The sequence below is a fragment of the uncultured Devosia sp. genome, from assembly GCF_913055165.1.
Taxonomy (GTDB): domain Bacteria; phylum Pseudomonadota; class Alphaproteobacteria; order Rhizobiales; family Devosiaceae; genus Devosia.
This window is the reverse complement of sequence record NZ_CAJXJS010000001.1, coordinates 113,378-168,743: the sequence shown is the minus strand read 5'-3', so window position 1 is coordinate 168,743 and position 55,366 is coordinate 113,378. Positions and strand designations below refer to the sequence as shown.

The 55,366-nt window shown below is 63.5% G+C and carries 59 protein-coding genes, 1 tRNA gene and 1 pseudogene (2 of these 61 cut by a window edge); 19 read left to right on the top strand and 42 right to left on the bottom strand.

What is annotated here, in order from left to right:
* Window positions 1-1,038 carry the 5' portion of a TadG family pilus assembly protein gene (locus QZ564_RS00835; RefSeq protein ID WP_297103341.1) on the bottom strand. 603 nt of this gene lie to the left of the window's left edge, so 1,038 of the gene's 1,641 nt are visible here — the first part of the coding sequence; the start codon lies at window positions 1,036-1,038; its stop codon lies off the left edge, out of view.
* Entirely contained in the window at window positions 1,035-1,463 is a 429-nt protein-coding gene (locus tag QZ564_RS00830; protein ID WP_297103338.1) for a TadE/TadG family type IV pilus assembly protein, read from the bottom strand. The genes QZ564_RS00835 and QZ564_RS00830 overlap by 4 nt, the downstream gene beginning before the upstream one ends.
* 158 nt (window positions 1,464-1,621) lie before the next feature.
* On the opposite strand from QZ564_RS00830, the gene QZ564_RS00825 reads away from it, so the two are divergent.
* Window positions 1,622-2,440 carry a siderophore ferric iron reductase gene (locus QZ564_RS00825; RefSeq protein WP_297103335.1) on the top strand — a complete coding sequence of 273 codons (819 nt, stop codon included), beginning with the start codon at window positions 1,622-1,624 and terminating at the stop codon, window positions 2,438-2,440.
* Here the strand turns inward: QZ564_RS00825 and QZ564_RS00820 are convergent.
* Entirely contained in the window at window positions 2,416-2,961 is a 546-nt protein-coding gene (locus QZ564_RS00820) for an SH3 domain-containing protein (protein ID WP_158672385.1), read from the bottom strand. The two genes, QZ564_RS00825 and QZ564_RS00820, sit on opposite strands and share 25 nt — an antisense overlap.
* A gap of 114 nt (window positions 2,962-3,075) precedes the next feature.
* On the opposite strand from QZ564_RS00820, the gene QZ564_RS00815 reads away from it, so the two are divergent.
* From QZ564_RS00815 to truB, 4 genes are all read left to right on the top strand, one after another.
* Window positions 3,076-4,095 carry a D-glycerate dehydrogenase gene (locus QZ564_RS00815; protein ID WP_297103328.1) on the top strand — a complete coding sequence of 340 codons (1,020 nt, stop codon included), beginning with the start codon at window positions 3,076-3,078 and terminating at the stop codon, window positions 4,093-4,095.
* A gap of 151 nt (window positions 4,096-4,246) precedes the next feature.
* Window positions 4,247-4,906, top strand: coding sequence for a hypothetical protein (locus QZ564_RS00810; protein WP_297103325.1), 660 nt, complete (start codon window positions 4,247-4,249; stop codon window positions 4,904-4,906).
* A 33-nt stretch (window positions 4,907-4,939) separates the two neighbouring features.
* Window positions 4,940-5,353 (top strand): 30S ribosome-binding factor RbfA, encoded by a 414-nt coding sequence (gene rbfA, locus QZ564_RS00805; RefSeq protein ID WP_104892401.1) that lies wholly within the window; start codon window positions 4,940-4,942, stop codon window positions 5,351-5,353.
* Between the two features lie 2 nt (window positions 5,354-5,355).
* Complete coding sequence (gene truB / locus QZ564_RS00800) at window positions 5,356-6,264, top strand: tRNA pseudouridine(55) synthase TruB (protein WP_297103322.1); 909 nt, start codon at window positions 5,356-5,358, stop codon at window positions 6,262-6,264.
* Here the strand turns inward: truB and QZ564_RS00795 are convergent.
* The 6 genes from QZ564_RS00795 to QZ564_RS00770 form a co-directional block, all read right to left on the bottom strand.
* A complete protein-coding gene (locus QZ564_RS00795) occupies window positions 6,254-7,387 on the bottom strand; it encodes an MFS transporter (RefSeq protein WP_297103319.1) in 1,134 nt (377 codons plus the stop codon). The genes truB and QZ564_RS00795 overlap by 11 nt on opposite strands.
* A gap of 38 nt (window positions 7,388-7,425) precedes the next feature.
* Complete coding sequence (locus QZ564_RS00790) at window positions 7,426-7,890, bottom strand: MmcB family DNA repair protein (protein ID WP_104892404.1); 465 nt, start codon at window positions 7,888-7,890, stop codon at window positions 7,426-7,428.
* Window positions 7,883-9,076 (bottom strand): MFS transporter, encoded by a 1,194-nt coding sequence (locus QZ564_RS00785; protein WP_297103316.1) that lies wholly within the window; start codon window positions 9,074-9,076, stop codon window positions 7,883-7,885. The genes QZ564_RS00790 and QZ564_RS00785 overlap by 8 nt, the downstream gene beginning before the upstream one ends.
* Complete coding sequence (locus tag QZ564_RS00780; protein WP_297103313.1) at window positions 9,073-10,245, bottom strand: MFS transporter; 1,173 nt, start codon at window positions 10,243-10,245, stop codon at window positions 9,073-9,075. Before QZ564_RS00780 ends, QZ564_RS00785 begins: the two co-directional genes overlap by 4 nt.
* 113 nt (window positions 10,246-10,358) lie before the next feature.
* Entirely contained in the window at window positions 10,359-10,916 is a 558-nt protein-coding gene (locus QZ564_RS00775) for a hypothetical protein (RefSeq protein WP_297103310.1), read from the bottom strand.
* A 90-nt stretch (window positions 10,917-11,006) separates the two neighbouring features.
* Window positions 11,007-11,876, bottom strand: coding sequence for a LysR family transcriptional regulator (locus QZ564_RS00770; protein ID WP_297103307.1), 870 nt, complete (start codon window positions 11,874-11,876; stop codon window positions 11,007-11,009).
* A gap of 183 nt (window positions 11,877-12,059) precedes the next feature.
* On the opposite strand from QZ564_RS00770, the gene QZ564_RS00765 reads away from it, so the two are divergent.
* The 3 genes from QZ564_RS00765 to QZ564_RS00755 are packed head-to-tail and all read left to right on the top strand — an operon-like array spanning window position 12,060 to window position 14,180.
* On the top strand, window positions 12,060-12,224 hold the full coding sequence (locus tag QZ564_RS00765; protein ID WP_297103304.1) for a DUF1127 domain-containing protein: 165 nt from the start codon (window positions 12,060-12,062) through the stop codon (window positions 12,222-12,224).
* Entirely contained in the window at window positions 12,221-13,216 is a 996-nt protein-coding gene (locus QZ564_RS00760; protein ID WP_297103302.1) for an aldo/keto reductase, read from the top strand. The genes QZ564_RS00765 and QZ564_RS00760 overlap by 4 nt, the downstream gene beginning before the upstream one ends.
* Window position 13,217: 1 nt before the next feature.
* Entirely contained in the window at window positions 13,218-14,180 is a 963-nt protein-coding gene (locus QZ564_RS00755) for an aldo/keto reductase (protein WP_297103299.1), read from the top strand.
* 58 nt (window positions 14,181-14,238) lie between these two features.
* Here QZ564_RS00755 and QZ564_RS00750 read toward each other — a convergent pair whose 3' ends face one another.
* From QZ564_RS00750 to QZ564_RS00690, 13 genes and pseudogenes are all read right to left on the bottom strand, one after another.
* The gene (locus tag QZ564_RS00750) at window positions 14,239-14,595 is read right to left on the bottom strand and encodes a septal ring lytic transglycosylase RlpA family protein (RefSeq protein WP_104892412.1); all 357 of its coding nucleotides are present in this window, start codon (window positions 14,593-14,595) and stop codon (window positions 14,239-14,241) included.
* A 458-nt stretch (window positions 14,596-15,053) separates the two neighbouring features.
* Entirely contained in the window at window positions 15,054-15,689 is a 636-nt protein-coding gene (locus tag QZ564_RS00745) for a peroxiredoxin (protein WP_297103289.1), read from the bottom strand.
* A gap of 170 nt (window positions 15,690-15,859) precedes the next feature.
* The gene (locus QZ564_RS00740) at window positions 15,860-16,063 is read right to left on the bottom strand and encodes a hypothetical protein (protein WP_157955610.1); all 204 of its coding nucleotides are present in this window, start codon (window positions 16,061-16,063) and stop codon (window positions 15,860-15,862) included.
* 100 nt (window positions 16,064-16,163) lie between these two features.
* Window positions 16,164-16,691, bottom strand: coding sequence for a CreA family protein (locus tag QZ564_RS00735; RefSeq protein WP_297103284.1), 528 nt, complete (start codon window positions 16,689-16,691; stop codon window positions 16,164-16,166).
* Between the two features lie 69 nt (window positions 16,692-16,760).
* A complete protein-coding gene (locus QZ564_RS00730) occupies window positions 16,761-17,579 on the bottom strand; it encodes an amino acid ABC transporter permease (protein ID WP_297103281.1) in 819 nt (272 codons plus the stop codon).
* Window positions 17,580-17,710: 131 nt separating this feature from the next.
* A complete protein-coding gene (locus tag QZ564_RS00725) occupies window positions 17,711-18,499 on the bottom strand; it encodes a transporter substrate-binding domain-containing protein (protein ID WP_297103278.1) in 789 nt (262 codons plus the stop codon).
* A 69-nt stretch (window positions 18,500-18,568) separates the two neighbouring features.
* Window positions 18,569-18,769 carry a DUF1508 domain-containing protein gene (locus QZ564_RS00720; protein ID WP_297103488.1) on the bottom strand — a complete coding sequence of 67 codons (201 nt, stop codon included), beginning with the start codon at window positions 18,767-18,769 and terminating at the stop codon, window positions 18,569-18,571.
* Between the two features lie 12 nt (window positions 18,770-18,781).
* A pseudogene (locus tag QZ564_RS00715) lies at window positions 18,782-18,937 on the bottom strand (DUF1508 domain-containing protein); the annotation flags it as partial.
* Window positions 18,938-19,004: 67 nt separating this feature from the next.
* A complete protein-coding gene (locus QZ564_RS00710; RefSeq protein ID WP_297103276.1) occupies window positions 19,005-19,298 on the bottom strand; it encodes a SelT/SelW/SelH family protein in 294 nt (97 codons plus the stop codon).
* Window positions 19,295-19,753 (bottom strand): cyclic nucleotide-binding domain-containing protein, encoded by a 459-nt coding sequence (locus QZ564_RS00705; protein WP_157955611.1) that lies wholly within the window; start codon window positions 19,751-19,753, stop codon window positions 19,295-19,297. Before QZ564_RS00705 ends, QZ564_RS00710 begins: the two co-directional genes overlap by 4 nt.
* 133 nt (window positions 19,754-19,886) lie before the next feature.
* On the bottom strand, window positions 19,887-20,519 hold the full coding sequence (locus QZ564_RS00700) for a DUF1236 domain-containing protein (protein WP_297103269.1): 633 nt from the start codon (window positions 20,517-20,519) through the stop codon (window positions 19,887-19,889).
* Between the two features lie 158 nt (window positions 20,520-20,677).
* Window positions 20,678-21,175, bottom strand: coding sequence for a glutathione peroxidase (locus QZ564_RS00695; RefSeq protein WP_297103266.1), 498 nt, complete (start codon window positions 21,173-21,175; stop codon window positions 20,678-20,680).
* Between the two features lie 64 nt (window positions 21,176-21,239).
* Window positions 21,240-21,641, bottom strand: a complete 402-nt coding sequence (locus QZ564_RS00690; protein ID WP_297103263.1) for a VOC family protein — start codon at window positions 21,639-21,641, stop codon at window positions 21,240-21,242.
* 76 nt (window positions 21,642-21,717) lie between these two features.
* On the opposite strand from QZ564_RS00690, the gene QZ564_RS00685 reads away from it, so the two are divergent.
* Window positions 21,718-22,302, top strand: coding sequence for a TetR/AcrR family transcriptional regulator (locus QZ564_RS00685; protein ID WP_297103260.1), 585 nt, complete (start codon window positions 21,718-21,720; stop codon window positions 22,300-22,302).
* 159 nt (window positions 22,303-22,461) lie between these two features.
* Here QZ564_RS00685 and QZ564_RS00680 read toward each other — a convergent pair whose 3' ends face one another.
* From QZ564_RS00680 to QZ564_RS00635, 10 genes are all read right to left on the bottom strand, one after another.
* Window positions 22,462-23,358, bottom strand: a complete 897-nt coding sequence (locus tag QZ564_RS00680; protein ID WP_297103259.1) for a hypothetical protein — start codon at window positions 23,356-23,358, stop codon at window positions 22,462-22,464.
* A 231-nt stretch (window positions 23,359-23,589) separates the two neighbouring features.
* Window positions 23,590-24,567: an ABC transporter substrate-binding protein gene (locus QZ564_RS00675; RefSeq protein WP_297103256.1), complete on the bottom strand. Its 978-nt coding sequence runs from the start codon at window positions 24,565-24,567 to the stop codon at window positions 23,590-23,592.
* Window positions 24,568-24,587: 20 nt separating this feature from the next.
* Window positions 24,588-25,700 (bottom strand): ABC transporter permease, encoded by a 1,113-nt coding sequence (locus QZ564_RS00670; RefSeq protein WP_297103253.1) that lies wholly within the window; start codon window positions 25,698-25,700, stop codon window positions 24,588-24,590.
* A complete protein-coding gene (locus tag QZ564_RS00665) occupies window positions 25,697-26,563 on the bottom strand; it encodes an ABC transporter permease (protein ID WP_297103250.1) in 867 nt (288 codons plus the stop codon). The genes QZ564_RS00670 and QZ564_RS00665 overlap by 4 nt, the downstream gene beginning before the upstream one ends.
* Window positions 26,560-27,345 carry an ABC transporter ATP-binding protein gene (locus tag QZ564_RS00660; RefSeq protein WP_297103247.1) on the bottom strand — a complete coding sequence of 262 codons (786 nt, stop codon included), beginning with the start codon at window positions 27,343-27,345 and terminating at the stop codon, window positions 26,560-26,562. Before QZ564_RS00660 ends, QZ564_RS00665 begins: the two co-directional genes overlap by 4 nt.
* 157 nt (window positions 27,346-27,502) lie before the next feature.
* Complete coding sequence (hydA, locus tag QZ564_RS00655) at window positions 27,503-28,954, bottom strand: dihydropyrimidinase (protein WP_297103245.1); 1,452 nt, start codon at window positions 28,952-28,954, stop codon at window positions 27,503-27,505.
* The gene (locus tag QZ564_RS00650; protein WP_297103243.1) at window positions 28,951-29,388 is read right to left on the bottom strand and encodes an endonuclease domain-containing protein; all 438 of its coding nucleotides are present in this window, start codon (window positions 29,386-29,388) and stop codon (window positions 28,951-28,953) included. Before QZ564_RS00650 ends, hydA begins: the two co-directional genes overlap by 4 nt.
* A gap of 82 nt (window positions 29,389-29,470) precedes the next feature.
* Window positions 29,471-30,721, bottom strand: coding sequence for a Zn-dependent hydrolase (locus QZ564_RS00645; protein ID WP_297103240.1), 1,251 nt, complete (start codon window positions 30,719-30,721; stop codon window positions 29,471-29,473).
* A gap of 158 nt (window positions 30,722-30,879) precedes the next feature.
* A complete protein-coding gene (locus QZ564_RS00640) occupies window positions 30,880-32,376 on the bottom strand; it encodes a CoA-acylating methylmalonate-semialdehyde dehydrogenase (RefSeq protein WP_297103237.1) in 1,497 nt (498 codons plus the stop codon).
* Window positions 32,377-32,390: 14 nt separating this feature from the next.
* Window positions 32,391-33,671: an aspartate aminotransferase family protein gene (locus tag QZ564_RS00635; RefSeq protein WP_297103485.1), complete on the bottom strand. Its 1,281-nt coding sequence runs from the start codon at window positions 33,669-33,671 to the stop codon at window positions 32,391-32,393.
* A 173-nt stretch (window positions 33,672-33,844) separates the two neighbouring features.
* On the opposite strand from QZ564_RS00635, the gene QZ564_RS00630 reads away from it, so the two are divergent.
* A complete protein-coding gene (locus tag QZ564_RS00630; protein ID WP_297103234.1) occupies window positions 33,845-34,588 on the top strand; it encodes a TetR family transcriptional regulator C-terminal domain-containing protein in 744 nt (247 codons plus the stop codon).
* 6 nt (window positions 34,589-34,594) lie between these two features.
* On the opposite strand, the gene QZ564_RS00625 is transcribed toward QZ564_RS00630, so the two are convergent.
* Entirely contained in the window at window positions 34,595-35,677 is a 1,083-nt protein-coding gene (locus QZ564_RS00625; protein ID WP_297103231.1) for a GGDEF domain-containing protein, read from the bottom strand.
* Window positions 35,678-35,761: 84 nt separating this feature from the next.
* Complete coding sequence (locus tag QZ564_RS00620; protein WP_297103227.1) at window positions 35,762-36,139, bottom strand: VOC family protein; 378 nt, start codon at window positions 36,137-36,139, stop codon at window positions 35,762-35,764.
* A 129-nt stretch (window positions 36,140-36,268) separates the two neighbouring features.
* On the opposite strand from QZ564_RS00620, the gene QZ564_RS00615 reads away from it, so the two are divergent.
* Entirely contained in the window at window positions 36,269-38,059 is a 1,791-nt protein-coding gene (locus QZ564_RS00615; protein WP_297103224.1) for a hypothetical protein, read from the top strand.
* 69 nt (window positions 38,060-38,128) lie between these two features.
* On the opposite strand, the gene msrA is transcribed toward QZ564_RS00615, so the two are convergent.
* Together msrA and QZ564_RS00605 are read right to left on the bottom strand one after the other, a co-directional pair.
* Window positions 38,129-38,785 (bottom strand): peptide-methionine (S)-S-oxide reductase MsrA, encoded by a 657-nt coding sequence (msrA, locus tag QZ564_RS00610; protein ID WP_297103221.1) that lies wholly within the window; start codon window positions 38,783-38,785, stop codon window positions 38,129-38,131.
* 70 nt (window positions 38,786-38,855) lie between these two features.
* Window positions 38,856-39,179: a hypothetical protein gene (locus QZ564_RS00605; RefSeq protein ID WP_297103219.1), complete on the bottom strand. Its 324-nt coding sequence runs from the start codon at window positions 39,177-39,179 to the stop codon at window positions 38,856-38,858.
* Window positions 39,180-39,437: 258 nt separating this feature from the next.
* Between QZ564_RS00605 and QZ564_RS00600 the strand changes: the two genes are divergently transcribed.
* A tRNA-Ser gene (locus QZ564_RS00600) sits at window positions 39,438-39,527 on the top strand.
* 174 nt (window positions 39,528-39,701) lie between these two features.
* On the opposite strand, the gene QZ564_RS00595 is transcribed toward QZ564_RS00600, so the two are convergent.
* From QZ564_RS00595 to QZ564_RS00585, 3 genes are read right to left on the bottom strand one after another with little or no spacing between them, the layout of a single operon-like run.
* Window positions 39,702-40,892, bottom strand: a complete 1,191-nt coding sequence (locus QZ564_RS00595) for an HlyD family efflux transporter periplasmic adaptor subunit (protein ID WP_297103216.1) — start codon at window positions 40,890-40,892, stop codon at window positions 39,702-39,704.
* A gap of 2 nt (window positions 40,893-40,894) precedes the next feature.
* Window positions 40,895-43,255, bottom strand: coding sequence for an FtsX-like permease family protein (locus tag QZ564_RS00590; RefSeq protein ID WP_297103214.1), 2,361 nt, complete (start codon window positions 43,253-43,255; stop codon window positions 40,895-40,897).
* 6 nt (window positions 43,256-43,261) lie between these two features.
* Entirely contained in the window at window positions 43,262-43,921 is a 660-nt protein-coding gene (locus QZ564_RS00585; RefSeq protein ID WP_297103211.1) for an ABC transporter ATP-binding protein, read from the bottom strand.
* Window positions 43,922-44,295: 374 nt separating this feature from the next.
* Between QZ564_RS00585 and QZ564_RS00580 the strand changes: the two genes are divergently transcribed.
* Entirely contained in the window at window positions 44,296-44,733 is a 438-nt protein-coding gene (locus tag QZ564_RS00580) for a VOC family protein (RefSeq protein WP_297103482.1), read from the top strand.
* A 96-nt stretch (window positions 44,734-44,829) separates the two neighbouring features.
* On the opposite strand, the gene choV is transcribed toward QZ564_RS00580, so the two are convergent.
* Genes choV through choX form a run of 3 tightly spaced genes read right to left on the bottom strand, consistent with a single transcriptional unit; the run spans window position 44,830 to window position 47,702 of the window.
* The gene (gene choV / locus QZ564_RS00575; RefSeq protein ID WP_297103207.1) at window positions 44,830-45,879 is read right to left on the bottom strand and encodes a choline ABC transporter ATP-binding protein; all 1,050 of its coding nucleotides are present in this window, start codon (window positions 45,877-45,879) and stop codon (window positions 44,830-44,832) included.
* Window positions 45,880-45,882: 3 nt separating this feature from the next.
* The gene (gene choW, locus QZ564_RS00570; protein ID WP_297103204.1) at window positions 45,883-46,716 is read right to left on the bottom strand and encodes a choline ABC transporter permease subunit; all 834 of its coding nucleotides are present in this window, start codon (window positions 46,714-46,716) and stop codon (window positions 45,883-45,885) included.
* 59 nt (window positions 46,717-46,775) lie between these two features.
* Entirely contained in the window at window positions 46,776-47,702 is a 927-nt protein-coding gene (choX, locus tag QZ564_RS00565; protein ID WP_297103202.1) for a choline ABC transporter substrate-binding protein, read from the bottom strand.
* Between the two features lie 115 nt (window positions 47,703-47,817).
* Between choX and betI the strand changes: the two genes are divergently transcribed.
* From betI to QZ564_RS00535, 6 genes are all read left to right on the top strand, one after another.
* A complete protein-coding gene (betI, locus tag QZ564_RS00560) occupies window positions 47,818-48,408 on the top strand; it encodes a transcriptional regulator BetI (RefSeq protein ID WP_297103199.1) in 591 nt (196 codons plus the stop codon).
* Window positions 48,401-49,918 (top strand): choline-sulfatase, encoded by a 1,518-nt coding sequence (betC, locus tag QZ564_RS00555; RefSeq protein ID WP_297103196.1) that lies wholly within the window; start codon window positions 48,401-48,403, stop codon window positions 49,916-49,918. The genes betI and betC overlap by 8 nt, the downstream gene beginning before the upstream one ends.
* A complete protein-coding gene (betB, locus tag QZ564_RS00550; protein ID WP_297103193.1) occupies window positions 49,918-51,378 on the top strand; it encodes a betaine-aldehyde dehydrogenase in 1,461 nt (486 codons plus the stop codon). The genes betC and betB overlap by 1 nt, the downstream gene beginning before the upstream one ends.
* Window positions 51,379-51,390: 12 nt before the next feature.
* Window positions 51,391-53,052 (top strand): choline dehydrogenase, encoded by a 1,662-nt coding sequence (gene betA / locus QZ564_RS00545; protein ID WP_297103190.1) that lies wholly within the window; start codon window positions 51,391-51,393, stop codon window positions 53,050-53,052.
* Window positions 53,053-53,220: 168 nt separating this feature from the next.
* Window positions 53,221-54,120: a LysR family transcriptional regulator gene (locus QZ564_RS00540; protein WP_297103187.1), complete on the top strand. Its 900-nt coding sequence runs from the start codon at window positions 53,221-53,223 to the stop codon at window positions 54,118-54,120.
* A gap of 107 nt (window positions 54,121-54,227) precedes the next feature.
* A protein-coding gene (locus QZ564_RS00535) for a bifunctional 3-(3-hydroxy-phenyl)propionate/3-hydroxycinnamic acid hydroxylase (protein WP_297103184.1) crosses the window boundary here: on the top strand, window positions 54,228-55,366 show its 5' portion. It continues 436 nt past the right edge of the window; only the first 1,139 of its 1,575 coding nucleotides appear in the window; it begins with the start codon at window positions 54,228-54,230; its stop codon lies beyond the right edge, outside the window.

Here is a 55,366-nt window from a genome sequence, read left to right as displayed (position 1 = left end):
GGCCCTGAGGCGCAAGCGAGTCTGCGCGGTGCGGATGATGGTGCCCAGGGGCCCAAGGGCAAACCAGCCGCCACCCTGCGGAGGCTCGCCAATGGCGAGATCAAGTTGCAGCGACACCAGCCCCGGCACCGCAGCCCCGAGATTGAGCGAGACCTGGCTGTCGCCATCGCTGAGCACGGCGGCGGCCGAGAGCAGTTCGAGCACAGACAGGGACAGGTCGGCGACCCCGGCGCTGCCAAGCTCCAGCCCTCCCAGCCGGCCCAGGTCGATCAGCTTGCCCAGCTCCACATCGGCGCCGGTGCCGGCGGTGGCGAGCAGCATCAAGGCGGATTGTGCAGTGCCATTGGTGAGCGATGCCAGCGCGGCGGCAATATCCCCTGCCCCGGCCTTGGTCGTGAGCAGATCGTCGTAGCTTCCGGCGGTCACGCCCAATTGGGTGGCCAGGGCGTCGAGAAATCCCAGTGCATCGATCTGGGCCGCGGCGAGCGCGGTGTAGTCGAGCACCGACAGGGACAGTGTGGTGCCGAGCAGGCCCGACAGAATGGCATTGGCGAGGCCATTATTGAGGCTGGCGAGGCGCGAGCCGACCGAGAAGGACACCTCGGGGGTTACCGCCGCAATGCCCGATGCCTGGAGGGTCGGCACGGCGGCAAAGCTGGCCGCGAAATAAAGCCTGCCGGGCCGGTTGAGGGTGACCGAAACGGCATTGTGCGGGGCCTGTCCGGGCCTGAAGCGGTCGGCAATGTCCGGTTCGGTCGGGTCATAGCGACCCGGAAGGACAGTCAGCCCATCCGTGCTGGCGGGGGCAAGGAGCTGCGCCTCCGCCAGCACGGATTGGGCGATCTCGGTGGCGCGGGAGGGATCGGCCGCCGCCGAGATGGCCGCCAGATCGACTGCGGCCTGCAGGACGCGACGCTCGTGATAGAGCGCGGCCGCATCCACCGCCAAGGCCGACACCATGGCGGAAACAGCAAAACCGAAGGCGAAGAGCACGGCCATATTGCCACGCTCATCACGGCGGAAACGGGACCCGCTCACAAGCCACCCCGCCGGATGGTCGCGCCATGGACAATGGTCTTGCCCGGCAGCGGCAGGGGTGGATAGAGATTCCAGATCGGCAGATCGGTCGCATCATAGCTCAGGCGCACGACATATTGCGCCGGGTCGGCAGGACTGTCGCCGATGGTGTGGGTGAGGCGGGCCGGATTGAGCAGCGGATAATCGCCCGCATTCTGCGCCAGATAGGTGGCAACCAGGCTGTTGCGCTCGGCCTGGTTGAGGCCGGCAATGGCGGTGCGCGCTGCATCGGCGGCCAATTGCTGAACGGAATGGGCGGCGCCGAAATAGATGCCATAGGCCAGCATGCCGGTGAGCAGCAGCAGGAACACGGGCGTGAGTATGGCAAATTCGATGGCGGCCGTGCCGCGCCGATCATTGAGCAGACTTGCGCCGGGCCTTCGCATTCATGCCTCCCAAGGCGAATGAGCGGGTTGGCGACAGCATGGACCGGACCGCCACAGGGAGCGGTAAAGCGCGGTATTGGTAGAATTGCGGGTCGAGTAGGTGACTTTCCTTGTCCGAATGAACCGGCTAGGAGAGAACCGATTTCAGGATGCCGCACTTGACCAGCCGCAATTACCTTTTCGCCCAGACTGCAGACGATGTTGCGTTGACGCGGTTCATCGCCCTGGCGGGGTCGGCGACGGGCTTTCTCAAGGGGGCGCCGGGCGGGCCCTTGCCGGGGTGGCACAGTCCGGGCCAGGACAACAGGGCGTTCCTGGAGGAGCTGTATGAACGGCTGGCAGTGAGCTATCCGGAAGCCGGGCAACCGTTTCACGCGGTGCGGCTGTGGACCAATCTGATGTGGCAGCCGGCTTACCTTTCGGTCATTGCGGTGCATCTGCATGGCGCGCTGCCGGCAGTGACGACGCTGGCGCAGGCGCGGCAAAACCTTGACGTCAATGGCTATCGCCTGGCCCCGGGACCGCAGATGGAGGGCAGCACGGAAGAATTGATCGCCAGGGCGGGGCGCGATCTGCGCGCCATGGGCGATAGCGTGCTGGACGAAATCAATGCGGTGACCAAGCTCAAGCAGACCCCGGCGCTGCGCCTATTGGCCGACCGGATGCTGGGGCTGATGGTGCGGCTGAAACACTTCCGGCCCGAGATCAGCATGGCAGAGCAGTATCGCTATTGCGATCTGTGGCTCTCGGCAATGGGGCTGGAGGGACAGGGCGGGCTGGAAACGCTCGACCTGCCCAATGGGCAGCAGGTTGCCATCATGGCGCGCAAGGGCTGTTGCCTCGACTATCTGGCCTTTCCCGAGCGCTACTGCGCCTCCTGCCCCAAGCTGAGTGATGATGAGCGGCGCAATCGCGAGCGTACCAATATCATGGCTGAGCTTGAGGTTCGGGCTCAGTCGAACGTCTCGTCGGCATAGACACCCCAGAGCTCGGCCTGCTGCACCCAGCCCGAATAGGCCTGACGCTCGCCCGGTTGGCCGGCCGAAACATTGCACCAGGTACCGTCGCATTCGCTGATCGAAACCCGGACGCCGGGTGCGAGACGGGCCCGCACCGCTGCATCGGCGGATTGGCCGGTATGCATCTGCACCTCGCCATTGGCCAGCAGAGGCGTGGCGTAGCCGGCGCGATTGCCGGACAGCAGGCTCTGATGCACCCAGCCCTCGTCGCCTTCGACATCGCGGATCTTACGCCAGGTATCAAATTCCTGGATAATCTCCACCGGCACGCCAGAGACGGTGTAGTTCCAGGCGATTTCATAGCGCGTGCCGGGGCCGACACGGACATTGATCGGGTGCGAGCGGGTCGTGACGAAACGGGGCAGCGGCAGGCCGCTGGGATTGTCCTGCGCCTGCGTGGCAGGCGTGGCGATGGCAGCGGCGCACAGGGCCACGAGAATGGCGAATACAGTGCGCAGGCGGGCCGGCAGAGCTGGCAAGAACAACATCACTTTGCAGACGGGTTTGATTTGCCCTATCACTAGCGCGATATCCTTAATGGTCGCTGAAGGCGACACTTGCGCCGGTGACCAACCGGCCCCTCATTGGTGCGCATGACATCGAGCAAACCCAAGATCCTGGTGACCAGACGGCTGCCCGCGAGCATTGAAGCGCGCATGGCGACCCTGTTCGAAACCGATGTCAATGACGCCGATCTGGCCCTGAGCGGGGACGATATCCTGGCCGGACTCGCGGGCAAGGATGTGCTGGTCTCGACCATTACCGACCATATCGACGCGGCGCTGATCGGCCGGTTGCCGCCCAGCGTGCGGCTGATCGCCCAGTTCGGCAATGGGGTGGACAATATCGACCTCGACGCGGCCTGGGCGGCCGGGCTGACCGTGACCAATACCCCTTCGGTGTTGACCGAGGACACCGCCGACATGGCCACGGCGCTGATGCTGGCGCTGCCGCGCCGGCTGGTGGAGGGCACGCAGATGCTGTTGCGGGACCGGGCCTGGGCGGGATGGTCGCCCACCTCGATGCTGGGGCACCGGCTGCGCGGCAAGGCGCTGGGCATTGTGGGCATGGGCCGGATTGGCACGGCGGTGGCGAGCCGCGCCCGGGCCTTTGGCCTCAATATCCACTACTACTCGCGCAATCGCCGCCCACCGGCCATCGAGCAACCGCTCGAGGCGCGCTATTGGGACGATCTGGACGCCATGCTGGCCGAAGTGGATATCGTTTCGCTGCATACCCCGCTGACCCGCGACACGCATCATATCCTGTCTGCTGCGCGGCTCGACCGGATGAGGCCGGGCGCTTATCTGATCAATGTCAGCCGCCCCGAACTGCTTGACGAGACCGCTCTGATCGAGCGGCTGGAAAGCGGGCACCTGGCTGGCGCGGCGCTCGATGTGTTCGAGAACCGCCCCGGCATCAATCCGCGCCTCTTGGCGCTGGCCGAGACGAACCGGGTGGTGCTGACCGCCCATATGGCGTCGGCCACGCTGGAAGCGCGGGTGGAGATGGGGGAAGCGGTGATCGTCAATATCCGCACCTTCATGGACGGGCACCAGCCACCGCACCGGCTGCTGCCCGACGGCCCCCTGCCCCGCGCCGCGCGCGCTTAAGTGTTGCAGCATTTCCCCAATCGGCCGACCAACTGGGCCGCGATCCTGTCGCGCGCTTGCGTGGCGGCGCCCTGCCCCCTAATCGTCACATTGTCGGGGGCGTGGGGCGCGTCCGGGCGACGAGCGTTTTTCCGGGTGTCAGGAGTGGCCCGTGCCTTGGACGAATAAAGCGGCAATTCTGGCGGCTGGCCTGATGATGCTTCCTGCCCCGGTGCTGGCGCAGAGTGCGCTGCCCTTCACGCAGGACGAGGGACGCCTGGTGCTCGATGTGCTGGGGCAGCGCCTGACCCTGCCGCCGCCGGACTGGGTGGGGTCGGACGCTGATCTGGCGGCCATTTCCGAGCGGGTTTCGACCCGGTTTTTCGAAGATGGCGGACAGGCGCAGCTCACGATCTACAAGCGCGGCGAGGGCGAGGCCTTCTGGTCCAGCCTTTATGGCGCCCGCATCAGCACTGAGACCGACATGGACCTGGCCGAGTTCCGGTCGCGGGTGGTCAACGTTTATGCCCAATCCTGCGATCCGGACACGGTGGCGCTGTTCCAGCTCGAGCCCGATGCGGAGGATGCGCTGCCGCCGCTGGGCTATGTGTGCGGTGCCTATCTCGACGCCTTTACCGATTTTGCCGGACAGGGCGAAGTGATGGTGATGGGGTTTTACAGGTCCGAGGCCGGGCTCGGCCTGGTGTTCCAGGAATGGCGGGGCGAGGCGTTCGACGCCAGTACGCCGTCAAGCTGGCCGGTGCCCGCCGAGACGGTGGAAGCGCGCATGGCCCAGTTTAAGTCCGAGGTCTCGCTGACGCTTCTGGATTGACGGCGCCCCTGTGAGAGCCTAAGCCGCTTGCCCATGAAAAAAGACCACAAACCCGCTGGCCCGAGCCAGCGCATGCTGCGCGTCGGGGAACTGGTGCGCCATGCCCTGGCCGGGCTGTTTGCCCGGGGTGACATCGAGGACGAGGCCCTTGCCGGCGCGGTCGTGACCGTGCCCGAGGTGCGCATGACGCCGGACCTCAAGATCGCCAATGCCTATGTGATGCCGCTGGGCGGCACGCATGCCGAGGAGATCGTGGCGGCGCTCAACCGGCACCGCAAGTTCATCCGTGGCCGGGTGGCGCCGCAGATCGACCTCAAATATGCCCCGGAAATCCGTTTCTTCGTGGACGATACCTTCGAGGAAGCCGGCCGGATCGATGCGCTGCTGCGCTCGGACCGGGTCAAGCGCGACCTCGACGACGATAGCGACGACAGCCAAGAAGACTGAGTTTGAACCAGCCAAAGTCCAAGAAGCGCGCCATCTCCGGATGGGTCGTGCTCAACAAGCCATATGACTTCACCTCCACCCAGGCGGTGGGCAAGGTGCGCTGGCTGCTGAACGCCGCCAAGGCGGGCCATGCCGGCACGCTCGACCCGCTGGCCACCGGCATCTTGCCCATCGCCCTGGGCGAGGCCACCAAGGCGGTGCCGCAGGTGCAGGACGGGATCAAGATCTATCGCTTTACCATCGGCTGGGGCAAAGCCACCAGCACTGACGATACCGAGGGCGAGGTGATCGCCACCTCCGATGTGCGACCCGAACAGGGGGCGCTCGAGGCGGTGCTGCCGCGCTTTATTGGCACTATTCTGCAGCGGCCGCCGGCCTTTTCGGCGATCAAGGTGGATGGCGAGCGTGCCTATGATCTGGCCCGGGCCGGCGAAAAAGTGGAACTGGCCGAACGGCCGATCGATATCGACGCGATCGAACTGGTTTCGCATGGGCCCGAGGAAACCGTGCTGGAGGTGACCTGTGGCAAGGGTACCTATGTGCGGGCGCTGGCGCGCGATATTGCCGAGGCGCTGGGCACGGTGGGGCATGTGACCAAGCTGCACCGCGCCGCGGTCGGTCCGTTCACCGATGAGGACGCGGTGAGCATTGAAGAACTCGAGGCCGCCGAAGCCGGGGCGGCGCGCGATGGCCTGCTGCTGCCGGTTTCGGCCGGCCTTGAGGATATCGCGGAAATCCGGCTTGATGCCGGCCAGGCCAAGGCGGTGGGGCACGGCAATCCGGTGCTGTTGACCGGGGCCAATGCCCCGGTGTCGATGGACGAGTGCTGGGTGAGCTTCAAGGGCAAGGTGCTGGCCACCGGCCATGTGGAATTCGGCCAGTTCAAGCCCGGCCGGGTGTTCAATCTTTAGGGCGTAGCCGCCCGGCCATGGCAAAGGTCAGCACGAGCAGGGGGATGAGCATGGCAAAGGCCATGCGCACGCCGAAGCCTTCGGCCACGCTGCCGATCAGGACCGGGGCGCCCAGATTGACGAGCTGGAAGATCAATGTGGTTGCCGCCACGTTCTGACTGGCCGGACGATCCCCCAGCCGCGCGGCCGCGGACAGTGTGAGCGGAAAGAGCACGCAGATGCCGATGCCCACGGCCAGGAAGCCGGCCAGTGCCGCATAGGCATTGGGGGCCAGGACAATGGCCAGCATGCCCAGCACGGCCAGGGCGGACAGACTGCGCGCCACCCGCACCGGGCCGAATCGATCAATGACGCGATCGGCGACCAGGCGCCCGCCTGCCATGGCAAAGAGCAGGGCGGGAAGGGCCAATGACTGCACAAAGGGGGCGACATTGAAACTGTCGCGCAGATAGATGATTGACCAGGCGCGCGAGGCTCCTTCGGTCAGCCCCGCACCCAGACCGAAGGCCACCAGCCCCATGGTGGCCCAGCTTGGCCAGGCCAGCTTTTTCACCGCGCCGCCGGCGTGAGGACGGGGCGGCATGTCGGGCATGGGCAGAACGACGAACCAGATCAACCCGATCAGCAGCGGCACCAGCGCCCAGAGATGAAGGGCCGGCGTGACATGCAGGCCGCGCAGCGCGGCGCCAAGCAGGGAGGTGAGCAGGAAGCCGACGCTCCAGGCGCCATGACAGGTATTCATCACCCGGGCCGAGGTGGCCGCCTCGACCCGATCGGCCTCGACATTCATGGCGATATTGGTGAGCGAAAAGCCGACGCCGTTGAGCGCGAGCAGCACGAACAGGGCAATCGGGTTGAGCAGTACCGTGGCCAAGGCGGCGGTGATGACCACGCTTGGCAGCAGCCAGAGGATCATGCGGCGCGGCCCGAAGCGCTCGACGATGACGCTGGAAAACAGAAACATCGAAAGCGCACCCAGCGGCTGGCCGATCAGCACCAGGCCAAGCTGGCCTTCGGTGAGCCCGATCAGCTCCTGCAGGTCCGGAATGCGGGTGTGAATGGCGCCGGCGGCCAGGGCATGGGTGAAAAACAGCGCGACAATGCGCCAATGGGTGAAAAGCATTATGCGTCAATACTTTGGAATTGCTCTGAAGGGAAGGCTCAGGCGATTGGCCCGGGGTCCATCAGGGCGTGAATGCGGTCGGCTCCCATGCGGGCGAGTTTGAGCATGAGCGCCTTGCGGCGGGCGGGAGCAAGCGGGGTGTCGGGACTGTCGCGCAGGATCGCGCCATCATGGCCATCGGCGACGATCAGCCCTTCCGTTTGAGGAAATATCTCGCCGTCCAGCTCGGGCGGCTTGGCGAAAAAGAAGCGGTCGGAAAATTCGCGATATTCAGGCCATTTGCGATCGACCTGGAAGTCGATAAGGCTCGACTTGATCTCGATGATCCAGATCTCTCCCTTGGGCCCGACGGCCAGCACATCGGCGCGGCGGCCATTGGCCAACGGCACTTCGGCATAACAGGCCATGTCGTGCCGCTCGCGCAGCATGCGCATGACCCCGCGCTGGACGCGCAGCGCGGTGGCCGATTGGCGCAGGTCAACGATTGGTGGCAGATCAGCCATTGGGTCCGAGCGGTTCGGGCGGCATGCCCAGGGGAGTTTCCACCTTTTTGGAGCCCAGCGCAAAGCTGGAGGCCCAAAGCCCGGCCAGCAACAAGGGCAGGCAGACCAGATAAGAGGCGCGGATATTGATCAGCTCGGCCACGAAGCCAAGCAGGGGCGGCGCCAGGAAAAACACTACGACGCTGACCTGGCCGATGGCCGCGACATTGACGGCAGCCGGCCGGTCCGTGCGCTGCGCCGCGGCCGAGACGGCCAATGGATAGACAGCCGAGCAACCCGCGCCCATCAGCGCGAAACCGGCCAGTGCCAGCTCAGGCCCCGGCGCGATGCCGACCAGCAGGGCACCGAGGCTGGCGGAGCCGAGCATGATCATGGCGACATTGCGCGGCCCGAACAGGGCTACAAATGGATCGGCGGTCAATCGCAGCAGGGCCATGAAGAAGGCGAACAGGGTCAGGCTCATGCCCCCGACAATGGGTTCGACGGCAAAGACATCGCGCATATAGATGGCCGACCAGTCGATGCCGGCCCCTTCCACCAGAAAAGCGGCAAAGCCGATCAGGCAGAGCGGCAGCAGGCCCAGATTGGGAAAGGCAAACCGATGTCCGGCCGCCTCGGTCTGGCTGCGGGCGGTCCTGGGCGCATTGGTGGCACCATAGATCAGATAACCGCCGATCAACACGATAATGGTTGCGACGAGCGCAAGGTGCAGCCCCGCCGACAGGCCCGACTGGCGGATCACGGCGCCGAACAGGGCGGTGAAGAAGAAGCCGACACTCCAGAAGCCATGTGCGCGGTTCATGTAGCGCTTGCCGGTCAACGTCTCGAGCCGGTCGATTTCCACATTGAGATTGATCTCGAGCGCACCGGCCAGCAAGCCGACCACGAGCAGAACCACAAAAACCGCCGGCGCGGTAGGCAACCAGGGGATGATGGCAAACAGAATGGCCGGGCCCAGCGTGGTGAAAAACGCGGTGGTACGGAAACCCAGCTTTTCTACAAGCGGGGCGCCGGCCGTCAGGGAGATCAACGAGCCGATGGCCATGCCGATCATGGTCAGGCCCAACTGGCCCTCGCTGACGCCGAGATGGGTCTGCAGCTCGGGCAGGCGGGACATCAGCGCGCCGGTGGCGACGGCGAAGAAGAAAAAGCAGGCGTAGATGCGGTGCTGGGGGGCGATGGTCACGGCGTCACCGTCTTGATGACCGGGCGCGGCGCCAGCACATGGGCGGTGAACAGGCCCAGCAGGACCAGCGGAAAGCCGACGCCGAAGGTCCATTGGATGCCGAAATGCTCGGCGATGAAGCCCAGAAGCGGCGGGCCGAGCAGGAAGGCAGTGAAGGAGAACTGGGCCAGCGCGGCGACATTGATGGCGGCGGGGCGGTCCGTCTGCTGTGCGGCGGCGGACATGGCCAGCGGGAACAGGGCGCTCGAGCCGAAGCCGATCATGGCAAAGCCGCAATAGGCGAGCAGCGCCGAGGGGGCCAGAAAGGCCAGCACCACGCCGCCGCCCAGAATTGTCAGCAGGACCCGTGCCACGGTCACCGGGCCGAAACGATCGACAAAGCCATCGGCAAAGAAGCGGGCAAAGGCCTGGGAGCCGGCCACCACGGCAACGGCGATGCCGGCCCAGAACGGAGTGGCGTCAAAGATGTTGCGCATATAGATGGCCGACCAGTCGATGCCGGCGCCTTCCATCAGCATGGCGGAGAGACAGACAGCCACCAGCGCCATGATGGTGGCGGTGGGCCGGGCCAGGCGCGGGGTTTCATCGGTGCTCGAGCCCGTGCGATGCGCGGCGGGCTGGAACTGGCCCAGCACGACGAGCGTGGCCAGCAGCACCACGGGGATCATGATCATCAGATGCCATTGCGGCGCCAGGCCCGTGCGGGCGATGAAGGACCCTACGATGCCGGCCGAAAAGAAGCCCAGGCTCCAAAAGGCATGGGCGCGGCTCATGATGCGGCGGCCAATGGCGTGTTCGACCCGGTCGGCCTCGATATTGATGATGATTTCGATGCAGCCAATGGTCAGCCCCACCGGCACCAGCAGCAGGAAGAAGGCCAGCGGATTGGCAGCCCAGACGGCGGCGGCAAACAGCACCGAGAGCAGCGGAATGGCAACGAGCAGGATGCGCCGATAGCCCAGGGCCTCGATGAAGCGGCCGGCAAAGGTCAGCGAAATCAGCGTGCCGACGGCCGAGCCGATCAGCGCCAAGCCAAGCTGGCCTTCGCCCACGCCCATGGCTTCCTGGATTTCGGGCAGGCGCGGAAACATGGCGCCCATGCAGAACGAATAAATGAAGAAGGCCCCGAAGACCTTGATCTGGGGCGGCAAGACAAGGCCGAATCGCATTTTGATAAAGTGCTCAAGGAAGGTCGATGGCCGGCACGCTAGGCCATTTCCCGGCAGGTGAGAATAGGGCGGGAAGAGCGCTGGAGTGGTTTATTGCAACGTTTGCATTCCGGTCACACCGGCTCGGGCGCGAAATGATCGTCGCGCACCACATTGATGCCGCTGACCAGGTTGCGGACGATTTCGAGGCGGCGGAACTGACCGGACCCGCGGCTATTGCCGTACCGCTGTTCGACGCCGGGACGGCCGCGCCGGTCGGGGCCGAAATAGCGGGGCGTTTCGTAGTAGACCAGGTTCTGCCCGACCTGCCGCGTGATCCGCTCGAGCACCCGCTTGCGGGTGAAGGGCATGGTGATGACGTCGTCAAAACCCATATTGATGCAGCCGCTGATCGCCTCGATCGAGGGACTTTCGGAAAAATAGATCAGCGGGGAAAAGCGCAGGCGCCTCGTGGTGCTGAAGCGCACCGCCTCGGCAATGCCGCGCAGGCTTTCGAGATGTTCGGTGGCGGCGAACAGAAAGAAACAGATGGGCGTGGTCTGGGTCTGCTGTTCGGCCTGGGCCATGGTCGAAAACGGGCTGACCCCGGCAAAGCCCAGCCCCCGCGCCAGATCGAGAAGGGCCGTACCCGGACCATTTTCAGGTCCGACAACATAGGCGTATGCGCGCATGGCATCGCTCTCAATTATTTCCTGCGTCCAGCGCGAATACTAAGACAAAGCTGCTAACACACCGCTAATGCGCGATATTTTCTCAATGCTTCAGCCAGCAATGCGCTCACCGCGAAACAGGGGGCCCTGCTCGCGCATCAGGGCGGCGATGCGCTCGGTGACGGTGCGCACCGCCGGGGTATGGCGCTCTTCATGGTGGCAGACCAGCCATTGCTCGGTTTCGAGCTCGGGGATGGTGCCGGCCATGCGCGACAGGCGCGGATCGGCATCGCCGACGAAACACGGAAAGACCGACATGCCGGCCCCCGCGGCGACCAGTTCGAGCACGCTCATGGCGTCATTGCCGCGGGTGGCGATGCGGTCGCCATGGCGGGCATGCAGCCAGCGGGCCGAATGGGTCTGGCTGCTGTCTCCTGCCGCGCCGACGAAGTAACCGGCAGCAACGCCACTGATCAGTTCGGGGCGGGCATAGAGGCCATAGGCCACCTTGCCGACCAGCCGTCCGGCCAGCCATTGCTCGGTCGGTCGCTGATTGCGAATGCCGATATCGGCGTGGCGGCGGCCGATATCGACCTTGTGGCTGGCGGTGACCAGCTCGACGCCGAAGCGGTCCGCCGCAGTCCAGATCTGGCCGATATGGCGGGCGATGAAGGCCGAGGTCCAGGGCCCGGCCGAGACCCGCACCACGCGTTCGCCGATCGATCCGTCCTTCCAGCGCCGGAGCGAGAGCATGGCCGCCTCGACCTCCTCGGCGCGCAACAGCAATTCCTCACCCGCCGGGGTCAAGGCGTAGCCGGTCTGGCTGCGCACAAACAAGGGCTCGCCGATCTGATGCTCAAGGGCGGTGACGCGGCGGCCCAGCGTGGCGGCGGAGAGGCCCGTGGTCCCGGTGGCGGCGCTGAGGCCACCGAGCCGGGCGACATCGAGGAAGAGCCGCAAATCGTCCCAGGAGAAATCCACTTTTCATTCCTGCAATGTGCCTTTCGACTTCAATCGTAGCGCAGAGGACCGCATTTGCGCAATATTTGTCTCGCCGCCTTACAGGACGAGGCGGAGTCAATTGCCTGTAGCACCAAGAATGAAACGCCGACTCGCCGGGTCTGGCGGCTGGTGGCTGCATGGCCATTTCGAGGAGACGAGACGATGTTCGAACCCGTCAGACGCCGGCTCTATGCCTGGCATATGCGCAACTATACCCGCCGCCGGCTCGCCATGCTGGATAGCCGGATCCTGGCCGATCTGGGCATTGAGCGCGACCAGATCGATGACGTGATCGCCCGCATTGACATTGAGGGAGACCGCAAATGATGTGGCAACGACAATTGGGGCGCACCGGCCGCATGGCCGGTGCCATTGGCCTGGGCTGCTGGGCGATTGGCGGGCATTTTACGCTGGATGGGCGCAATGATGGCTGGGGCGATGTGGATGACGCCCAATCGATCCGCGCCTTGCAGATCGCGCTTGATCTGGGCGCCAATCTGTTCGACAGCGCCGATGCTTATGGCACCGGCCATAGCGAGCGGGTGCTGGGCGCCGCGCTCAAGAGCCGCCGGGACGAGGCCATCATCGCCACCAAATTCGGCTTTACCTATGACGAGGCCAAGCGCGCCCTGCTCTCGATCGATGTGAGCCCCAGTTACATCGAGTGGGCCAATGCGCAATCGCTCAAGCGGTTGGGGGTCGAGCAGATCGATCTCTACCAGATCCATCCCGGCGAGCTGACCGAGGATCAGGCCGACGCGGCCGCCGAGGCGCTGGAGAAATTGGCCGAGGCCGGGCGGATCAAGGCCTGGGGCTGGAGCACCGACAATGCCCAGGCCGCGCGGCGGATGCTGGATTATCCGCATTTCGCGGCGGTGCAGCAGGAGCTCAACGTGCTGCATGACGGGCCGGAGATGCTGGCGCTCTGCGCCGAGGCGGGATTGGCGAGCCTTAATCGTTCGCCGCTGGCCATGGGCCTGCTCTCGGGCAAGTTCTCGGCCGCGAGCCGCCTGCCGGGCAGCGATGTGCGCGGCGCCGGCCATTCATGGGTCAAGCATTTCAAGGATGGCACGCCGACACCGGAAGCCCTGGCCCGGATCGAGGCGCTGCGTGACCTTTTGACCAGCGGCGGCCGCACGCCGGCGCAGGGCGCGCTGGGCTGGATCCTGGCCCGTTCGCCCCACACCTTCCCCATTCCCGGCTTCAAGACCGAAGCCCAGGTGCGCGACAATCTCGGCGCTTTGGAAAAAGGCCCGCTGCCCGCCGCGGTGATGGCGGAAATTGATGCAATTATGCACGCAGACATGATGGAGGCTTGAGATGAAGAGCGCGCGATTGGGACGCTTCGGCGCGGTGAGCCGGCTGACATTGGGCGGCGGCGGGATCGGGCAGGTGTGGGGGCCGACCTCCGAGGACGAGGCCGTGGCCACCTTGCGGGCGGCGGTCGATGCCGGGATCACGCTGCTCGATGCGGCGCCGGGCTACAAGATCTGTGAAGCGATGATCGGGCGGGCCTTTGAAGGCAAACTGCCAGACGGCGTCCGGGTGACCACAAAGTATAGCCTTGGCACGGTGGCGCCGGACCAGGCCTATGACCAGCTCCGTGCATCGCTGGAGCATAGTCTTGTCGCCATGCAGCTCGAGCGGGTCGACATGATGCTGCTGCATTCGGAAATCCGGCCCGATGATTTCGAGTATCCGCCGGGCCAGCCGCCCAAGGATGAGCGCTCGACCGCGCTGACCTTTTATCGTGAAGCGGTGCGGCCGGCCTTTGCGCAACTGGTCAGAGACGGGCTGATTGGCGATTGGGGGATTACCGGGATCAACCACGCGGCGGCCACCATCGCGGCATTGTCCGATGGTCCCCTACCCGCCGCCGTGCAAGCGATTGCCAATCTGCTCGACAGTCCGGGCGAAATGAATGGCACGGGGCTCGATCCGCGGCCGCGCGATGTTATTGCTGCCGCCAAAGCGGCCGGCGTGGGCGTGATGGGGGTGCGGGCCGTGCAGGCCGGGGCGCTGACCGGAGCACTGGACCGCGATGACAATTCGCCCACCAGCCGTGACTTTGCCCGCGCCGAACCTTACCGCGCGCTGTGCCGGCAATGGGGCGCGTCGCCGGCGCTGATCGCGCATCGCTATGCACTGGGCATTGCCGGGGTCGATACGCTGGTGCTGGGGGTGAAGAACCGGGCCGAACTCGATGAGGCGGTGGCGGCCGAGACCCTGGGCCCGCTGGAAACCGAACAGGTCGCCGCCATCGAGGCGCTGGGCCTGCGCTGAGACAAAAAAGGGCCGCCCCGAAGGCGGCCCTTTTCATCCCGGAAGACGGGTGAATATCTTAGCGCTGCGCGATGCAGACAGAGGTGACGCCCTTGTTCTGGAAACCCAGAGCTGCGGCGGCCCCCTTGGAGAGGTCGATGATGCGCTTGCCCACGAAGGGGCCGCGATCGTTGATGGTGACTTCCACGGACTTGCCGGTGGATTGGTCGGTCACCTCGACCTTGGTGCCGAAAGGCAGGGTGCGGTGGGCGGCGGTCATGGCGTTCTGGTCGAAGATCTGGCCGGAGGCAGCCGTCTTGCCGTGAAATCCCGGGCCATACCAGGAGGCGCCGCCACACTGGGCATAGGCGGCCGAAGCGGAGAAGGCGAGGAGGGTTGCGGCCGATACGGCGGCGATTGCGATACGCTTAGTCAATGGTCTGGAGGCTCACTGAAGTTTTCGATGCCGCTTCAATAGAGGCAGTGCCCGCCCGAATCTGGGCCGTTTGGGCCGCCTGCGACGTCCCGCCCCAGTTTGTGGCCGCTCTGCCGCAGGTTTCCAAAGCCTTGCGCCAGTCGGGGCGGCGCAAGATCACGTAAACCTTAGAAACTGAATCCACGGATTTACGTCCAACCTGTCATGCTGAGGCCCAAATCTGGGCAATAGAGGAACCGGTTTGCGGAGTGTGGCCATGCGGCAACGGTTCCGGCAAACCAGACATCCGGGCGCGATCTGGTGGCGGCCACAGCAGGCATTTGGGCTCGATTACCGCTCGCCCCGGCCAGAATGGGGCATCAATGTGGCTGGCGGGGTGGACTTCGGGCAAAGAAAAAGGCGATGGCCGGAAGCCATCGCCCAGTTGGTCAGGGAGAGAAACGAAGAATGTGGTGCAATCAGCCCTGGGGCTGAGGCACAATGCGGAGATAGGGTTTTACTTCCTTCCAGCCACCCGGGAATTTGTCCTTGGCCGCTTCATTGGAAACAGCGGGGACGATGATGACGTCTTCGCCATTCTTCCAGTTCACCGGGGTGGCAACCTGATGTTTGGCGGTCAGTTGCAGGCTGTCGATGACGCGCAGGATCTCATCGAAATTGCGGCCCGTCGAAGCAGGATATTCGATCTTGAGCTTGACCTTCTTGTCCGGCCCGATGACGAAAAGCGAACGTACGGTCAGCGTGTTGTCGGCATTGGGGTGGATCATGTCGTATTTGCGCGCGACCTCACCCTGGGTATCGGCCAGGAGCGGGAAGTTGAGGGCCGAGCCCTGGGTTTCCTCGATGTCCTTGGCCCAGCCGGCGTGATCTTCGAGCTTGTCGACGGACAGGCCCAGCACCTTGACGCCGCGCTTGGCGAATTCGTCCTTGAGCTTGGCGGTGTAGCCCAGTTCGGTGGTGCAGACCGGGGTGAAGTTCTTGGGGTGGCTGAACAGCACCGCCCAGGATCCTTCGATGAAATCGTGGAAGTGGATGGTGCCCTCGGTGGATTCGAGAGTGAAGTCCGGGGCGGTATCGCCAATCAGGATTGCCATGGTCGTCTTCCTCTGCCCGCGCTGTCGCAGGTCTGCTGTCTATTGTGATGGCTAGAATATCGTGCTGATGCCCCCCGATTGAAGCGGAGGCAAGCGGAATGGTTTTGCCTTGTTCAGGCCCATTCAGGCAAGCCGTTGCCGTTGCGATCTGTGGATCGAAATGAGGCTGGTCAGCCCAACAGCGCCATGAGGCGGTTCGGCACGGCCGGATTTTGCAGCAGCAGGATCGCGCCAAAGGGGATGGCGGCGAAGACTATGGCCGCAGACGGGCTGGCCTTGAGCAGCCTGGCGATCATGTAGACCGACAGGCCAAAGGTGGCATTGAGCAGCAGATCGGCCGCATTATCGGCCAGATAGGCGAGCAAACCCGACATGAACCCCTCCCGGGACATCGACTGCCCGAGAAGGCTGGCACCGACTCATTGCGCGGTCATGGCGGGTTTGATGGTGTTTTAATTCAAATCGTATCGAGTGCTATTGCACCAGGACCGAGCCTTCGACCGCGGGCTGTGGCGTGGGCGCGCCATTTTCCCAGGTCACATCAAGCCCGTTGAGCGGCACCACTGAAAGGCTCATCTTGCCCGAGCCCTGCTGGATCTGGCGGGCATGAGCCAGATAGACCAGCGCGTTGTTGGCCGCATCATAGATGCGGGTGACGCGCAGCGACTTCCAGATCAGCGAGCGGCCTTCGCGGAAAATCTCCTCGCCAGCGCCGCGGGTAGAGATGTCGCCCACGGTAATCGGGCCGACTGCCGAGCAATCGAGCGCGGAATAAGAAGGGTCTTCGAACCAGTTGCCCTGGCTCAGCCGGTCGATAAAGGAGCGATTGAAGAAGGAGAGGTGGCACACCACGCCCTCGACATCGGGATCGGCCAGCGCCTCGATCGAGATGTCATTGCCAGTCCAGTCGACCCCGACATTGCCCACCTCGTTGCGATTGCCACAGGCGGCAAGGGAGATGGCCGCGGCGGCGACGATGGCAAGGCGGGCGATGGAATGCATGGAGGTCCTCCGGCTGACCGGAACAAGATGGTGGGTCGCGGCGCCCGGTGCAAGATGACCGCGCAAATCCTAGCGCACGACCCGTCCGTCCATCACCTTTTCCAGCCAGCGCACCAGCAGGGAAAGCGAGATGGTCATGGTGAGGTAGAGGAAGGCGACGACGTTGTAGGTCTCGAAGAACAGGAAGCTCGAGGAGGCCGAGAGCTTGCCCAACTGGGTGATGTCCTGCACGCCGAGCGCCGAGACAAGGGCGCTGTCCTTGACCATGGAGACGAAATCATTGCCGAGCGGGGGCAGAATGGTGCGCAGGGCCTGGGGGAAAATGATATGGCGGAAGCAATGCCAGCGGCTCAACCCCAATGATCGGGCCGCCTCGATCTGGCCGCGCCCCACCGCCTCGATGCCGGCGCGGAAGATTTCGGCGATGAAGGCGGAATAGCACACGGTCAGCGCGAAGATGGCACGCCAGACAAAGTCGAAGCCGCGTACCGTGGCCGGGGCCAGAAGACCCCAATCGATCAGCGGAGCGAAGACCCAGTTGAAGCCGGCCACCATGGCAGGCGCCGCGACAAAGGCAACGTAGAACAGAAACACCAGAATGGGGATGCCGCGAATGATCTCGACATAGAATGTCGCGACCTCGCGCAGCACCCGATTGCCCGAAGTGCGTGCCAGGGCGATCAGCAGGCCCAGCGCGGTGGCGGCGACAAAAGCCAGGATAGTGACCCAGAGCGTTGTCAGCACACCGCCCGAGAGGGTGCGGAAGATCGAAGCATAGGTGCCGTTGGTGGTGATGGCCCACAGCCCCAGCACGAAAAGCAGGCCGATGGCCAGCAGCCACCAGGGCATGCGCGAAAGGATGGAGGGGCGGCGGGGCTGGTAGGTCATGGGGTGTACTGGACTTTTGGCGCCAAAGGCGGTGGGTGGTCCTGAACCCCCACCCTTAATCCCTCCCCTCAATGCGGAAGGATTGAGGGTGCGGAGGAGCCGCCAGCATGGGGATATGTCGGTAACGCGTCCTATTCCGCTGCGTATTCGAAGAACCAGTAATTGATGCGTTCGTCGAGCCAGCCTTCGTCGCGAAGCTGGGCGAGGGCCGCGTTGACGGGTTCGACCAGGTCCGAGCCGGGGGTGAGGATGAAGCCGAAGGGGTCGGACTTGATGGCTTCGCCCGCCTGCTTGAACGAACCCGGATCGGCGCCGATATAGCCGGCCGAGGCGGCCTGGTCGGCGATCACCGCATCAACGTCGCCCGATTTGACGGCCTGTACGGCGGCGCCGAAGCTGTCGAAGGTCTTGACCCGCGGATTGGCTTCGTCGCCATCGAGCACATCATAGATGGCGGTGTAGAACGACGAGGTGCCGGCCTGGGCACCGAACAGGAGATCGGTGTTTTCGGCAAAGCTTTGGGGCCCTGTAATGCGCTCTTCATCGGCGCGGACGAGGAAATATTGCTCGACGGTGATGAAGGGATCGGTGAAGTCGATCTGTTCTTCACGCTCCTCGGTGATGGTGATGCCGTCGGCACCGATGTCGAACTGGCCGGTGCGCACGCTTTCGATCATCACGTCCCAGGCGGTCAGATCCCATTCGACAGTTGCATTCAGGCGCCTGGCGACCTCGTTGATGACATCATATTCCAGCCCGATGCCCTCTCCGTCAGGACCGGCGAAGTTGAGCGGATAATAGGCGTTTTCGGTGACCGCCTGGATGACCCGGCCCTCAAGATCGGGGAGGTCCTGGGCGGCGGCCGGCAGGGCGAAGGCAGCCAGCGCGGCGCCGGCCATCAGAAGTGAAGTGATACGCATAGTGTTGGCATCTCCCGGACAGGTTTCGCCGGGAGACTAATGCAAGCGGCCCGGCTTTGGGAATGGGCGTCAGGCCTGGTCGTTGACCTCGGCGCCTGGGCCGTTGGATTTGAGCGAGTCGATGGCGTTCTTGGCCGAGGCCTTGGAGGCATAGGTTTCAGTGCGGGCCATGGTCTCGCCATTGGCGGCGACAAAGCGCACGAAATGCTGGCCGTCCTTGGATTCAACGATCTCGAAGCGATAGCCCGTGCCCTCTTCGCCCTTGCACAGGTCGACCGTGATGGCATCGGGTGCGTTCTTCTTGAGCGAGTCGATGCCGTTCTGGGCGCTGGCCTTCTGCTTGTAGTTTTCGGACCAGAAGATCTTTTCGGAATTGTAGGAAAAGTCGAACTTGAACTGATCGTTGGCGGCAGGGGTGATGTTGAACTTATGTGCCATGACGCAGGCCTCCCAAGCTGGCAGTGATGGGCAGAGACTAACCTACTGAGAGGAATTGGAAAGCCTCTTACTCTTTCAGACCCGCCCGGTCGAGATGGCCCAGATCGCGGCCCGGATCGATGCGGTCGCGCACCATCTGCTTGAGGACCCGGCTATCGGGGAAGCCGCCATCGCGCTTGCGCTCCCAGATCAGCTCACCATCGAGATGGATCTCGAAAATGCCGCCAGTGCCAGGAACAAGCGCGACCTGGCCAAGCTCGATGCCGAAGGTGGAGAGCAGTTCCTGGGCCAACCAGCCGGACCGCAACAGCCAGTTGCACTGGGTGCAATAGGCAATGGTGATGGCCGGGCCGCTGCTCATTTACCGCTTTTGCCGGCCTCGGCCGGATCGACCAGGGTGGAAAGAATCTGATCGACCAGATCGAGATCCTGCCGCTTGCCGGCCGCCTGCTGTTGCAGATCCACGAGATAGGAGGTGGTGTAATAGAGCCGCCGCGCCAGCATGGTGGCGATATGCAGGCTCATTTCCGGGTGGGCCTCGAGAAAGGTCAGTGCATCGGGAATTTCATAAGCCCGCACCTCGGAGAGGGCCTTGACCGTGGCGGAGTGCGGCATGTCGAGCAGGACCGCCATTTCCCCGAAGATCGAGCCGGGCTCGTCGACATGGGTGACCTGGGTGCGCTCGCGGATGACCTCAACCTGCCCATCGATGAGCACCAGCAGTTTGCCCAGCCGTTCGCCTTCGGGCAGCATGATCTGGCCGGACTTGAACCGGATTTCTGCAAGTTCACTGCAATAGTCGAGAATATCGGCCATTGGCCCCGCCTCCAATGTCTGCCGGACCCCGCCGTCCGGTTGGTCATCCGAGGCGAAATCTAAAGCATTGGCCGGACAAAGCAAAGCCGCCCGGACAGAAGTCCGGGCGGCCAGTGACTTGCGGTAGATGGACTTACTGGATCCACACAATGGTGCGCGAGCTGCTGTCGACAAGGGCCGGGCGGCCATCGACATAGACATAGCCATAATAGGGGTCTTCGGGCACGGGGGTGATGGTTGCCGTGTCGGGCAGGACATAGCCCACCACCACGTCGCCTTCGGCATTGACCGGCTCGACCGGGTTGGCAATGGCGAAATCGGCGGCCGACTGGTTCACCACATAGCCGGGCGACTGCACCAGCGTGTTGGTGTTGAGGTCAACGATCCAGACGCGGCCATTGGCATAGAAATAGCCATGATCCGGGTCACCCTCGACCGGATAGATGGTCACGCCGGCGGGCACGGTGGCGCCGACATCAAGCGAACCTTCGATCATCACCGGCTCGACCGGATTGGTGCCGGCATATTCGATGGTGGAGGTTTCGATGCCGGCTTCGGCACCGATCACCGCGCCGGCAAAACCGCCGACCACCGCGCCGATGGGGCCACCAGCCAGAAAGCCCAGCGTTGCGCCACCGGCAGCGCCGCCGGTTGCGCCGATGGTAGCGCCGGCTTCAGCATCGACAACACCGGCATCCTGCGCCATGGCGGGCAGCGACAGGCCAAGCGAAATCACGGCCGCGGAGGCCAGAAGGGTCTTTTTCATTTTTGTCATTCCTTTCATGCGGCGATCCTTTGGACCGCCTCTTTCAAGGGGAGCTGCCTGGGGAAGGCTGGCTCATTTCCGCCCCTTGCCCAACAAACGGCGACGCCCAGGATGCGTTCCGCACGGACAGGAATGTGATGAAGGATGTGGCCGTTTGGTTACAGCAGCTTTTCGATGGCCGGGGCGATCTCGGCCGGTTCGGTGGTGGGGGCAAAGCGATCAACCACCTTGCCGTCCCGGTCGAGCAGGAATTTGGTGAAGTTCCACTTGATGGCCTCGGTCCCCAGGACGCCCGGGGCGGCGGCGGTCAGCCAGTCGAACAGGGGATGGGCGGCCTCGCCATTGACCTCGATACGCTCGAACATGGGGAAGCTGACGCCGAAATTGAGCGCACAGAATTGCGCGATCTCCTCGCTGCTGCCCGGCTCCTGCGCGCCGAACTGGTTGCAGGGGAAGCCGAGAATGACCAGGCCCCGATGCTTGAACTGCTGATAGAGTGCTTCGAGCCCCTCATATTGCGGGGTAAAACCGCATTGGCTGGCCACATTGACGATCAGCACCACCTGACCGGCAAATGCGGAGAGGTCTTGTGGTGTACCGTCGAGGCGATTGGCGGAAAAATCGGCAAGGGTCTTATTGGCTACAGACTTGGTCATGACAATGGCTCTGGGATGGGATCACCCCAGAGCTATGGTGATCGGGCCGCCGGCGCAAGGGTGGTCAACCCTGTGCGGCGAGCCAGTCCGGGTCGGGTTCGATGGGCGTGATGACATCGAGCAGGATGCCATTGGGATCGGCGGCGATGAAATGGCGCTGGCCGAACACCTCGTCGCGCAGCGGCTGGACGATGGAAACACCGGCCTGTTCGAGCCGCCCTGCGTCTGCCGCGGCGTCTTCCACCTCGAAGCTGAGGATCAGATTGGCGGTGGGATGGCGTCCCTGGGGCGGGATGGTCTCATGATCAAAGGCGATCACGGCCAGCTCATTGCCCGTGGCACCACCACGTAATTGCACATACCAATCGCTCTCAAAGACCGGCTCGAAGCCGAAATGCTCCTGATAGAAGCGGCTGGTCGCGGCCACATCCCGGACATGGAGCAGAGGATAAAGCGTGTTGAACATTGATCGTCTCCCTGAATTGGCTTTATCATTACAAACACGCAGCATGTTTGATTGATAGATGCAGGATGTATGAAAGATGGATGTCAGAAGACGTCAGGAGGATCGTCGGACTGCCACGCGCCGGGCCCTGGTCGCAGCCGCTCGAACGCTGTTTGCGCAAAAGGGTTATGCAGCGACCAGCACGCCGGAAATCGTCAAGGCAGCCGGGGTGACGCGTGGCGCGCTCTACCATCATTTTGCGGACAAGCAGGCGCTGTTTGCCGCCGTGGTGGAAGAGGAGCACGCGCTGTTGGCGCTGACCATCCACCAGGCGGCCGAGGGCGGCGAAGATGAGCCCGGCCCGGTCAAGGCGCTGATCCGGGGTGGCGAGGGGTTCCTGGCCGCCATGCAGGACGAAGGGCGCCGCCGCCTGCTGATCGTGGACGCGCCGGCCGTGCTGGGGCGCGCGGCGGTCGATGAGATCGATGCGCGGCATGGCCTGCGCACGCTGGTTGAGGGGGTCGGTACAGCCATTGAAGCGGGCGCCATCAAGGACCTTCCGCCCCTGCCGCTGGCGCATCTGCTCAGCGCCATGTTCGACCGGGCGTCGCTGGCGCCTGCAGACGAGATCAATGACTATCGCAAGGTGATGAAGGCGCTCATCCGTGGGCTGAAGAAGTGACCACCATCCTCACCCGCAAAAGAAAAGCGGGGATCGCTCCCCGCTTTTTTGGCCTTCCGGTCAGAAGACCAGGAAGATGATGATGATAAGCCAGATCGGCACACCGAGCAGCCAGAGGGCAAGTGCCTTGAACATCGCTAGTCTCCTTTTCCTGCGCGCCTAGAACCGACGGAAGACGTCAGCAAAGACGGTGTTGTTGTCGCGGTGATTGCCACCCTTCTGTGCAGCCCAATAGGCGCCGATGGCCGAGACCAGCGAGGAGGCCGCCAGCAGGAATGCTGCAAGGATGGCCGTGTTGCGGGCAATGCGCGCTGCTTCCACCGCTTCGACACGCGCCGCTTCGACATTGGCGATGACGCTATCGACACGCGCTTCGGCCTCGGCAGGCGGCAGGCCGGTATTGGCGGCCACTATAGTGGCGAGATAGGTGCGGTCCTCGGCGGCAACCGTGCCGTCACCCAGAGCGGCCTGGGCAAAGATGCGGCCGGCTTCGTCGCGGGCCACGCCGGGATCGACCGGGGTATCGGCGCGGAACAGGGTATCGATGAAATAGGCATTGGGGTCGAGCCCGTCCGCTGCACCTTCCGAGACATTGGAAGCGGCCGTGGTGGCGGTAGCAATGGTGGTGCCCACGGCACTGCCCACTGCGCCAATGCCACCAACGGCCAGAATGGCACCGATGATCATGGCACCGCCCCAGACCAGCAGGCCATGAGCGCCGTCACGCATATCGCTTTCGTCCTCGGTGGCGTCGAAATTGCGCGCCCGCAGGCGACCCGTGAGATAGCCGCCGGCCATGAAGGAGGAGATCTGGACCCAGAGGAACCAGCTTGCCGCACCAATGCCGATCAGAATGGCCGGGGCGCCCTCACGGGCATTGAAGTCGATGAAATTGAGGCCAATGGCCGAGCCGAAGCTGATCAGTACCAGCGAGATGGCCGAGGCCAACACGATCCCGGCGAAGATGGCCGGCCAATCGACATAGCTGCGTTCGGCCTGGTCCCTGGTGATTTCTGTTTCAACGACGGCAACGCCGGGTGGTGTGTCCATGCTCATGTCTGTGTCCTCCCGTTCTGGCTCAAGCCAGGCCGATGAAGGACAGGATAGCCATGACAATCACGACAAGGCCGACGAGATAGATGATGGAGTTCATGGGGGAAAACCCTCTTGTTGAAAGACGCGAGTGGTCAAACAACTGTGAGGGGGGTGGTTTTGTTCCAGCGGGCCAGCACAGCGAAGCGGGCGAGGATTGCTCCCCGCCCGCTCAATTCACTCGGTAAGCATTGCTTACTTCAGGGCGTCGGTGACGACGCTGGTATAGGCGCCTTCCGGTTCGGCCGTGATGATTTCCTGGTCGAGCAGGGCCTGCACCGTGCGCTCATAGGTATCCATGTCGAGGGCCGGGTCGGTGGCATCGACAAGCTTGGAAACCTCGCCGGTCATATAGAGCTGGTGCTCATATTCGGCGGCACCGGTATCGTCCATTTCAACCACGATCTCGGCGGCTTCTTCCGGGTTTTCCAGGGCATAGGCCCAGCCCTTCATCGAGGCCTTCACAAAGCGTGTATAGGCGTCGACCTTGGCCGGATCCTCCAGCGTGTCTTCCATGACATAGAGACCATCTTCAAGCAGGTCATTGCCCATCTCGGTATAGTTGAAGATGGTGAGGTTATCCGGGCCGTAGCCGGCATCGAGCGCCTGGCCATATTCGTTATAGGTCATGACCGAGATGCAGTCGGCCTGGCCCTGGATCATAGGCTGGATATCAAAGCTCTGCTGCAGCACCGTGACGCCGCCGTCCGAGCCATCGGTGGGGATGCCTTCCTTGTTCATCCAGGCAAAGAAGGGATATTCATTGCCAAAGAACCAGACGCCCAGGGTATGGCCCGGGAAATCGGCGACTTCGGTGATGCCGGTTTCCTCGGGGCAGATCATCATCAGGCCCGAGCGCTTGAAGGGCTGGGCGATATTGACCAGGGGCACACCCGATTCACGGGCGGCCATGCCGGCGGCCATCCAGGTGACGATGATATCGGCGCCACCGCCGGCGATCACCTGTTCGGGGGCGATATTGGGGCCGCCGGGCAGGATGGTGACGTCGAGATTTTCCTCGTCATAAAAGCCCTTGGATTCAGCGACCAGATAGCCGGCGAACTGGGCTTGCGTGACCCACTTCAATTGCAGGGTCAGCGCGTCCTGCGCCAAGGCGGTGCTGGCCGAAAGCGCCAAGGCGCCTGCAACGAGACCTCCGATAAACTTTTTCATGTTGTCGTTCCCTTTTCCCTTTACGTCCGTCCACCACGGACAGACGGATGCCAGAAGGTGACGCCCCTTTCGATGAGGGCGATCACCCCGTAGAAGGCGGACCCCGCGACCGCCGCAACAGCGATCTCCGCCCAGACCAGGTCGATGGCGAGACGCCCCACCCCGGTCGAAATCCGGAAGCCCATTCCCACAATGGGCGTTCCGAAGAATTCCGCTACGATTGCGCCGATCAAGGCCAGAGTCGAGTTGATCTTGAGGGCGTTGAATATGAAGGGGCCCGCAGCGGGGAGCCTTAGCTTCATAAGGGTTTGCCAATAGTTGGCGGCATAGGTGTGCATGAGGTCGCGTTCGATGGCCGAGGCGGCGTTGAGCCCGGCCACGGTATTGACCAGCATGGGGAAGAAGGTCATGGCGACCACGACGGCGGCCTTGGATTGCCAGTCGAAGCCGAACCACATGACCATGATCGGGGCGATGCCGATAATGGGCAGCGCCGACATGAAATTGCCGATCGGCATGACCCCGGCCTTGAGGAAAGGCGAGCGATCCACGGCAATGGCGACGATGAGCCCCGCCAGGCAGCCCATGGCATAGCCGGGCAGTACGGATTTGATGAAGGTCTGCACGAAATCGGCCCAGAGCGTAGGCACTTCGGCGGTCATGCGCGCCCAGATCGCCGAGGGCGGCGGCAGCAGCACCGGCGGTACGTTGGCGCCGCGGGTAATGGCTTCCCAGGCGACCAGCAAAGCAAGGCCAAAAATGATCGGGATGACCAGACCCGTGCCGGTTTCGGGCAATTGGCCCTGGCGGATGGCGGCCGACAGGCGCTCGACAAACAACCAGGCAAACGCCCAGCTCGCCACCAGCGCCCACCAGAAATGGGCCGGCACGGCGCCCTCGGCGGGCAGCGCCAGGATTAGCGCCACGGCGCCGAACAGCATCAGCGCGCCGTCGAACCAGAGGCTGAACGGCAGCGCCAGCCGGACCAGCGACGCCGCGCCGAGTGCAAAATAGAGGGTCAGCAACGGGGCGGTGCCAAAACTGGAAAGGCCGAACCCCAGGCCCAGAAGCGCGGCGCCGCCGGCCAGGAGGGCCAGTGCCAATTGCATGGCGGTCAGGCCGGTGCGGTTCATGCCCGTGCTCCCATGCGCGTGTTGACCCATCTTTCAGCCGCGCCGACAATCGCTACCAGCACAGCAGCGAGGCCCGCGGCGATGAACAGGGCCGCCCAGATCTGCACCGTCTGGCCGTTATAGGAGCCGGTGAGGAGGCGCACGCCCAAGCCTCCACCCGAGGCATTGGACAGTTCGGCGACGACGGCACCGATCAGCGAAATGGCAATGCCCACTTTCATCGAGGCAAAGAGGAAGGGCATGGCGGCGGGCCAGCGCAATTTCCAGAACACCTGCCAGCCATTGGCATCATAGGTGCGCATGAGATCAAGCTGGATGGCCTCGGGCGAGCGCAGCCCCTTGACCATGCCGACCACCACCGGGAAGAAGCTCAGATACATCGAGATCAGCGCCTTGGGCACCAGCCCGGTCAACCCCACCGAGCCCAGGCCGACCACCACCATGGGCGCGATGGCGAGAATGGGAATGGTCTGGCTGGCGATGATCCAGGGCATGAGCGAGCGGTCCGAGGCGTCATTATGGATGATGGCCACGGCCAGCAGCACGCCGAGCGCCGTGCCAAAGGCAAAGCCGAGCAGCGTTGCCGAAAGGGTGATCCAGCCGTGATAGGCCAGCGAGCGGCGCGAGGTGATCTCCAGCCCGACAGTGGCATTCCAGATTTCGGCAACCACCTGATGCGGCGCGGGCAGCACCGGCTTGTCCTGCGCCCAGGTCTGGGCGGCGAACTCCGTGAACGGCACATCGACCAGGTCCGCGCGGGCATTGAGCTGGTTCTGCCAGGGCGCATTCATATGGATCGCCATGGCATACCAGAAGGCGACGATGGCGATGAGAATGGTGAGGACGGGGAGGAGGCGGTTCACACGTGATCCTCGTCATAGCTATGCCCGGCCCGCAATCCTTCGCGCACTCGGGCGGCGATGGCGAGAAATTCGGGGGTCTCGCGGATATCGAGCGGGCGCTCGCGCGGCAGAGTGCTCTCGATGATGTCGGTCACCCGGCCGGGGCGCGGCGACATGACCACGATCTTGGTCGAAAGATAAACCGCCTCCGGGATGGAATGGGTGACGAAGCAGATGGTCTTTTCCGTGCGGGCCCAGAGCTTCAAGAGCTCGGAATTGAGGTGATCGCGGACGATTTCGTCCAGCGCCCCGAAGGGCTCGTCCATCAATAGAAGATCGGCATCAAAACTCAGCGCGCGGGCGATGGAGGCGCGCTGCTGCATGCCGCCGGAAAGCTGCCAGGGATATTTCTTTTCAAAGCCCGAGAGATTGACCAGCTCCATTGTTCGCTGGATGCGCTCGGCCTGCTGGGCCGCAGAATGTCCCATGATCTCGAGCGGCAGGGCGATATTCTTTTCAATGGTCCGCCACGGATAGAGCGCCGCCGCCTGAAAGACATAGCCATAGGCCCGCGCCTTGCGCGCTTCTTCGGGGCTCATGCCGTTGACGCTGAGCGTCCCCGAGGTGGGCTTTTCAAGATCGGCAATGGTGCGCAGAAACGTCGTCTTGCCGCAGCCCGAGGGACCAATGAAGGAGACGAAATCGCCCTTGTCGATGGTGAGGTTGACGTCGCTGAGCGCAACCACATCGCCATCGCCGGTGGGGAAGGTCAGGCCGAGATTTTGGGCGGAGACGACAGTCATTGGGAGGCCCCCTCACCCGCCGCTTCGCGGCGACCTCTCCCCCCAGGGAGAGGTGCTGTCAGCTTCAACGTCGCGTAGCGACACCTCTCCCTTTGGGGGAGAGGTCGGCCCGCCGGGCCGGGTGAGGGGGCCTTCAACACGAACCAAACCAAACTCATCAAACCCCGGTCGCCGGAATACCGCTGCGTTCCACCTTGCGGGGGGCGACGATTTCCTTCCACTGGCTCAGCGCCCGGTTCACAGGGTTTTTCGCCTCGCGGGCGACGAACTTGCCATGGCCCGGCTCGGCCTTGACCTCGTTTTCGACGATGGAGACCTTGCCGCGGCTCAGAACGAAGCGCGGCAGGCCCGTCACCTCGAAGCCTTCGAACACATTGTAGTCGATCACCGATTGCTGGGACTTGGCCGAAATGGTCTTGCTCCGCTTGGGGTCCCAGACCACGAGATCGGCATCGGCGCCGACCATGACCGCACCCTTCTTGGGATAGAGGTTGAGGATCTTGGCGATATTGGTCGAGGTGACGGCGACGAACTCGTTCGGCGTCAGGCGCCCGGTATTGACCCCGGCGGTCCAGAGTACCGGCAGGCGATCTTCGAGGCCGCCCGTGCCATTGGGGATTTTCGAGAAATTGCCGACGCCGAAGCGCTTCTGCTCGGTGGTGAAGGCGCAATGGTCCGTCGCGACGCAGGAGAGCGAACCCGCCTGCAGCCCGGCCCAGAGCGAATCCTGGTGTTGCTTGTTGCGGAACGGTGGCGACATGACGCGGCGGGCGGCATGGTCCCAATCAGGGTTGAAATATTCGCTCTCGTCGAGCGTCAGATGCTGGATCAGCGGCTCGCCATAGACGCGCATGCCCTTTTGGCGGGCGCGGCGGATGGCTTCATGCGCCTGTTCGCAGCTTGTGTGCACGACATAAAGCGGCACCCCGGCCATGTCGGCCAGCATGATGGCGCGGTTGGTGGCTTCGCCCTCGACTTCCGGCGGGCGCGAATAGGCATGGCCCTCGGGGCCGTTATTGCCTTCGGCGAGCAGCTTGGCTGTCATGGCGGCAACGACGTCGCCATTCTCGGCATGGACGAGCGGCAGGGCGCCGAGCGCGGCGCAACGCTGGAAGCTGGCGAACATCTCATCGTCATTGACCATGAGCGCACCCTTATAGGCCATGAAGTGCTTGAACGAGGTGATGCCTCTGTCGACCACCTCGGCCATTTCATTGAACACCTGCTCGCCCCACCAGGTGATGGCCATGTGGAAGGAATAATCCGTCGAGGCCTTGCCGGATTTGTTGTCCCACATCTGGAGCGCTTCGAGCAGGCTCTGCTCGGGATTGGGCAGGCAGAAATCGACTACCATGGTGGTGCCGCCAGCCAGCGCCGCGCGGGTGCCGCTCTCGAAATCATCGGCCGAGTAAGTGCCCATGAAGGGCATTTCGAGATGGGTATGCGGGTCGATGCCCCCCGGCATGATCAGGCAGCCAGTGGCGTCCAGGGTCTCGTCGCCCGAAAGGTTCCTGCCGATCTCGACGATCGTATCGCCTTCGATCTTCACATCGGCTTCGTAGCTGAGATCGGCGGTGACGATGGTGCCGTTCTTGATGACTGTGCTCATGATGCGTTCCCTTGTTTCCCCGGCCGCTCTTCACCTCTCCCTTCGGGGGAGAGGTCGGGCTTCGCGAAGCGAAGTCCGGGTGAGGGGGCCTTTTCTATGTGCTCGGATAGGACGGCAAAGACGCCATCGATATTAGTCAGGACTTCCCTGTTCCAAAAGCGGATCACAGCGAAACCATAACTTTCAAGTTCGGTCGTGCGAACGGCGTCGCGCTTGTTCTGTGCATGTTGCCCGCCATCGATCTCGATGATCAGATCCGCTTCGCGACAGGCAAAATCGGCAATGTAGGGCCCGACTGGTAACTGTCGGACGAATTTGAACCCACGAAACTGCCGATTGCGCAGCACGCGCCAAAGCTTTCGCTCTGCGTCCGACATATTGGATCGCAGGGTCTTGGCGGCCTGCGCCGCAAACCGGGTCTTGAGTGTGCTCATTAGGCCCCCTCACCCGCCCCTTCGGGCCGACCTCTCCCCCAAAGGGAGAGGTGTCGCTGCGCGACATCAACTGCCCGCTTCATCACTCCACAATCCCCGCGGTCTCGACCACGGCGTGGAACAGCACGTCGGCGCCGGCGGTGGCCCATTCCTTGGAGATGTCTTCGGCCTCGTTGTGGCTCAGGCCATCGACGCAGGGGCACATGACCATGGCGGTCGGCGCGACGCGGTTGATCCAGCAGGCATCGTGGCCGGCGCCCGAGACGATGTTGCGGTGGCTGTAACCGAGCCGTTCGGCAGCGTCGCGGACGGCCTTGACGCAGTTTTCGTCGAAGGTGACGGGATCGAAATGACCGGTGGGCTCGATATTGAGACCCAGGCCCAGCTCTTCAGCGATCTTTGCCGCTTCGGCTTCGATCTGCTCGCGCATCGAGGTGAGCTTGTCGAGTTCGGGCGAGCGGATATCGATGGTGAACACCGCCTTGCCCGGAATGACGTTGCGCGAGTTGGGATAGACATTGGCCTGGCCAATCGCGCCCACGGCATTGGGTTGATGCGCCATGGCGATGCGGTGCACCGCCTCGGTCACCCGTGCCATGCCGAGCCCGGCATTGACGCGCATATTCATCGGGGTCGAGCCGGTATGGGCTTCCTTGCCGGTGAGCGTCACCTCGAGCCACCATAGGCCCTGCCCGTGGGTGACGACGCCGATATCCTTGCCCTCGGCCTCCAGGATCGGACCCTGTTCGATATGGAGTTCGAACATGGCGTGGATCTTGCGCGCGCCAACCTTTTCGGGACCTTTCCAGCCAATGCGCTCAAGCTCGTCGCCAAAGCGCTTGCCCTCGGCATCGAGACGATCATAGGCCCAGTCCTGGGTGTGCATGCCGGCAAAAACGCCCGAGGCCAGCATGGCCGGGGCGAAGCGGGTGCCTTCCTCATTGGTCCAGTTGGTGACGACGATGGGGCGCCTGGTCTTGATGCCGAGATCGTTAAGGGTGCGGACCAGCTCGAGCCCGCCCAGCACGCCGAGCACGCCGTCATATTTGCCGCCGGTCGGCTGGGTATCGAGATGAGAACCAACATAGACCGGATCAAGGCTCGGGTCCTCGCCCTCGCGGCGGGCAAACATGGTGCCCATTTCATCCACGCCCAGCGTCAGACCCGCCTCCTCGCACCATCTGGCGAAGAGTTCACGGCCTTCCTTGTCGGCATTGGTGAGGGTCTGGCGGTTATTGCCACCGGCCACGCCCGGCCCGATCTTGGCCATCTCCATCAGGCTCTCCCAGAGCCGGTCGCCATTGATCCGAAGGTTTTCGCCGGGAGAGGTCATGATGCTTACTCGTCGTTCTGATCGAAACAAAAAGCCCCGCCGTCGCGCTGGGGCGAACGGCAGGGCCGGAAGGATGGGGGATCGGCGCCATATTCCCTCTCCGTGCCGGAGAGAGAGCGGGTGGTCAGCGATTTCTTTGTAGCGCTGACCATGACCACCTACTTCACGCTCGGAAAGCTGAATTCGGCGCCGCCCTTGATGCCGGCGGGCCAGCGGGTGGTGACGGTCTTGAGCCGGGTATAAAAGTGGATCCCTTCGGGCCCATAGATGGAATGATCACCGAAAAGCGAGCGCTTCCAGCCGCCGAAGGAATGGTAGGCCACCGGCACCGGGATCGGCACATTGATGCCCACCATGCCCACTTCGATCTTGTCAGCAAATTCGCGTGCCGCATCGCCATCACGGGTAAAGATGGCCGTGCCATTGGCATATTCATGGCCATGGATGAGATCGACCGCATCCTTGAAGCTGTCGCGGCGGACGACCGACAGGACGGGCCCGAAAATCTCTTCCTTGTAGATTTTCATGTCCGGCTCGACATTGTCGAAGAGCGTGCCGCCGACATAATAGCCTTCTTCATAGCCCTGGAGCTTGAAGCCGCGGCCGTCGACGACCAGCTTGGCGCCCTGCTCCACGCCTGAGTCGATGTAGCCGAGAATCTTGTCGCGGTGCATTTTCGTGACCACCGGACCCATTTCGGCGTCCTTGTCGGTGGCCGGGCCGATCTTCAGCGATTCAACGCGGGGTTTCAGCTTTGCGACCAGCGCGTCGGCTGTGTCCTTGCCCACCGGCACGGCGACCGAAATGGCCATGCAGCGCTCGCCGGCCGAGCCATAGCCGGCGCCCATCAGCGCATCGGCGGCCTGGTCGAGATCGGCATCGGGCATGATGACCATGTGGTTCTTGGCGCCGCCCAGCGCCTGCATGCGCTTACCGGCCTGGGTGCCGCGCTGATAGACATATTCGGCGATCGGGGTGGAGCCGACAAAGGACACGGCCTTGATATCGGGATGGTCGAGAATGCCATCGACCATTTCCTTGTCGCCATGGACGATATTGAGAATGCCTTCGGGCAGCCCGGCTTCCATGAAGAGGTTCCAGGCCAGCATTGAAGCACTCGGGTCGCGTTCGGAAGGCTTCAATATGAATGCGTTGCCGCAGGCAATGGCGGCCGGATACATCCACATCGGCACCATGGCCGGGAAGTTGAACGGGGTAATGCCGGCCACGACGCCCAGCGGCTGGCGATCGGAATAGCTGTCGATCGAGGGCCCGACATTGCGGGAGAATTCGCCCTTGAGGAGCTGCGGGATGCCGCAGGCAAAATCGACGCAGTCGATGCCGCGGGCCACTTCGCCCAAAGCATCGTCATGCACTTTGCCATGTTCCTTGGAAATCTCGCGCGCCAGATCGTCAGCATATTGGTCGAGCAGCGCCTTGAACTTGAACATGACGCGGGCACGCTTCATGGGTGGCGTATTGCCCCAGGCCACCTGCGCTTGCCTCGCGTTTTCAACCGCCGCGTTCAGTTCATCCAGGGTGGACAGCGGCAGTTCGGCGCTCTGCTCGCCCGTGGCCGGATTGAAGACCGGCACCCGGCGGGTGGACGAGGAGACATAGCGCTTGCCGGCGACGGCATTCTCGATGATCTGCATCAGGGCCTGCCTCCTCAATCCAGGATTTTCAGAATGCCCGACAGGGTCGAGACGATTTCGCCGATCTGGCTTTCTGAAATGATCAGCGGTGGCGACAGCGCAATGATATCGCCCGTGGTGCGGATGAGCAGGCCCTGCTCATAGGCTTTCAGGAAAGCCGAGAAAGCGCGCTTGGTCGGTTGGCCGGCAATCGGCTCGAGCTCAATGGCGCCGACGAGACCAATATTGCGGATGTCGATGACATGGGGCAGGCCCTTGAGGGAATGCAGCGCATCCTCCCAGACCTTGCCCAGTTCCTTGCCGCGGGTGAGGAGGCCCTCCTCCTTATAGGTTTCGAGCGTGGCCAGGCCCGCCGCCGAGGCCACCGGATTGCCCGAATAGGTATAGCCGTGGAAGAACTCGATCAGGTGTTCCGGACCCTGCATGAAGGTGTCGTGGATCTCGGCCGAAACCATGACGGCGCCCATGGGAATGACGCCATTGGTCAACCCCTTGGCCGTCACCATGATGTCGGGCACGACGCCGAAATAGTCGGCACCGAAGGGCGTGCCGAGACGGCCGTAACCGGTGATCACTTCGTCGAAGATGAGCAGAATGCCGTGCTTTTTGGTGATCGCGCGCAGGCGCTTCAGATAGTCAGCCGGCGGGATGAGCACGCCGGTTGAACCGGCCACGGGCTCGACGATGACGGCGGCGATAGTGGAGGCATCGTGCAGAGTGACGATGCGTTCCAGCTCATCGGCCAGATCGGCGCCATGCTCGGGAAGGCCGCGCGAAAAGGCGTTCTGCTTGAGATTGTGGGTGTGCGGCATGTGGTCGACGCCAGTCAGAAGCGTGCCGAACATCTTGCGATTGGTGACGATGCCGCCCACCGAAATGCCGCCGAAATTGACGCCGTGATAGGCGCGTTCCCGGCCGATCAGACGGGTGCGCGAGCCCTCGCCCTTTACCTTGTGATAGGCCAGCGCGACCTTGAGCGCGGTCTCCACCGATTCCGAGCCTGAATTGGTGAACAGCACGTGGTCGAGCCCGTCCGGTGCCAGATCGACCAGGCGGTTGGCCAGCTCGAACGCCTTGGGATGACCCATCTGGAAGGCGGGAGCATAATCGAGCTCAGCCGCCTGCTTGGCGATGGCCTCGACGATTTTGGGGCGCGCATGCCCGGCATTGACACACCACAGGCCCGCCGTGCCATCAAGCACCTGGCGGCCGTCGGCGGTGGTATAATGCATGTCCTTGGCGGCCACGAACATGCGTGGGGCCTTCTTGAACTGCCGGTTTGCCGTAAAGGGCATCCAGAACGCGCTGAGATCGTTCGGCGCAACATTGGACGAAGTGGACACGAAATTCTCGCTCCCGTTGAATCTGGCCTGGTCTCGTTTTGGGTCTTGACGCGGACGCGCGAACCCCTGAAATTTTGACCAGTTGGAAAAATGTTAGCATCCCTACACATTCCCGCAAGGCGAAAATGGTCGTAAAAAAACTCAAGGGTGCCGATCCGCTCCCGGTCACCGCCCGACGCCAGCACAAGGCCGATGCCAAAGCGGCCGCGACCCATCCGCCGGCACGTCAGCGCCCCCTTACCCGCATCCAGAAGGAAAAGCAGGACATTATTCTCGAGGCGGCGCTGGAAGTGTTTTCAGTGCATGGCTTCCGGGGCGCCACGATTGACCAGATCGCGGAAGTGGCGGGGATGAGCAAGCCGAACCTGCTCTATTATTTTCCCCGAAAGGAAGAGATCCACCGCCGGCTGATCGGTGCCCTGCTCGACACCTGGCTGGCGCCGCTCAGGGAGATGGATGAAGATGGCGACCCCTTCTCGGAAATCCGTTCCTATATCCGGCGCAAGCTCGAAATGGCCCGTGACTTCCCGCGCGAAAGCCGGCTGTTTGCCAATGAGATGCTGCAGGGGGCGCCGCGCATTCACGAGATGATCGAGGTCGATCTCAAGAACCTGGTGGACGAGAAAGCCAAGATTCTCCTGAGCTGGATGGATCAGGGGCGGCTGGCGCGCACAGATCCTTATCACTTGATCTTCTCGATCTGGGCGACCACCCAGCATTATGCCGATTTCGACGTACAGGTGCGGGCCGTGCTGGGCAAGGGCCGCAATGGTGAGGGACGGTTCGAGGACGCGGCGCGTTATCTCGAGCAGTTGTTCATGCATGGACTGGCACCACGGCCGCGGAACGAAACAAAGCCGGGCAACTGATCCGCCTCAGGCGGTACGCGCCAGGAAACCGGCTGTGTGAAAGTGGGCTGGCATTTCCTGCCCCGGAGAGGGCGAGGAGCCCTTTTCACCGGCGAAACAGAAGGCGCCGCCATTGAGACGCTTGGCCTCGTAGAGCGCTCTATCCGCCTGCTTGAGCAGGGCGGCCGCGGGGTGGCTGGGGCCATCTTCGACAATGCCCACGCTGATCCCCACGCAGATATTGGGACCGACCGAGCGCAACGGCTCGCTGATGGCGGCGATGCAATCGCGCGCCAATTGGGTGAGATCGGCGCGGCGCGCGCCCCGATGGACAATGGCCACGAACTCGTCGCCGCCGATGCGCGCCAGGAACTCGCCGGCATGCAGTTGCGCGGCCAGGCGCTGCGCGACCTCGATCAGCGCCAGGTCACCGGCATGGTGGCCGAACAGGTCGTTGACCGGCTTGAACCGGTCGAGATCGAGCGCCAGCACCGAAAAGTTCCATTGCTCGGAGCTCAGCCGGGCCATCTCGCCCTCCAGCGCCAGCCGATTGGGCAGGCCGGTCAGATGGTCGCGCATGGCCTGCCTCTGGGCGGCGACGCGCTCGCTCTCGATCCGCCGCACATGCCGCAACATGGCCACCAGGCACGCCAGAACACTGCCGATCAGGGCCAGCATCAGCGGCACCCGCAAGGGGGCATAATTGTTGAACAGGAACAGTCCCGGGCGGTCGGCGGTCCAGGTCAGGAAGTGGCTGCCCAACGGACCGGAGAGCAGCGGCAGGGATTGCACATAGTCGTCTGACGCGGGCGCGGGTGAAAGGGTCAGATCGCGCAAACCGGCGACAGGCGCCAGGCTCTCCAGCGCCGGGGCAATCTCCTCGGCGGGCAGCGTAACCAGGATATCGACGATCTCTGCGGCGCGGGCACGCTCGTCAGCCATGGAGAGGTTGTCAGTGGTCGACATGACATGCAGGGTCGAGGCAACCAGAACCGACCCCGCCAGAAGCGATCCGAGAAATGCGCCAACCACCAGCCGCCGGATAGGCGCCAGTGCCTTGACCGGATCGGTTTCCGGTAAAGTCCAGATCTTGTCTATTTTTGCGTCCACTGAGCAGACCCTGCGTCCACCTTCATCCTGAACTGGCAATAGTTGGCAAGTGGTTAGCGAAATTCGCTTTTCTGCGCTCGACCTTCAGGCGGGACGCTGCTGAGCCATCAGCGCCAGCGGACGATCTTCGGGATCGGCGAAAAAGGCGAGCCATTCCTCAAGGCCATCGGCATGCCTGTGCACACAATGCGGCGGCTGCAGGAATTTGACACCCTTGCGTTCGAGGTGCGCATGGCTGGCGGCAATGTCAGCGACGCGGAAATAGAGGATGGATTCAGACCGGCCGGCTTCGCCCTCCTGCAAATAGAGCCGCGTGCCACCCAGATCGAAAAAGGCCATGCCCGGGAACTCATAGAGCAACGGTAAGCCCAACAGCTCGTCATAGAAGTGCCTGGCTGCGGCAATATCACCCACGGTGCGGGCAATCTGGCCAATGGGGCCGAGGCCGGGTGCGTCAGTCATGCGTTGTCCTCCTGCCAGCAGGTCGGGATAATCCAACTTTCGGGTTCGGGCCGCAACGTCCACTGCACGGGCTGTTAACGCGTGCTATTCCATGGTCTGCGTCCCGGCCGCAGCAGAGAGAACCCAAGCGTGTCTGATCCAATCCAGCCCAATGCCGGGCGATACGACTGGCTGTGGATTGCCGGTATCTGGGTGCTGGCGGCAACCGCCCTGCTCTGGCGTGGCCTGGTGACCAATACCGGCATGCCGCTATTTGTGGACACGGACGATGCGATGCGCATGGTGGTGGTCCGCGACTTCCTTGCCGGGCAAGGCTGGTACGACCTTACCCAACACCGGCTCAACACGCCGTTTGGCGCGGAAATCCACTGGTCGCGGTTGATCGACCTGCCTCTGGCCGCACTTTTGTGGCTGGCCGGCCGCTTCACCGATCCGACCAATGCCCTGTTGTTCACGGGGGCCGTCTGGCCGGTCCTGCTGCTCGGTGGGTTGCTATGGCTGAGCACCCGCACGACGATGGAACTGGTCGGACGGGCAGGCCTGCTGCCGGGCGTGGTCCTGCCGGTTCTGAGCCCCGCGATCCTGGCCGAGTTCGTCCCGGGCCGGGTGGACCATCACAACGTCATCATTCTCTTATCCATGGCAACCCTGCTGGCCAGCCTGATCGCCCTGCGCCGCCCGGGTGCAGCGTGGATCGCCGGCCTTCTCGCTGCCATGTCGCTTTCGGTGGCGCTGGAGGCGGCCCCGGTTGTCGTCGCCGCCATCCTCGCTTTCGGTTTGGGATATGTCTTCGATCCCGGTCGCGCCCGCACGCTCTGGCGCTTCGGCCTCGGGCTGGGTGGCGGCCTGGCCCTCATGCTGGTCCTGACCCGGCCACCGGCGCGCTGGCTGGAGGCGGCCTGCGACATGATCTCGCCGGTCTTTGTCCTTGCGGGCCTGCTGGTCGGCCTGGCCTTTGGCGGGGTTTCACTGCTGCCACCACCGCGACGGGCAATGTGGCGACTGGCGCTGCTGGGCGTTCTGGGGCTCGCCTCGGGCGCGGTCGTGGCACTTGTCTATCCCCAATGCCTGGGCGGGCCTTATGCGGCGCTCGACCCCTGGCTGCAGGAAAACTGGATTGCCGCAATCGTCGAAGCCAAGCCCTGGCACACCTCGCTGTTCGACCTGCCAGCCTATGCCATTACCGTGGGTGCCCCGGTCTTCCTGGCCCTGGCCGCCGCAGTGCTGGCTTTCTGGCGAGAGCCCGGCAAACGCCTGGGCTGGCTGACGCTGCTGGTGTTTCTGGGATGCACGACCCTGATCATGCTGGCACAGATCCGCGGGGCGCGCCTGACGATCGTGCCGACCATTCCCGCCGCCGCCTGGCTGATTGTCAGCGCCCGGCAGGTCTATCTCGCCCGTCCACGCATCTTGCCGGCATTGGGCTTGATGGGAACCTGGCTGGTCTTTTCCGGCGTTGTGCTCAGCCTCGTGGTTGGCGGGGTAATGAACCTGCTACCGGACGGGCGGGCCCAGGCACTGAGCGCCGCACGGGCCAGCAAGATACCCTGCCTTGCCAGCGAAGCCTTTGCCGAGCTGCGCGCCTTGCCGCCAACCACAGTGATGAACCCGATCGACCTGGGCTCGCACCTGCTGCTGGAAACGCCCCATGCGGTGGTGGCAGCACCCTATCACCGCAATGAGGCAGGCGTGCTCGACGCGTTCCGCTTCTTCAACCGGCCGGCCGAAGAGGCCCGGCAGATCGCCGCCGCTCGCGGCCTTGACCTGCTGGTCACCTGTCCGGCGATGCCTGAAATGCGCGGTCCTGGGCTCGACCAGCCGGGAACGGTGCTGAACCTGCTCGCCGCCGGGACCCCGCCGCCATGGCTGGAAGACATCTCGCAAGGCGGGCCGCTCAAGGTCTATGCCATCACGCCTTGAACGGGGCGCGGTCAGCCGAGGACGCCCTGCTGCTGCAGAGCGCCCTTGATCTGCTCGGTCGGGCGCCTGTCATTGGGCCGCAACGCCGGTGCCGATCGGGCAGCTGACGCCGGTGCCGGCCAGGCCGCAATAGCCATTGGGGTTCTTGGCCAGATATTGCTGGTGATAGGTTTCGGCGAAATAGAACGGTCCAGCCGGCGCGATTTCGGTGGTGATCGGGCCCAATCCGCGGGCGTCCAGGGCGCGCTGATAGGCGGCACGGCTGCTGGCCACCGCGTCGGCCTGTTCGGGCGTGGTGGTATAGATGGCCGAGCGGTATTGCGTGCCCACGTCATTGCCCTGTCGCATGCCCTGGGTCGGGTCGTGCTCCTCCCAGAACGTCTTGAGCAGGCTGTCCGGGCTGATCCGGTCGGGATCATAGACCACCATGACCGCCTCGGTATGGCCGGTGCGCCCCGAACAGACCTCTTCATAGGTCGGGTTGGGCGTGTGCCCGCCCTGATAGCCAACGGCGGTGACCAGCACGCCCGGCAGTTTCCAGAACAGGCGTTCGGCACCCCAGAAACAGCCCAGGCCAAAATAGATCGTCTCGCTTCCCTCGGGATAGGGGCCCTTGAGCGCGGCACCGTTGACGAAGTGGTCCGCGGCGACCGGCATGGCCTGTTCGCGCCCCGGCAGCGCCTCGGCGGGGCTGGGGATAGTGGTCGGCTTTTGGCGGAAGAACATGTGATGCTCCTTTCAGCCCTCTATTCGGTTGCGACCCTGAAACGGTTACGCCGGACGGGCCGGCCCTGGATCATAGCTGCTCCTGGCGCAGGAAGCGCTCGCGGCGCGGACGGCGGCCCATCAAGGCTATCACAATTCCAGGCACGCCCAGCACGGCAAAGGCCGGATAGGTCAGGAGCGTCTGCATCGCGGCGTCGAGCAGATCGGCAAAGAACCGGCTTTCAAAAAACCCGCTCACCGCCTCAATGCTGGGCGGATGCAATTGCGTCCAGGCCTCTCCCAGGCTGGTCAGGACCAATGCATTGGCCGCCAATGACTTTGTGCCATCCACGACAAGAAAAATCAGCGCCAGGCCGATCAGCCAGGTGCCCAATACTCGCAAGACAAGCCGCATCCACATTCCCTATGCTGGCTTGATCAAATCGAACCGCCCCCGGTTCGTTCCACTGCCAGGCACGCTAGTCTTGTGCCACGCGCTCCGGCGCGCCACAAGGTCAGCCAGCATGTGGGGCTGGCGTGCCCGAAAAACAATCTGTGACGCCGCCAAGTGATCCCTTGCGTCGCAAACGATGATGAGTATATTGCGCCTCGCTCGCAGCGGCCCCTCGGGGATCCGCGATACCGGCCTTTCCAGACCGGTCAGAAGCGATGCGGAGAGGTGGCCGAGTGGTCGAAGGCGCACGCCTGGAAAGTGTGTAGGCGGGGAACCGTCTCAAGGGTTCGAATCCCTTTCTCTCCGCCATTCCTAACCCATTGAAATTGCTGGTGTCACAGCATTCCGTCACAACGACGCGAGTGTCTGTTCCTTGCTTAGATCCACATTTTCCGTGATGCACCGGCGAGATCCGGTCTTTTGGTTCCCAAGCTGGTGCCGAGGCGCGCAACACCCGCCAGGTGAACCGGTTGCAGCCTTGGTTCAGGGAGCACTGGTGACTTCGACTTGTCCACCATTCACCACCGTGTCGCCGGGATGCGTGACGACAACATCACCCGGTTCAAGACCACTCAAAACTTCACCGAAATCGCCATTCCTCGGGCCCAGCTGGATGGGAGACAGCATGGCCTTGCCGTCGAGCACGCGGAACGTGGCCCATTGGTCTGCGTCCCTGAACAGCGCTGCAATGGGGACAAGCACCCTGTCCTTTCCCTCCCAGACAACGATGTCTGCCACGACCCGGAAGCCGTGCCCCAGCCGCGACCAGACCTGGGGCGGGTCGAGCAGGTCAAGGACCACCTCGGTGCGTTGCTCCTCGATGCCCAGGGCACTGACTTTGGTCACGGCGGAGGGACTGATGCTGCTGACGCGCGCCTGCAGCGGTTCCCCGCCCCAATTCCTGATCGTGGCGGGCGCACCCGCCGGGATCCGCACCGCGTCAAAAGACAGAACCTGCACCACGACCTGCATATTGGCCGGATCCCCCAGGTCCATGAGGGGCGTGCCCGGCTGCACGGCCTGTTCGCTTTCGGTGAGAACGGTCAAAACCTGCCCCGCAATGGGGCTGGGCACATTCGCACAGCATTGGCCGGCCGGCGTGGCGGCGCTGCCCTGGATAAGCGTGGCGCGGGCGCTTTCGAGATCCTGCTGGCGCATGGCCAGCGTTGCCTGCGCAACCTGGACATCCCGGTTTGCCATAGAGAGGGCAAGCGTGGCCTGCTCGTTGACCTGGGCGGAAACGACGCCGCGCTCGGCCAGAGCCGCCTTTCTCGTCGCGTCGGCGTCGGCATAACCGGCGCGGGCCTGCGCTTCCGACAGCGACGCTTCGGCCAGTTGCACCGCGGCCTCGGCTGCCGCAACGGCGGCTTCGGCGATCAGGCGCGAGCGTTCGTCAAGCAGGCCAGGCGGTGCCGGCTCGATGACGGCCACCGTCTGCCCGGGAGTGACCGGATCGCCGGCGTGGATATCGATGCGCACCAGTCGGCCAGCAACCGGGGCGGTCACACGATAGACCTCCCTTATGCGCGAAATGCCTTCCTCTTCCACGGTCACGGCGAGGCTGCCGCGCCCGATCACGGCCACCTCCACCGCCACCGGCCGGGGCCACAGGGCCCAGGCCGCACCGGCCAGAATGAGGGCAACGACGGCTATGCTGATGATGCGACCCACCATTTCTATTCCCTCGTCTTGAGCACAGCGATCATGTCGAGACGGTCAATGCGGCGTCGCACGACCAGGCCGGAGAGCCCCGCGGCCGCCATGACCACGGCCGTGGAATAGACAAAGACGTCCAGTTCGAGCACCAGGGGCATGGTGAAGAGTTCGCTCGAGAAGCTGCTCACCATGCCGCGCGCCAAGCCAATCCCAAGCAACCAGCCGATGGGCTGGGCGAGCAGAGTCACCATCGCAATTTCCGATAGCAGCAGCATCGAGACTTCACCGCGGCTGAAGCCGAGCACGCGCAGGCTCGCCATTTCACGCCCCTGCTCGGACAGCGATATGCGCGCGAAATTGTAGACGACACCAAAGGCGATGACCCCGGCCATGGCCAGGAGCACCCCGATCATCACGAACATGTTCTGCGCCATGGTTTCGCGGAAGCGCTCGAGCGCGACCGAGCGGAGGCTGATCATGCCCAATGCCGGTGTCGCCTTGAGCGCGGCGAACAGCTCGGCTTGCTGCCTTTCATCGATCTCGACATTGACGCCCGATATCTGCGGCGAGCGGCCCAGAAGCGTGTCGAGGGCCTCGAGGTCCATATAGGCGGCGAGGCCGAGATAGCCCTCCATCAACCCTGCGACACTGACAGAATATGTCTGCCCGCCGCCATCGAGCGGCCTGATCTCAACGCTGTCACCGAGGCCGACCCTGAGCAGCCGCGCCAGCGATCGACTGATGATGACGCCCTCTTCGGGCAAGACGACGGGCCGGAACCGGTCATCGAGCAGCCGGGTCTGGTCGCTCCCACCCGCATAGGCGGTGAGGCCAATGCGCCGGCTGACCGGCCCCTTGCTGATCTCCACGCCCAGGCTTGCGAAGGGCTCAGCCGCCAGGACGCCCGGAAGCCGAGCGACCTCATAGAGCGCTGCGGCCGGCCTGGAACCGAGGAAGGTGATGGTCCCGTCCTGCCGTTCCGTGCGATTGAACGTATAGTCGACCATGTAGTTGATGGCGCCCACCGACCAGAGCGAGCCGATCAGGATGGCCGTGGCCAGGGCCAGGCCCACCACGCCGCCGGCTGTTCGCCAGGGCCAGTGCAGCAGATGCCGCGAGGCGATGATCCAGCGTTGCGGCACCTCAAGATGGAATGGATTGCGGGCACCCAATATCCGGCGATAGACCGGCGGCGCGGGCGGCATCATGGCGACAGCCGGTGGCAGCCATGCCGCCTGGCGGACGGCGCGCACCGCGCCCAGGACGGACGCACCCATGGTCACCGCGGCCGCAATGACATAGATGGCCGGGTCGCGGCTAAATGTCAGCACCGGGAAGCTGTAGTAGCGCGCATAGAGCACGGTGAGCGCGTTACCGGCCCAGATGCCGAAGCCATAGCCGGCGACAATCCCCAGCACGGCGATCAGCAGCACGAACTCGACATAGTGCCAGGCGATGCTCCAGGAGCCGTAGCCCAGCGCCTTGAGGAGCCCGATCTGCTCCCGCTCAAGGGCGATGAGGCGGGTCAGCGTCATGTTGACCAGAAACGCCGCCACGACGAGAAAAATTGGTGGGAGCACGGCACTCATGCCGCGCAGCTGCGTCAGTTCCGCGTCAAGGAACACATGCGAGGTCTGCTGGCTGCGTCCATAGGCGCCCTGGCCGCCATAGGGGGCAAGCAGGCGATCGAGGCCCGCGATGATGGTGTTCGTGGCAGCGCCGGGTGCCAGCTTGAGGGACACCGTATTGAAGGCACCGGTCAGGTCATAGGTCGCCGCAATGGTGGCTTCGGGCATCCACAGCACCCCGAAACGACCCTCGCTGGGCATGATGTCGCCCGGCGTCATGGCATAGATATAGTCTGGCGCCAGCGCGATGCCGGTGATGGTGACCGAACGGTGCGTGCCGTTCATGACGACATCGAGGCGAGAGCCGGGCACCAGGCCCCGCGCGGTGGCAAAGACCTCGCTCACGACGGCCTCAGTGGTCTGGCCGGCTTCGGGGAGCCGCCCGCTGCGCAAGTGAAGCTGGTTGAGCGGCTGGGGGCCCGCTGGAAGAGAAATCAGGAGCACCGAGGCGGGCTCGGCAAGGCCCTCGACATCGGCGGGGGCGAGCCTGACGATGCGCGCATCCACGACCAGGACGCCGTCCAGCTCACCAATCGCCGGCAGCAGGGATCGGGGCGCGCGGGCCACGCTGGCGAAGACGTCCGCGAAGTTGTTCCGTGCATAGTAGTCGGCCCGGGTCTTTTCGAGGGACTGATACGTGCCCATGCCGATGATCAAGGCCGCCACGCCGGCGGCGATGACCAGGCCAATGGACGCCACCTGGGCCCAGAGGCGGCGCAATTCGCGGATCAGCTTGATGTGCAGCGCGTTCATGGCGCATCACCAGCTTATCGCGGAAGCGGGGAGACGTGTCTGGTTCGTCTCGACCGAAACAATCCGCCCATTGGCGAAATTGACGACGCGGTGGGCGATCTCGCGGATGGCCACATTATGGGTGATGACCAGCGTGGTCGTGTCGAACTCGGCGTTCACCCGAAGCAGCGCCTCAAGGACCACCACGCCGGTTTTGGAATCCAGTGCGCCTGTGGGTTCGTCGCACAACAACAAGTCGGGCCGCTTGGCGATAGCGCGGGCGATGGCAACCCGCTGCTGCTCGCCTCCGGAAAGTTGCGCCGGAAAATGGTCCATCCTGTCCGACAGGCCAACCAGTTCGAGCGCTTCCTCGGGTCGCATGGGCCTGCGCGAAATCTCGGTGACCAGCTTCACGTTCTCGCGGGCCGTCAGGCTGGGGACCAGATTGTAGAACTGGAAGACAAAGCCGACATGGTCGCGGCGGTAGCGCGTCAACGCCGCTTCGCTGGCCTTTGCCAACTGGTGGTCCTGGAACCAGGCTTCGCCCGAGGTCGGCGTATCGAGACCACCAATAAGGTTGAGGAAGGTCGACTTTCCCGAACCGGAGGGCCCAAGGATCACATCGAACTCACCCGCCGACGCAGCGAAATCCACCGCGTCCAGCGCCAACACCTCGACTTCGCCCATCCTGTAGATCTTGGTGAGTTTGCTGGTGCACACAAGCGGCAGTGATGTGGCGGCAGGGACCGCCCCCTCTTCCCCCAAGCTTGCGGCTGCTATCGGTTCGCCATGCATCATGCGGCCATTTTGCTCTGCATTGCGAGCATGACATTGACCATAGTCAATCAAGGGCAATACGGCGGCCGGCGGCTGACTAGGCCCGTGCGCCGATCATTGCCGATCAAGGTCTGCCGAGGCAAAGCGCAGGCTTCCGGTTGGTGACGACAGTCAAGGCGCGGCGCTGGCGCCATGGCCCCGCACATCCGACCGCATGGCGGCCATTGATGTACTAACTGGTGTGTCCGATAACGGACACGGATCAAGCGTGCATGGTGTTGAATATGAGCATAGGCGTAAGCGGACTGAACCACATCACATTAGCTGTGGCTGACGTCGAGCGTTCGCTTGCATTCTACCGTGACGTCCTCGGCTGCGCCGTCCGCGCGGTATGGTCGGAGGGTGCATATTTGGAAGCCGGATCGCTGTGGCTATGCTTGTCTCACGACGAGCATGTGCGGTCGTCGCCTCACCCGGATTACACCCACATCGCGCTTAGCGTTGCTGAAGAATTCTACGATGAACTGAGCTCCCGGGTGTCCGCCGCCAGTACCATATGGAAAGACAATCGGAGCGAAGGTGCCTCGACCTACTTCCTTGACCCGGACGGGCATAAGCTCGAGTTGCATGTCGGTTCACTGCAATCCCGACTGGCCCACTATCGAGAACACCCGGGCAAGGGCGTAGTGATCTTCGAGGACGAACCGACCAAAGGCCAGTAGGTCGTCGATCGGCAGGAAGCCCTGGATCATATTGAAATTTGCGCTCACGGCCGTATCGGGCTCTCCCGCCCGCATTGGCATTGCCGTTCCACGCCGCTAGAGGACACCCGCATCCGGTCGGGCGGGCTTGGCACGCAGGGCTGCGACGACGTCCTGGCTGACAATGCTGCCGAGCAGCTGACCGTCCGGCCCCCGAACGCAGACCGAAGGCGCTCCGCCGGCCAGAAGTTCGATCACGCCGGCAAGTGGGCTCTCGGCCGGCACCACATGCTCCCCCTTGCCGATGGCGGGCGACATCACATCCATCGCCCGCAACACACTGAGCGGGTTCATATGCGCCACGAAATCCTCGACATATTCGTCGGCCGGATTGGCGATGATTTCCTGTGGCGTACCGCATTGAACGATGCGTCCGCCCTCCATCAGCGCGATGCGGTTGCCCAGCTTGAAGGCTTCGTCCAAATCATGGCTCACGAAGATGATCGTGCGCTTGAGCTTGGACTGAAGGTCCAGCAGCTCATCCTGCAGGCGTGCCCGGATCAGCGGGTCGAGCGCCGAAAACGGCTCGTCCATCAAAAGGATCGGCGCCTCAGTGGCAAAGGCGCGGGCAAGGCCCACGCGCTGCTGCATGCCGCCGGAGAGCTGACCCACATTGCGGTCGGCCCAATCGGTCAGACCCACCAGATCGAGCTGCGCGCGCACCTTGGCCTCGCGTTCGCGGCGCGACATGCCGGCCAGCTCCAGGCCCAGTCCGACATTGTCGAGCACTGAGCGCCAGGGCAGCAGGGCGAATTGCTGGAACACCATGGCCACCGACTTGCGCCGCAGGCGCAACAGTTCCTCCTGGCTGCAGGCCGCCGGATTGACCGATTTGCCCTGGTCGATGACCTGCACGGACCCGCGCACCACCGGATTGAGCCCGTTGACCGCGCGCAACAGGGTCGACTTGCCGGAGCCTGACAGACCCATCAGCACCAGGATTTCCCCGGATTTTACGCGTAGCGAGCAATCATGGACGCCCAGGATCTGCTTGGTTTCCTGCTGAATCTCCTGGCGCGACTTGCCCTGGTCCATCAACGGCAAGGCCAATTCAGGATTGGCACCGAAGACGATATTGACCTTGTCGAATATGACCGCGTCTTCCATGTCCTACTCCGAGCGAATGCGCAGCATGCGGTCGAGCACGATGGCCACGACGACGATGATCAGGCCGCTTTCAAAGCCCAGCGCTGTATTGACCGAGTTGAGCGCCCGCACCACCGGCACGCCAAGGCCGTCGGCGCCAACCAGGGCTGCGACCACAACCATGGACAGCGACAGCATGATAGTCTGGTTCAACCCGGCCATGATCTGGGGCATCGAATAGGGCAGCTCCACCTTCCACAGCTTCTGGCGCGCCGTGCCGCCAAAGGCCCCCACGGCCTCAAGCAGCGCCGGCGGTGTCGAGGAAATACCCAGATGCGTCATGCGGATGGGCGCAGGGAGCACAAAAATCATTGTCGCGATCAAGCCCGGAACCATGCCGATGCCGAAAAACACGATGGCCGGGATCAAATAGACGAAGGTCGGCAGCGTCTGCATCAGGTCCAGCACAGGCTGCAGGATCCGGTAGAGCCTGGGACGGTGGGCAGCGGCAATGCCGATCGGCACGCCGATGGCCATGCAGGCAACGCAGGCCGAAATCACCAGGGTCAGGCTTTCCGTGGTCTGTTCCCAATAACCCTGGTTGAGGATGAACAGCATGCCGCCCAGCGTCAGCAGACAGGTGGTCCAGCTGCGTTGCAGCCACCAGGTGATGGCAACGAAGATGGCGACGATCACAAGCGGATGCGGCGTCTGCAACAGCCACAGCAGACCGTCGATCAGAGCCTCGGCGGCATCCGACATGGCGTCGAACACCCCGCGAAAATTGTCGCGCAGCAGGACGAAGAAATCGCTTGCCCAGCGCCCAACCGGAATTTTGTGATCGGTCAGCCAATCCACTCTGCATGTCCCCCGGAAAACAGAACAGCCCGGTCGTTACCGACCGGGCTGCATGGTTCTTAGCTGTCCAGCAGTGCCTGAACTGCGGCGGCGCCGTCGCCGCCATCGATCGTGGTCACCCCTTCGACCCAGCCCAACGCCGTTTCGGGATTGGCCTTGAGCCATTCCAGGGTAGCGTCGGCCGGATCGGCGCCGTCATTGAGGATTTTGCCCATGATCTCGTTCTCCATCGGCAGCGAGAATTTGAGATTGCTCAGCAAGGCGCCGACATTGGGGCATTCGGCGGCGTAGCCCTGACGGGTCACAGTGTCCACGACGCCCTCGCCGCCGAAGAATTCCTCGCCGCCCGGCAGGTATTTGAGCGGGAACTTGGCGTTCATGGGGTGCGGCTCCCAACCCAGGAACACCACGTCCTTGCCGTCACCAACGGCGCGGTCCACCGCGGCGAGCATGCCCTGCTCGGAGCTTTCCACGACCTTGAAGCTGCCAAGCCCGTGGGTATCGGCCTCGACCAGGCTGATCAGATAGCCATTGCCTTCATTGCCGGGCTCGATGCCGTAGATGGTGTGGTCGAGCTCGTCGGCGAACTCGGCGATCTTGGAATAGTCGGTCAGGCCCTTGTCATAGGTATAGGCGGGCACTGCCAGGGTATATTTGGTGCCTTCCAGGTTGGTCGTGACGCGTTCGACTTCACCGCTGTCCAGATAGGGTCCGATGGCGGCCTGCTGGGCCGGCAGCCAGGTGCCCAGGAACACGTCGACGTCATCGCTTTCAAGCGAGGCGTAGGTCACCGGAACCGACAGGACCTTGACGTTCACGTCATAGCCCAGCGCCTCAAGAATGTGCTTGGCGGTGGCGGTCGTCGTCGTGATGTCGGTCCAGCCGACATCGGAGAAGGTGACGGTGTCGCATTCGGCTGCAAAAGCGGTGCCCGCCAGCAGCGACAGCGCGAGGGCGCTGGTCAGAGTGAGGGTGGTCTTTCTCATATTCTGTCGTCTCCTGAGTGCGGGTGTTTGCGGCAAATTCTTTTTCTTGATTGACGGCTCAATCAAAAACGAGACAATCGTAATTGTAAACTCGAAAAGTGTGCAGGCGCAAAGAATGCCAAAAATTGGTGCAGCGACAGTGCGACGGCAGGCGATGGTCGAGGCCGCCATCATCGAGATCGGCGAGGCGGGCAGCCTGGACGTCACCGTCAGCCAGATCGCGCGCCGGGCGGGCATGTCCCCGGCCCTGGCGCATCATTACTTCGGTAGCAAGGACCAGATGTTCCTCGCCGCCATGCGCCATATCCTCAAGCTCTACGGGGATAGCGTCCGACGCCGCATGGCCGAGGCGACAACGCCACTGGGCCGTATCCACGCCATCATCGAGGCCAGTTTTGCTCCTGACCAGTTCGATCGGGAGGTGGTGGCGGCCTGGCTCACATTCTATGTGCGCGCGCTGCAATCAGAGGAGACCAGGCGGCTGCTGCAGCTCTATGCGCGGCGGTTGCACTCAAACCTGGTCTTCAGCCTGCGTGAGCTTGTGGGAGCCGGTTCGGCCCAGGCGATCGCCCAGGGGCTGGCCGCCATGATCGACGGCTTTTACATCCGCCATGCCTTGCAGGATTTCGCCCCGGGCAAGGATGAGGTGCGGGCCATGGTGATCGACTATCTCGAACTCTGCCTTGCGAGGAACGCCCGTGTCTGATCATCCCAACATCTTGATCTTTATGGCCGACCAGCTCAATGGGACCTTGTTTCCCGATGGGCCGGCCGAGTGGCTGCATGCTCCCAATCTGAAGGCGCTGGCGGCGCGCTCGGCGCGCTTTGCCAATGCCTATACCGGCTCGCCGCTCTGCGCGCCGGGCCGGGCCAGCTTCATGTCGGGGCAGTTGCCGCGCCGCACGCGGGTCTATGACAATGCGGCCGAATTCGCCTCCGACATCCCCACCTATGCCCATCATCTGCGGTCTGCCGGCTATGCCACGACCCTTTCGGGCAAGATGCATTTTGTCGGGCCGGACCAGCTGCACGGCTTCGAGGAACGGCTCACCACCGATATCTATCCCGCCGATTTCGGCTGGACGCCGGATTATCGCAAAGCCGGCGAGCGGATCGACTGGTGGTACCACAATCTGGGGTCGGTCAAGGGCGCCGGTGTCGCCGAGATCACCAACCAGCTCGAATATGACGACGAGGTCGCCTTCAATGCGGTGCGCAAGATCTACGATCTGGGCCGCCGCGCCGAGCAGCGGCCCTGGATGCTGACGGTGAGCTTTACCCACCCGCACGATCCCTATGTCGCCCGGCGAAAATACTGGGACCTTTATGAGGATTGCGCGCACCTCTCGCCCGCCACGGCACCCATTGCCTATGAGGAGCAGGACACCCATTCGCAACGCCTGATGGATGCCTGCGATTTCCGCTCCCTCGACATCACCGACGAGGATGTCCGCCGGTCGCGCCGAGCCTATTTCGCCAATATTTCCTATGTTGACGACAAGATCGGTGAGGTGCTCGAGGCCTTGCAGGGCACGCGGCAGGCGGAAAATACGATCGTGGTTTTTGCCTCTGACCATGGCGACATGCTCGGAGAGCGCGGCCTGTGGTTCAAGATGAGCTTTCTTGAAGGCTCCGCGCGCGTTCCGCTGATGATTGCCGCGCCGGGCCTGCCCGCCGGCCGGATCGATGCGCCGGTCAGCACCATGGACCTGACGCCAACCCTTTGTGATCTTGCCGGAATTTCCCTCAATGAGATCGCGCCATGGACCGATGGCGAGTCCCTGGTGCCACTGGCCAACGGTGCCGACCGCACCAGCCCGGTGCGAATGGAATATGCTGCCGAGGGCTCGGTGGCGCCCATGGTGTGCCTCCGCGAGGGGCAGTGGAAATATGTCGAATGCGCCGTTGATCGGGCACAGCTTTTTGATATCGCCAATGATCCCAATGAGTTGACCAACCTGATCGACGATGGGGCATACGCGGACGTGCGAGCGCGGTTTGCCGCAATGGCAGCCCAACACTGGGACCTCGCGGCCTATGACGCCGAGGTCCGGGCGAGCCAGGCGCGGCGGCATGTCGTCTATCCGGCGCTACGCAACGGCGCCTATTTCCCGTGGGATTTCCAGCCCTTGCAGAAGGCCTCGGAGCGCTACATGCGCAATCACATGGACCTCAATGTGCTCGAAGAGAGCAAGCGTTTCCCGAGGGGTGAATGATGCGCGACGTACAGCCACCGGCCAGCCATTTCATCGATGGGCGCTATGTCGAAGACAATGCAGGGCAATCGATCGCGTGCATCTATCCGGCCAGTGGTGAAGTCGTCGCCCGGTTGCATTCAGCGACGCCTCGAATTATCGAACAGGCTCTCGCCTCGGCGGCGCGCGCGCAGAAGGAATGGAGCGCCCTCAAGCCGGTCGTGCGCGGCAGGGTGCTGCGCAAGGCCGCCGACATCATCCGCGCGCGCAATCAGGACCTTTCCGAGATCGAGACGCTCGATACCGGCAAGCCCATCCAGGAGACGCTGGTGGCCGACGCAGCCTCGGGCGCCGACGCACTGGAATATTTTGGTGGCCTCGCCGCGACCATGACCGGCGAGACCGTCCCGCTCGGCAGCGACTTCGTCTATACGATCCGCGAACCGCTGGGTGTGTGCGTCGGCATCGGCGCCTGGAACTACCCCACCCAGATTGCCTGCTGGAAGGCAGCGCCCGCTCTGGCGGCGGGCAATGCCATGATCTTCAAGCCTTCGGAGGTCACCCCGCTGGGCGCGCTGAAGCTGGCGGAAATCCTTGTCGAGGCCGGCGCGCCTCCGGGCCTGTTCAATGTGGTGCAGGGCTATGGCGATGTCGGCGCGGCGCTGATCGGTGATCCACGCGTTGCCAAGGTGTCGCTGACTGGATCGGTGGGCACGGGCAGGAAGGTCTATGCCGCCGCAGCCTCGGGCATGCGCCACGTAACCATGGAACTGGGCGGCAAGAGCCCGCTGATCATCTTCGACGATGCCGACATCGACAGCGCCGTCAGCGCCGCGATCAATGCCAATTTCTATTCGAGCGGGCAGATCTGCTCCAACGGCACGCGCGTCTTTGTGCATGACGCGGTCCGCCCCACCTTTCTCGAACGCCTCGTGTCCCGAACCGCCAAGGCCGTGATCGGCGACCCGCTGGACGAGGCGACGCAGGTCGGCCCGCTGGTGTCGGAGGCGCAGCGCAGCAAGGTGCTGGGCTATATCGAGACCGGCAAGGCCGAGGGAGCAAAACTGTTGATCGGCGGCCGCGTGCCGCCGAACCGGAATGAGGGCTTCTATGTCGAGCCCACTGTCTTTGCCGATGTGACCGACGACATGACCATTGCCCGCGAAGAAATCTTCGGGCCGGTCATGTCGGTGCTCGGCTTCAGTGACGAGGCCGACGCGATCGCCCGCGCCAATGCGACCGATTTCGGCCTCGCAGCGGGTGTCTTCACCGCCGACCTGACCCGAGCCCATCGGGTGATTGGCCAACTTCAGGCGGGCACGTGCTGGATCAACACCTATAATCTGACGCCGGTCGAGGCCCCCTTTGGCGGCGTCAAGCAATCCGGTGTCGGGCGCGAGAATTCCCGCGCCGCGCTCGATCACTACAGCCAGATCAAATCGGTCTATGTCGCCACCGGGCCCGTCGAGGCTGCATTCTAGGATTTCCGCGTCATGGAAGCTGATTTCATCATCATCGGCTCAGGTTCGGCCGGCGGCGCCATGGCGGCCCGTCTCAGCGAAGACGGCCAGCATTCGGTCATCGTGCTCGAATATGGCGGCACCGATATCGGACCGCTGATCCAGATGCCGGCGGCGCTGAGCTATCCGATGAATATGCCGCGCTATGACTGGGGTTTTCGCACCGAGCCCGAGCCGCATCTGGGCGGCCGGATCCTGGGCGTACCACGCGGCAAGGTCATCGGCGGCTCTTCCTCGATCAACGGCATGGTCTATGTGCGCGGCCATGCCGGCGACTATGACTATTGGGCCGAAAGCGGCGCGGCCGGCTGGGGCTATGCCGATGTCGTGCCCTATTTCAAGCGCATGGAAAACTGGCATCCCGGCCCGCATGGCGGCGATCCCGGCCGCCGCGGCCATGCCGGCCCCCTCCATGTGACGCGCGGCAAGCGCGACAATCCCCTGTTCAGCGCCTTTGTCGAGGCCGGCAGGCAGGCCGGGTTCGAGCTTACCGACGACTATAACGGGGAAAAGCAGGAGGGCTTCGGGCCAATGGAGCAGACGGTCTGGAAAGGCCGCCGCTGGTCCGTCGCCAATGCCTATCTCAAGCCCGCATTGAAGCGTCCCAATCTCGACCTGGTCAAATGCCTTGCCCGCAGGATCGTGATCGAAAATGGCCGCGCCGTCGGCGTCGAGATCGAGCGGGGCGGGAAGATCGAGGTGGTCAAGGCCCGGCGCGAGGTGATCGTTGCGGCCTCATCCATCAACTCGCCGAAGCTCCTGATGCTTTCGGGCATCGGCCCGGCCGCACAACTGGCCGAGCACGGTATCCCGGTTGTGGCCGATCGGCCGGGTGTTGGGGCCAATCTGCAGGACCATATGGAGCTCTATATCCAGCAGGCCTCCATCCAGCCCATCACGCTCTACAAATACTGGAACCTCTTCGGCAAAGGGCTGATCGGCGCACAATGGCTGTTCTTCAAGACCGGCCTGGGCGCCTCCAACCAGTTCGAGAGCGCCGCCTTCATCCGCTCAAAAGCTGGGGTCAAATATCCTGATATCCAGTTCCACTTCATCCCCATCGCCGTGCGCTATGACGGGCAGGCTGCCGCCGAGGGGCATAGCTTCCAGGCCCATGTGGGCCCCATGCGTTCGGCCTCGCGCGGGGCGGTGACACTGCGTTCGGCCGACCCCAAAACACCGCCGCGCATCCAGTTCAACTACATGTCCGACCCGCAGGACTGGGCCGATTTCCGCCACTGCATCCGCATAACCCGCGAGATTTTCGGGCAGAAGGCCTTCGACCCCTATCGTGGCAAGGAAATCCTGCCCGGAGATGCCTACCAGACCGACGACGAGCTGGATGACCACATTCGCCGCCACGCCGAAAGCGCCTATCACCCCTGCGGCACCTGCAGGATGGGCCGGGCCGACGACCCCATGGCGGTGGTCGATCCCGAACTGCGCGTCATCGGCGTCGAGGGTCTGCGCGTGGCAGACAGCTCCATCTTCCCGCGCATCACCAATGGCAATCTCAATGCCCCCTCGATCATGGTTGGCGAGAAGGGTGCTGATCATATCCTGGGCAAAGGCATGCTGCCGGCCGACAATGACGTGCCCTGGATCAATCCCAGGTGGGAGACATCGGACCGGTAGACAAACCGCGCACGCCCCAGAGGACGCAATCGGGATCGAGCCGGCCAAGACGGCCTTCCTCGGTAGGGGTGCCTTGGGGCGCCCGATGAATCGCACCGCCTGACGGGCTTGAGAGAAGCAATGGATTTCGCCTATTCCATAACCCCTGCCTATGGAACGGAGAGGAACATGGCCCTCGATCCCAGATTGCTCAGAATCCTTTTGGCGGTCTCGCGCGAGCGTTCGCTTTCCGCCGCCGCTGTGCGCCTCAACATGACGCAGCCCTCGGTCTCCATTGCCATTGCACAATTGGAGGATCGGGTCGGCCGGCAGGTCGTCCTGAGAGATCGCAAGGGCGCCGTCCTCACGTCGACAGGCGAGACTTTGGCCCGGCATGCCCGTGCCATTGAAAACGTCTTGCTTCGTGCCGATCAGGACCTTCGTCACCAGCAGGATAATGTCGACGGACCCTTGGTGATCGGTGGGACGACGGGCGCACTCCTGGCTATTGTGCCCAGGGTGATGGCGTTGCTGCAGGCCGAAGGCCGACCTTTGGATATTGCCCTGCATGACGCGACCGATCAGGACCTGTCCGAACTGCTGCACAGTCATGCTGTGGACTTGGTCTTGTCGTCTGCACCCGCGCAGGCCGGGCCCCACGACGTCGAACAGATACTGCTTTTGCGCGAGCCATTCCTGCTCGTTGCCGGCCCCAAGGCCTCTTTGCCATATCAAGGACTGACCGTCCGGCAGGCGGCCCAGCATCCCTGGGTGCTGCCACTGGCGCAGGGCGCCACGCGCAGCCAGGTCGAGGCCATGTTCCTGAGCGCCGACACCCCGCTTCCGGTCAATGTCGTGCGATGCGACCTGCTGGCGACCATGAAGGAACTTGTACGTCACTCCGCAGCGCTCGCCCTGCTCCCCGCCTCGGTCGTGCAGGCCGACATTGAGGCCGGCTTGCTGTCAACGGCACCGCTGGTCGGCGGTCCACCTCCCCGCCGGCTGGTGGCTCAAAGGCTGCGGAACGTCGAATTGTCGCCAGTTGCCGACCGTTTCCTGCGCTATGCCCAGACCTTGCAGGAACTCTGATCCATAGCTTCCAGCTATGGTGATTAGAAATACTATTATTTCTCTCTAGAGCCTGCTCCGCCGATACTCTGCGCAAAGACGCACCAGAAGGTGCACGCGGAGGTGTTATGGAGCCCCAGTGGGATGTCGCAATTGTCGGAGCCGGACCGGTTGGCGCCTATCTGGCGAACCGTCTCGGGTTCCTGGGTCTACGCACTCTGATCATCGATCGGGAGACGGCACCCTATGCCCTGCCGCGGGCTGTCCATATTGACCACGAAATGGTGCGTCTTTTGGCCGACATCGACCTGGATGGGCAGATGCTGCCTCGGATGCGCGCTGGAGATGGGCACATTCACATCGGCGCCGATCATGGCGTGATACGCTATTTGTCGGTTGCAGGCAGTCCGCGTCCCTACCACTATGCAAATGATTATTTCTTCTATCAGCCTGAGCTCGAAACTGTCCTCCGCGAGGGGCTGAGGCGGTTCGACCACGTCGAGTTGCGGCTTGGTCGCAATTTGGTCGGTTTGGCGCAAGATGACGCTGGTGCCACGCTCACCTTCGCCGATGGCGGCAGGGTTAGCGCCTCATGGGTGATCGGTTGCGACGGTGCCCGCTCGACCGTCCGCAAGCTTGCCGGCATCTGTCTTGACGATCTTCAGTTCGACGAGCCTTGGCTCGTGGTCGACGCCGAGGTTGACGGGCCTATTTCTTACCCACCCCTGACTGGCGTGCCCAGCAACGCCAAACTGCAAAATCTGTCCTTGATGATGTGCGATCCCGCGCGCCCAACCACTGTTGTCCCTGGGCGAGGCAATCACCGCCGCTGGGAATTCATGCTGCTACCGGGGGAGGACGACGTCGCGATGGCCGCGCCGGACCAGGTCGCCAAAATGGTGGCTCCCTGGGTGCAGGGCGTGCCCCATCGGATCATTCGCGCCGCGACATACCGGTTCCATGGGCTCGTGGCAGAGCGTTGGCGTGTCGGGAGGGTGTTCCTGGCAGGCGACAGTGCGCATCAAACCCCGCCCTTCTTCGGTCAGGGCATGTGTCATGGTCTGCGCGATGCCGCCAATCTCGCCTGGAAACTGGCGCTTGTCAGTGAGGCCAAGACGGGGCCGGCATTGCTCGACACCTATCAGCCCGAGCGGGAAGCCCAGGTTCGCCATGTAATAGCGGCGGCCATCAATGCTGGCCGGTATATCTGCGAGCTTGACCCGGACAGAGCCGCTGAACGGGATGTCCGCATCCGTGCGGAACGCGG

What these genes read in the sequence shown, in the direction of transcription:
- QZ564_RS00790 (WP_104892404.1), bottom strand. Translation starts at nt 7,890, where the DNA reads ATGGCTGATCTGCCACCAATCGTTGACCTGCGCCAATCGGCCACCGCG.
- QZ564_RS00605 (WP_297103219.1), bottom strand. Translation starts at nt 39,179, where the DNA reads ATGCGGCTTGTCTTGCGAGTATTGGGCACCTGGCTGATCGGCCTGGCG.
- betB (WP_297103193.1), top strand. Translation starts at nt 49,918, where the DNA reads ATGCGCGACGTACAGCCACCGGCCAGCCATTTCATCGATGGGCGCTAT.
- QZ564_RS00830 (WP_297103338.1), bottom strand. Translation starts at nt 1,463, where the DNA reads ATGCGAAGGCCCGGCGCAAGTCTGCTCAATGATCGGCGCGGCACGGCC.
- msrA (WP_297103221.1), bottom strand. Translation starts at nt 38,785, where the DNA reads ATGTTCTTCCGCCAAAAGCCGACCACTATCCCCAGCCCCGCCGAGGCG.
- QZ564_RS00795 (WP_297103319.1), bottom strand. Translation starts at nt 7,387, where the DNA reads ATGCTTTTCACCCATTGGCGCATTGTCGCGCTGTTTTTCACCCATGCC.
- QZ564_RS00620 (WP_297103227.1), bottom strand. Translation starts at nt 36,139, where the DNA reads ATGACTGACGCACCCGGCCTCGGCCCCATTGGCCAGATTGCCCGCACC.
- QZ564_RS00745 (WP_297103289.1), bottom strand. Translation starts at nt 15,689, where the DNA reads ATGGCAATCCTGATTGGCGATACCGCCCCGGACTTCACTCTCGAATCC.
- rbfA (WP_104892401.1), top strand. Translation starts at nt 4,940, where the DNA reads ATGAAAAAAGACCACAAACCCGCTGGCCCGAGCCAGCGCATGCTGCGC.
- QZ564_RS00685 (WP_297103260.1), top strand. Translation starts at nt 21,718, where the DNA reads ATGGATGTCAGAAGACGTCAGGAGGATCGTCGGACTGCCACGCGCCGG.
- betI (WP_297103199.1), top strand. Translation starts at nt 47,818, where the DNA reads ATGCCAAAAATTGGTGCAGCGACAGTGCGACGGCAGGCGATGGTCGAG.
- choV (WP_297103207.1), bottom strand. Translation starts at nt 45,879, where the DNA reads ATGGAAGACGCGGTCATATTCGACAAGGTCAATATCGTCTTCGGTGCC.
- QZ564_RS00645 (WP_297103240.1), bottom strand. Translation starts at nt 30,721, where the DNA reads ATGACCTCTCCCGGCGAAAACCTTCGGATCAATGGCGACCGGCTCTGG.
- QZ564_RS00735 (WP_297103284.1), bottom strand. Translation starts at nt 16,691, where the DNA reads ATGCATTCCATCGCCCGCCTTGCCATCGTCGCCGCCGCGGCCATCTCC.
- QZ564_RS00590 (WP_297103214.1), bottom strand. Translation starts at nt 43,255, where the DNA reads ATGAACGCGCTGCACATCAAGCTGATCCGCGAATTGCGCCGCCTCTGG.
- hydA (WP_297103245.1), bottom strand. Translation starts at nt 28,954, where the DNA reads ATGAGCACAGTCATCAAGAACGGCACCATCGTCACCGCCGATCTCAGC.
- QZ564_RS00640 (WP_297103237.1), bottom strand. Translation starts at nt 32,376, where the DNA reads ATGCAGATCATCGAGAATGCCGTCGCCGGCAAGCGCTATGTCTCCTCG.
- QZ564_RS00765 (WP_297103304.1), top strand. Translation starts at nt 12,060, where the DNA reads ATGTTCGAACCCGTCAGACGCCGGCTCTATGCCTGGCATATGCGCAAC.
- QZ564_RS00760 (WP_297103302.1), top strand. Translation starts at nt 12,221, where the DNA reads ATGATGTGGCAACGACAATTGGGGCGCACCGGCCGCATGGCCGGTGCC.
- QZ564_RS00585 (WP_297103211.1), bottom strand. Translation starts at nt 43,921, where the DNA reads ATGGGCGAAGTCGAGGTGTTGGCGCTGGACGCGGTGGATTTCGCTGCG.
- QZ564_RS00695 (WP_297103266.1), bottom strand. Translation starts at nt 21,175, where the DNA reads ATGACCAAGTCTGTAGCCAATAAGACCCTTGCCGATTTTTCCGCCAAT.
- QZ564_RS00755 (WP_297103299.1), top strand. Translation starts at nt 13,218, where the DNA reads ATGAAGAGCGCGCGATTGGGACGCTTCGGCGCGGTGAGCCGGCTGACA.
- QZ564_RS00710 (WP_297103276.1), bottom strand. Translation starts at nt 19,298, where the DNA reads ATGAGCAGCGGCCCGGCCATCACCATTGCCTATTGCACCCAGTGCAAC.
- QZ564_RS00725 (WP_297103278.1), bottom strand. Translation starts at nt 18,499, where the DNA reads ATGCGTATCACTTCACTTCTGATGGCCGGCGCCGCGCTGGCTGCCTTC.
- QZ564_RS00775 (WP_297103310.1), bottom strand. Translation starts at nt 10,916, where the DNA reads ATGCGCGCATACGCCTATGTTGTCGGACCTGAAAATGGTCCGGGTACG.
- QZ564_RS00680 (WP_297103259.1), bottom strand. Translation starts at nt 23,358, where the DNA reads ATGAGCATGGACACACCACCCGGCGTTGCCGTCGTTGAAACAGAAATC.
- QZ564_RS00780 (WP_297103313.1), bottom strand. Translation starts at nt 10,245, where the DNA reads ATGCGATTCGGCCTTGTCTTGCCGCCCCAGATCAAGGTCTTCGGGGCC.
- QZ564_RS00730 (WP_297103281.1), bottom strand. Translation starts at nt 17,579, where the DNA reads ATGACCTACCAGCCCCGCCGCCCCTCCATCCTTTCGCGCATGCCCTGG.
- QZ564_RS00690 (WP_297103263.1), bottom strand. Translation starts at nt 21,641, where the DNA reads ATGTTCAACACGCTTTATCCTCTGCTCCATGTCCGGGATGTGGCCGCG.
- QZ564_RS00740 (WP_157955610.1), bottom strand. Translation starts at nt 16,063, where the DNA reads ATGTCGGGTTTGCTCGCCTATCTGGCCGATAATGCGGCCGATCTGCTG.
- QZ564_RS00540 (WP_297103187.1), top strand. Translation starts at nt 53,221, where the DNA reads ATGGCCCTCGATCCCAGATTGCTCAGAATCCTTTTGGCGGTCTCGCGC.
- QZ564_RS00815 (WP_297103328.1), top strand. Translation starts at nt 3,076, where the DNA reads ATGACATCGAGCAAACCCAAGATCCTGGTGACCAGACGGCTGCCCGCG.
- QZ564_RS00630 (WP_297103234.1), top strand. Translation starts at nt 33,845, where the DNA reads ATGGTCGTAAAAAAACTCAAGGGTGCCGATCCGCTCCCGGTCACCGCC.
- QZ564_RS00635 (WP_297103485.1), bottom strand. Translation starts at nt 33,671, where the DNA reads ATGCCCTTTACGGCAAACCGGCAGTTCAAGAAGGCCCCACGCATGTTC.
- QZ564_RS00595 (WP_297103216.1), bottom strand. Translation starts at nt 40,892, where the DNA reads ATGGTGGGTCGCATCATCAGCATAGCCGTCGTTGCCCTCATTCTGGCC.
- QZ564_RS00700 (WP_297103269.1), bottom strand. Translation starts at nt 20,519, where the DNA reads ATGAAAAAGACCCTTCTGGCCTCCGCGGCCGTGATTTCGCTTGGCCTG.
- QZ564_RS00580 (WP_297103482.1), top strand. Translation starts at nt 44,296, where the DNA reads ATGAGCATAGGCGTAAGCGGACTGAACCACATCACATTAGCTGTGGCT.
- betA (WP_297103190.1), top strand. Translation starts at nt 51,391, where the DNA reads ATGGAAGCTGATTTCATCATCATCGGCTCAGGTTCGGCCGGCGGCGCC.
- QZ564_RS00660 (WP_297103247.1), bottom strand. Translation starts at nt 27,345, where the DNA reads ATGACTGTCGTCTCCGCCCAAAATCTCGGCCTGACCTTCCCCACCGGC.
- QZ564_RS00705 (WP_157955611.1), bottom strand. Translation starts at nt 19,753, where the DNA reads ATGGCCGATATTCTCGACTATTGCAGTGAACTTGCAGAAATCCGGTTC.
- QZ564_RS00650 (WP_297103243.1), bottom strand. Translation starts at nt 29,388, where the DNA reads ATGAGCACACTCAAGACCCGGTTTGCGGCGCAGGCCGCCAAGACCCTG.
- QZ564_RS00675 (WP_297103256.1), bottom strand. Translation starts at nt 24,567, where the DNA reads ATGAAAAAGTTTATCGGAGGTCTCGTTGCAGGCGCCTTGGCGCTTTCG.
- QZ564_RS00670 (WP_297103253.1), bottom strand. Translation starts at nt 25,700, where the DNA reads ATGAACCGCACCGGCCTGACCGCCATGCAATTGGCACTGGCCCTCCTG.
- choX (WP_297103202.1), bottom strand. Translation starts at nt 47,702, where the DNA reads ATGAGAAAGACCACCCTCACTCTGACCAGCGCCCTCGCGCTGTCGCTG.